The organism is Serratia sp. CY83965, from assembly GCF_052166375.1.
Taxonomy (GTDB): Bacteria; Pseudomonadota; Gammaproteobacteria; order Enterobacterales; family Enterobacteriaceae; genus Serratia; species Serratia marcescens.
Genome location: NZ_JBJNOV010000008.1, coordinates 230,687 through 272,844, shown reverse-complemented (window position 1 = coordinate 272,844; position 42,158 = coordinate 230,687). Strand labels below are relative to the sequence as shown.

Annotated in this window: 44 protein-coding genes and 3 tRNA genes (1 of these 47 cut by a window edge); 37 read left to right on the top strand and 10 right to left on the bottom strand. The window is 62.7% G+C overall.

What is annotated here, in order from left to right:
- Positions 1 to 151 precede the first annotated feature (151 nt).
- The 6 genes from ACJ8PL_RS16570 to ACJ8PL_RS16545 all read left to right on the top strand — a co-directional run bounded on the left by ACJ8PL_RS16570 (position 152) and on the right by ACJ8PL_RS16545 (position 5,904).
- Positions 152 to 1,336, top strand: coding sequence for an anaerobic sulfatase maturase (locus ACJ8PL_RS16570; RefSeq protein WP_079450057.1), 1,185 nt, complete (start codon positions 152 to 154; stop codon positions 1,334 to 1,336).
- Positions 1,337 to 1,465: 129 nt separating this feature from the next.
- Positions 1,466 to 2,959: an APC family permease gene (locus tag ACJ8PL_RS16565; protein WP_016929198.1), complete on the top strand. Its 1,494-nt coding sequence runs from the start codon at positions 1,466 to 1,468 to the stop codon at positions 2,957 to 2,959.
- Positions 2,934 to 3,524: a DUF3156 family protein gene (locus ACJ8PL_RS16560; protein WP_049191772.1), complete on the top strand. Its 591-nt coding sequence runs from the start codon at positions 2,934 to 2,936 to the stop codon at positions 3,522 to 3,524. Before ACJ8PL_RS16565 ends, ACJ8PL_RS16560 begins: the two co-directional genes overlap by 26 nt.
- Entirely contained in the window at positions 3,517 to 4,299 is a 783-nt protein-coding gene (locus ACJ8PL_RS16555) for an SDR family NAD(P)-dependent oxidoreductase (protein ID WP_025305180.1), read from the top strand. The genes ACJ8PL_RS16560 and ACJ8PL_RS16555 overlap by 8 nt, the downstream gene beginning before the upstream one ends.
- 11 nt (positions 4,300 to 4,310) lie before the next feature.
- Positions 4,311 to 5,108 (top strand): MoaF C-terminal domain-containing protein, encoded by a 798-nt coding sequence (locus ACJ8PL_RS16550; RefSeq protein ID WP_016929195.1) that lies wholly within the window; start codon positions 4,311 to 4,313, stop codon positions 5,106 to 5,108.
- A 4-nt stretch (positions 5,109 to 5,112) separates the two neighbouring features.
- Entirely contained in the window at positions 5,113 to 5,904 is a 792-nt protein-coding gene (locus ACJ8PL_RS16545) for an SDR family oxidoreductase (RefSeq protein WP_442531287.1), read from the top strand.
- A gap of 56 nt (positions 5,905 to 5,960) precedes the next feature.
- On the opposite strand, the gene hpaR is transcribed toward ACJ8PL_RS16545, so the two are convergent.
- Entirely contained in the window at positions 5,961 to 6,413 is a 453-nt protein-coding gene (gene hpaR / locus ACJ8PL_RS16540; RefSeq protein WP_004933183.1) for a homoprotocatechuate degradation operon regulator HpaR, read from the bottom strand.
- A gap of 327 nt (positions 6,414 to 6,740) precedes the next feature.
- On the opposite strand from hpaR, the gene ACJ8PL_RS16535 reads away from it, so the two are divergent.
- The 11 genes from ACJ8PL_RS16535 to hpaC all read left to right on the top strand — a co-directional run bounded on the left by ACJ8PL_RS16535 (position 6,741) and on the right by hpaC (position 17,400).
- The gene (locus ACJ8PL_RS16535; protein WP_116404116.1) at positions 6,741 to 7,373 is read left to right on the top strand and encodes a fumarylacetoacetate hydrolase family protein; all 633 of its coding nucleotides are present in this window, start codon (positions 6,741 to 6,743) and stop codon (positions 7,371 to 7,373) included.
- Positions 7,370 to 8,134: a fumarylacetoacetate hydrolase family protein gene (locus tag ACJ8PL_RS16530; RefSeq protein ID WP_079450060.1), complete on the top strand. Its 765-nt coding sequence runs from the start codon at positions 7,370 to 7,372 to the stop codon at positions 8,132 to 8,134. Before ACJ8PL_RS16535 ends, ACJ8PL_RS16530 begins: the two co-directional genes overlap by 4 nt.
- A complete protein-coding gene (hpaE, locus tag ACJ8PL_RS16525) occupies positions 8,131 to 9,585 on the top strand; it encodes a 5-carboxymethyl-2-hydroxymuconate semialdehyde dehydrogenase (protein WP_442531286.1) in 1,455 nt (484 codons plus the stop codon). Before ACJ8PL_RS16530 ends, hpaE begins: the two co-directional genes overlap by 4 nt.
- A 37-nt stretch (positions 9,586 to 9,622) precedes the next feature.
- Positions 9,623 to 10,696, top strand: a complete 1,074-nt coding sequence (gene hpaD, locus ACJ8PL_RS16520) for a 3,4-dihydroxyphenylacetate 2,3-dioxygenase (protein WP_025305186.1) — start codon at positions 9,623 to 9,625, stop codon at positions 10,694 to 10,696.
- A gap of 50 nt (positions 10,697 to 10,746) precedes the next feature.
- Positions 10,747 to 11,133: a 5-carboxymethyl-2-hydroxymuconate Delta-isomerase gene (locus tag ACJ8PL_RS16515; protein WP_016929189.1), complete on the top strand. Its 387-nt coding sequence runs from the start codon at positions 10,747 to 10,749 to the stop codon at positions 11,131 to 11,133.
- Between the two features lie 14 nt (positions 11,134 to 11,147).
- On the top strand, positions 11,148 to 11,951 hold the full coding sequence (gene hpaH / locus ACJ8PL_RS16510) for a 2-oxo-hept-4-ene-1,7-dioate hydratase (protein WP_004933170.1): 804 nt from the start codon (positions 11,148 to 11,150) through the stop codon (positions 11,949 to 11,951).
- A gap of 76 nt (positions 11,952 to 12,027) precedes the next feature.
- Positions 12,028 to 12,822 (top strand): 4-hydroxy-2-oxoheptanedioate aldolase, encoded by a 795-nt coding sequence (gene hpaI, locus ACJ8PL_RS16505; protein WP_025305187.1) that lies wholly within the window; start codon positions 12,028 to 12,030, stop codon positions 12,820 to 12,822.
- Between the two features lie 3 nt (positions 12,823 to 12,825).
- On the top strand, positions 12,826 to 14,196 hold the full coding sequence (gene hpaX / locus ACJ8PL_RS16500) for a 4-hydroxyphenylacetate permease (RefSeq protein WP_016929187.1): 1,371 nt from the start codon (positions 12,826 to 12,828) through the stop codon (positions 14,194 to 14,196).
- A 34-nt stretch (positions 14,197 to 14,230) separates the two neighbouring features.
- Complete coding sequence (gene hpaA / locus ACJ8PL_RS16495) at positions 14,231 to 15,127, top strand: 4-hydroxyphenylacetate catabolism regulatory protein HpaA (RefSeq protein WP_004933161.1); 897 nt, start codon at positions 14,231 to 14,233, stop codon at positions 15,125 to 15,127.
- A 178-nt stretch (positions 15,128 to 15,305) separates the two neighbouring features.
- Positions 15,306 to 16,868, top strand: a complete 1,563-nt coding sequence (hpaB, locus tag ACJ8PL_RS16490; protein WP_004933158.1) for a 4-hydroxyphenylacetate 3-monooxygenase, oxygenase component — start codon at positions 15,306 to 15,308, stop codon at positions 16,866 to 16,868.
- Positions 16,869 to 16,884: 16 nt separating this feature from the next.
- The gene (hpaC, locus tag ACJ8PL_RS16485; protein ID WP_016929186.1) at positions 16,885 to 17,400 is read left to right on the top strand and encodes a 4-hydroxyphenylacetate 3-monooxygenase, reductase component; all 516 of its coding nucleotides are present in this window, start codon (positions 16,885 to 16,887) and stop codon (positions 17,398 to 17,400) included.
- Between the two features lie 33 nt (positions 17,401 to 17,433).
- Here the strand turns inward: hpaC and ampH are convergent, their stop codons facing one another.
- Both ampH and ACJ8PL_RS16475 read right to left on the bottom strand, forming a co-directional pair.
- On the bottom strand, positions 17,434 to 18,576 hold the full coding sequence (ampH, locus tag ACJ8PL_RS16480) for a D-alanyl-D-alanine-carboxypeptidase/endopeptidase AmpH (protein WP_015376541.1): 1,143 nt from the start codon (positions 18,574 to 18,576) through the stop codon (positions 17,434 to 17,436).
- A 126-nt stretch (positions 18,577 to 18,702) separates the two neighbouring features.
- The gene (locus tag ACJ8PL_RS16475; RefSeq protein ID WP_004933150.1) at positions 18,703 to 19,461 is read right to left on the bottom strand and encodes a FadR/GntR family transcriptional regulator; all 759 of its coding nucleotides are present in this window, start codon (positions 19,459 to 19,461) and stop codon (positions 18,703 to 18,705) included.
- A 235-nt stretch (positions 19,462 to 19,696) separates the two neighbouring features.
- On the opposite strand from ACJ8PL_RS16475, the gene ACJ8PL_RS16470 reads away from it, so the two are divergent.
- From ACJ8PL_RS16470 to fucP, 7 genes are read left to right on the top strand one after another with little or no spacing between them, the layout of a single operon-like run.
- Positions 19,697 to 20,437 (top strand): SDR family oxidoreductase, encoded by a 741-nt coding sequence (locus tag ACJ8PL_RS16470; RefSeq protein WP_016929185.1) that lies wholly within the window; start codon positions 19,697 to 19,699, stop codon positions 20,435 to 20,437.
- A gap of 25 nt (positions 20,438 to 20,462) precedes the next feature.
- Complete coding sequence (locus ACJ8PL_RS16465; RefSeq protein WP_442531285.1) at positions 20,463 to 21,308, top strand: fumarylacetoacetate hydrolase family protein; 846 nt, start codon at positions 20,463 to 20,465, stop codon at positions 21,306 to 21,308.
- Positions 21,309 to 21,322: 14 nt separating this feature from the next.
- Positions 21,323 to 22,600 (top strand): L-fuconate dehydratase, encoded by a 1,278-nt coding sequence (locus ACJ8PL_RS16460; RefSeq protein WP_442531284.1) that lies wholly within the window; start codon positions 21,323 to 21,325, stop codon positions 22,598 to 22,600.
- A gap of 14 nt (positions 22,601 to 22,614) precedes the next feature.
- Positions 22,615 to 23,478, top strand: a complete 864-nt coding sequence (locus ACJ8PL_RS16455) for an amidohydrolase family protein (RefSeq protein WP_442531283.1) — start codon at positions 22,615 to 22,617, stop codon at positions 23,476 to 23,478.
- Positions 23,456 to 24,232: an SDR family oxidoreductase gene (locus ACJ8PL_RS16450; RefSeq protein ID WP_442531282.1), complete on the top strand. Its 777-nt coding sequence runs from the start codon at positions 23,456 to 23,458 to the stop codon at positions 24,230 to 24,232. Before ACJ8PL_RS16455 ends, ACJ8PL_RS16450 begins: the two co-directional genes overlap by 23 nt.
- Positions 24,229 to 24,588: an L-rhamnose mutarotase gene (locus ACJ8PL_RS16445; protein WP_015376547.1), complete on the top strand. Its 360-nt coding sequence runs from the start codon at positions 24,229 to 24,231 to the stop codon at positions 24,586 to 24,588. The genes ACJ8PL_RS16450 and ACJ8PL_RS16445 overlap by 4 nt, the downstream gene beginning before the upstream one ends.
- A gap of 40 nt (positions 24,589 to 24,628) precedes the next feature.
- Positions 24,629 to 25,858: an L-fucose:H+ symporter permease gene (gene fucP, locus ACJ8PL_RS16440; protein ID WP_097102803.1), complete on the top strand. Its 1,230-nt coding sequence runs from the start codon at positions 24,629 to 24,631 to the stop codon at positions 25,856 to 25,858.
- A 1-nt stretch (position 25,859) separates the two neighbouring features.
- Here fucP and ACJ8PL_RS16435 read toward each other — a convergent pair whose 3' ends face one another.
- Complete coding sequence (locus tag ACJ8PL_RS16435; RefSeq protein ID WP_416170508.1) at positions 25,860 to 27,062, bottom strand: MFS transporter; 1,203 nt, start codon at positions 27,060 to 27,062, stop codon at positions 25,860 to 25,862.
- A gap of 108 nt (positions 27,063 to 27,170) precedes the next feature.
- On the opposite strand from ACJ8PL_RS16435, the gene ACJ8PL_RS16430 reads away from it, so the two are divergent.
- The gene (locus ACJ8PL_RS16430; protein WP_164052307.1) at positions 27,171 to 28,082 is read left to right on the top strand and encodes a LysR substrate-binding domain-containing protein; all 912 of its coding nucleotides are present in this window, start codon (positions 27,171 to 27,173) and stop codon (positions 28,080 to 28,082) included.
- On the opposite strand, the gene ACJ8PL_RS16425 is transcribed toward ACJ8PL_RS16430, so the two are convergent.
- Entirely contained in the window at positions 28,079 to 29,173 is a 1,095-nt protein-coding gene (locus ACJ8PL_RS16425) for a GGDEF domain-containing protein (RefSeq protein WP_049300729.1), read from the bottom strand. The two genes, ACJ8PL_RS16430 and ACJ8PL_RS16425, sit on opposite strands and share 4 nt — an antisense overlap.
- Before the next feature lie 258 nt (positions 29,174 to 29,431).
- Here ACJ8PL_RS16425 and ACJ8PL_RS16420 point away from each other — a divergent pair, with 258 nt between their 5' ends.
- Positions 29,432 to 29,716, top strand: a complete 285-nt coding sequence (locus tag ACJ8PL_RS16420; RefSeq protein ID WP_004933115.1) for a DUF1435 domain-containing protein — start codon at positions 29,432 to 29,434, stop codon at positions 29,714 to 29,716.
- An 89-nt stretch (positions 29,717 to 29,805) separates the two neighbouring features.
- Here ACJ8PL_RS16420 and ACJ8PL_RS16415 read toward each other — a convergent pair.
- From ACJ8PL_RS16415 to ACJ8PL_RS16400, 4 genes are all read right to left on the bottom strand, one after another.
- Positions 29,806 to 29,892 (bottom strand) — tRNA-Leu (locus ACJ8PL_RS16415).
- Positions 29,893 to 29,934: 42 nt separating this feature from the next.
- Positions 29,935 to 30,021 (bottom strand) — tRNA-Leu (locus ACJ8PL_RS16410).
- A 36-nt stretch (positions 30,022 to 30,057) separates the two neighbouring features.
- Positions 30,058 to 30,144, bottom strand: a tRNA-Leu gene (locus ACJ8PL_RS16405).
- A gap of 72 nt (positions 30,145 to 30,216) precedes the next feature.
- The gene (locus tag ACJ8PL_RS16400) at positions 30,217 to 31,161 is read right to left on the bottom strand and encodes a LysR family transcriptional regulator (RefSeq protein WP_033638786.1); all 945 of its coding nucleotides are present in this window, start codon (positions 31,159 to 31,161) and stop codon (positions 30,217 to 30,219) included.
- Positions 31,162 to 31,279: 118 nt separating this feature from the next.
- On the opposite strand from ACJ8PL_RS16400, the gene ACJ8PL_RS16395 reads away from it, so the two are divergent.
- Positions 31,280 to 32,272 (top strand): aldo/keto reductase, encoded by a 993-nt coding sequence (locus ACJ8PL_RS16395; RefSeq protein ID WP_318670057.1) that lies wholly within the window; start codon positions 31,280 to 31,282, stop codon positions 32,270 to 32,272.
- Positions 32,273 to 32,322: 50 nt separating this feature from the next.
- Here ACJ8PL_RS16395 and rsmC read toward each other — a convergent pair whose 3' ends face one another.
- The gene (gene rsmC / locus ACJ8PL_RS16390; protein WP_028127873.1) at positions 32,323 to 33,363 is read right to left on the bottom strand and encodes a 16S rRNA (guanine(1207)-N(2))-methyltransferase RsmC; all 1,041 of its coding nucleotides are present in this window, start codon (positions 33,361 to 33,363) and stop codon (positions 32,323 to 32,325) included.
- Positions 33,364 to 33,509: 146 nt separating this feature from the next.
- Here rsmC and ACJ8PL_RS16385 point away from each other — a divergent pair, with 146 nt between their 5' ends.
- From ACJ8PL_RS16385 to deoC, 10 genes are all read left to right on the top strand, one after another.
- The gene (locus tag ACJ8PL_RS16385; RefSeq protein ID WP_016929171.1) at positions 33,510 to 33,947 is read left to right on the top strand and encodes a DNA polymerase III subunit psi; all 438 of its coding nucleotides are present in this window, start codon (positions 33,510 to 33,512) and stop codon (positions 33,945 to 33,947) included.
- Positions 33,892 to 34,335, top strand: coding sequence for a ribosomal protein S18-alanine N-acetyltransferase (gene rimI / locus ACJ8PL_RS16380; protein WP_044029730.1), 444 nt, complete (start codon positions 33,892 to 33,894; stop codon positions 34,333 to 34,335). Before ACJ8PL_RS16385 ends, rimI begins: the two co-directional genes overlap by 56 nt.
- A gap of 151 nt (positions 34,336 to 34,486) precedes the next feature.
- Positions 34,487 to 36,076 carry a peptide chain release factor 3 gene (gene prfC / locus ACJ8PL_RS16375; protein ID WP_004933094.1) on the top strand — a complete coding sequence of 530 codons (1,590 nt, stop codon included), beginning with the start codon at positions 34,487 to 34,489 and terminating at the stop codon, positions 36,074 to 36,076.
- 516 nt (positions 36,077 to 36,592) lie between these two features.
- Entirely contained in the window at positions 36,593 to 37,207 is a 615-nt protein-coding gene (osmY, locus tag ACJ8PL_RS16370; RefSeq protein ID WP_016929169.1) for a molecular chaperone OsmY, read from the top strand.
- A gap of 161 nt (positions 37,208 to 37,368) precedes the next feature.
- Positions 37,369 to 37,530: a DUF1328 domain-containing protein gene (locus ACJ8PL_RS16365; RefSeq protein WP_004933089.1), complete on the top strand. Its 162-nt coding sequence runs from the start codon at positions 37,369 to 37,371 to the stop codon at positions 37,528 to 37,530.
- 68 nt (positions 37,531 to 37,598) lie between these two features.
- Entirely contained in the window at positions 37,599 to 37,784 is a 186-nt protein-coding gene (locus ACJ8PL_RS16360; RefSeq protein WP_025305210.1) for a CsbD family protein, read from the top strand.
- A 10-nt stretch (positions 37,785 to 37,794) separates the two neighbouring features.
- Positions 37,795 to 38,913, top strand: a complete 1,119-nt coding sequence (locus ACJ8PL_RS16355; RefSeq protein ID WP_028127872.1) for a patatin-like phospholipase family protein — start codon at positions 37,795 to 37,797, stop codon at positions 38,911 to 38,913.
- Complete coding sequence (locus ACJ8PL_RS16350) at positions 38,910 to 39,692, top strand: metal-dependent hydrolase (RefSeq protein WP_016929166.1); 783 nt, start codon at positions 38,910 to 38,912, stop codon at positions 39,690 to 39,692. The genes ACJ8PL_RS16355 and ACJ8PL_RS16350 overlap by 4 nt, the downstream gene beginning before the upstream one ends.
- Positions 39,693 to 39,875: 183 nt before the next feature.
- A complete protein-coding gene (locus ACJ8PL_RS16345) occupies positions 39,876 to 41,153 on the top strand; it encodes a NupC/NupG family nucleoside CNT transporter (RefSeq protein WP_004933076.1) in 1,278 nt (425 codons plus the stop codon).
- Between the two features lie 370 nt (positions 41,154 to 41,523).
- On the top strand, positions 41,524 to 42,158 hold the 5' portion of the coding sequence (deoC, locus tag ACJ8PL_RS16340) for a deoxyribose-phosphate aldolase (protein WP_016929165.1). It continues 145 nt past the right edge of the window; 635 of the gene's 780 nt are visible here — the first part of the coding sequence; it begins with the start codon at positions 41,524 to 41,526; its stop codon lies beyond the right edge, outside the window.

Sequence of the window (42,158 nt, the reverse complement as noted above, 5' to 3'; positions counted from 1 at the left end):
GGCTGAGCGAAGCGTATCGCCGCTTTGCGCAGCAGAGCATGGTCATTGAAGCCAAAGGCGCAGCGATCGACTATCTCGGCGTTGACGCCAGCACCGGTGACTACATCGGCCTGGATCCGCAGACCCACAAACCGTTGCCGCAGGCGGCGCCATGAATCTGGCCCAGCTGCGCGCGCAGCAGATCCCGGTGGAGAGCGAACCGCGCGCGGCGGCGCCTTTTCATTTGCTGGTGAAGCCGATCGGCGCCGGCTGCAACCTGGGTTGCCGCTACTGTTACTACCCGCAGCGCCAGCAAGAGCGGACGCGCAAGATGGACGACGACCTGCTGGCGGAGTTTATCCGCGGCTACATCGCCGCCCAACCGCGTTACAGCCGCGAGATCAACTTCGTCTGGCAGGGCGGTGAGCCGCTGCTGGCGGGGATCGGTTTTTACAAGCGGGCGCTGGCGTTGCAGCGCCGCTATGCGCCACCGGGCGTGCGGATCAGCAACAGCCTGCAGACCAATGGCACACTGCTGAACGACGCCTGGTGCCGGCTGTTCCGGCAGCATCACTTTATCCTCGGCGTCAGCCTGGACGGCGATCGCGAGGTGCAGGACGCCCACCGGCCGGACAAGCGCGGCGGCGCCAGCTATGACGCCGCGCTGCGCGGCATTGCGTTGTTGCAGCGTCATCAGATCGACTTCAACCTGCTGATGGTGGTGCACGACGGCGTCGCGGATCGCGCCGAGGCGATCTACGATCATGCGGTGGCGATCGGGGCGCGTTATTTGCAGTTCCAGCCGCTGATGCTGGAAGGGGATGCACCCACCGCCGGTTACGGACTGAGCGCCGCCAACTGGGGGCGCTTCATGCTGGCGATATACCGCCGCTGGCGCAGCCGCGGGCACGTTGGCCAAGTCTTTGTAATGAACATCGAACAGGTCTACGCGCAGTATTTCACCCATGTCAGCCCCAGCTGCGTGCACGCCGAACGCTGCGGCGGCAATCTGGTGATGGAGCCGGACGGGCGGCTTTACGCCTGCGATCATCTGATCAATGCGCAGCATCTGCTCGGCCATGCCGATCGCCACACGCCCCTCGCCACCCTGGCGGCAAGGGCGGCGGAGATGCCGTTCGGTAAAAACAAAAGCCTGCGCCGCGAGTGCCAACGCTGCAGCGTGAAAAGCGTCTGCCAGGGCGGTTGCCCGGCGCATGTGGGCGAAGATCGCTACAACCGGCTGTGCGCCGGCTATTACGCCTTCTTTTCCGCGCTGCTGGCGCCGCTGCGCGCCTACCCGCGCAGCCCGCAGGGGGCGATGCAGTGGCGCGCCGCCGTGAGCGCGGCCGCAGGTTGAAAGCGTCTCGTCCTTAAGGACGATAGTCAGCATTTTCCTTTCCTCTCTATAGTGAGATGACCGCCGCTGGCGGTGAAAAACCTGCAAGCACCTGCATGCATCAGGCCAAAACTATAAGAGGAAATAACCATGAACCTGTCGTCGCGGTTGCACGCCCACCTGGCTCGAGGCAAGGTCGGCTTTCCCACCACCTTGGCCAGTTCGGTCGGGGTGATCATGGCCAGCCCGGTGATCCTGACGGTCACCAGCGGCTTCGGCATCGGCGGCGATACCTTCGCGCTGGCGATGCTGATCGCCTTCATCATGATGCAGGCGCAGCTCACCACTTTCTCCGAAGCGGCGGCGCTGCTGCCGACCTCCGGTTCGGTTTACGACTACATTTCCTGCGGCATGGGGCGCTTTTTTGCCATCACCGGCGCGCTGTCGGCCTACCTGATCGTGCACATCTTCGCCGGCACCGCCGAGACCATTCTCTCCGGCATCATGGCGCTGGTGAACTTCGAACACCTCAACACCCTGATGGAAAGCCACAACGCCTCCTGGATGGTCGGCGTCGGGCTGGTTGTCGTGTTCGGCATGCTCAACGCGTTCGGCATCGAGGCCTTCGGCAAGGCGGAGATCGTGCTGACCTTCGCCATGTGGAGCACGCTGGTGATTTTCGGCATCGTCGGGCTGCTGTCGCCGCATGCGGTGCCGCTCGAGGGCTGGTTCGGCAGCACGCTGAGCCTGAACGATCCCTTCGCGGTGTTCAGTCTGATCGGCATGGCGATGTTCATGTTCGTCGGCTGTGAGCTGGTGACGCCGATGGCGCCGGAGATCAAACGCTGCGATCGGGTGATCCCGCGGGCGATGGCGCTCGGGCTGTGCGGCGTGGCGGTGTGCATGGCGCTGTACGGCGCGGCGCTCAGCCACCAGGTGGAAAACGTGGTGATCGACGCCGCCAGCGGCACGCGCCTGCTGGAAACGCCGATGGCCATCCCGGCCTTCGCCGGCCAGGTGATGGGCCAGTTCGGCAAATACTGGCTGGGCGTCGGCCTGCTGCTGGCGGGCGCGGCGACCATCAACACGCTGATGGCGGCGGTGCCGCGCATTCTGTACGGCATGGCGCTGGACGGCGCGTTGCCGCGCATGTTCGCCTATCTGCACCCGCGCTTTAAGACGCCGGTGGTCGGCATTCTGGTGGCGGTCTTAATCCCCTGCGTACACGCCTTCGCCATTCAGGGCAACCTCGACAAGATCATTCCGCTGGTGCTGGCGGCGGTGTGCGCCTGGGGCGTGGCCTACCTGCTGGTGACCTGCTCGGTGGTGCTGCTGCGCCTGCGCCGCCCCGATCTGCCGCGCGCCTATAAATCGCCGTGGTTCCCGCTGCCGCAGATCGTCTCCAGCGTCGGCATCGTGCTGGCCATCGTTTACATCACGCCGCCGGGGATGAATCCGCGCGACGTCTACATTCCCTTCGGCTGGATGATCGGCCTGACCGCCGCCTATGCGCTGTTCTGGACGCTGTGCGTGCAGAAAGTGAATCCGTTCAAGCCGGTGCCGGTCGAACAGGTGCTGGAGAACGCGTTCGCCAAGGGTGAAAACGAGGAGGCGCAGTTTGATCGGCTTACTTCCCTCACTTAATCGCGCCTGGCGGCGAGCGCCGTCGGGCTATCGGCCGGGCGCCGCGCTGGATCGTCTGGCGCGCAACCTGGAACCCTACGCGTGCGAACGCCTGGCGCCGGGCCTGCTGCGGCTGACGCTGCCGCAGGGGCCGCAGATCGAGGTCAGCGAACAGGTGCAGGGGCTGTTTATGGCGCATATCGTCAGCCACCGTTTTCGGCTGCAGGGCGCATGCGCAGCGCAGCCTCCGCTGACGCTGGACGTGGTGGCCGGCGGTTGGCTGCGGCGACGCGGGGTGCGCTATCTGCTGCGTCAGCGCCATACGGCCGCGCAGCGGTTGCTGGCCGGCCTGCAGCGCTACCCGCAGATCGGCGAGACGCTGGCGCAGCTGGATTTTCGCCGCGTGCGGCTGACGGTGAACGACGGGCGCTGGCAGGTGGATATCGAGCATTTCGCCGCCTCGGAGGTGGTCAGCCGCGTGCCGGCCGGCCGCCGCTATCTGCGGCTGGATGCCGAACAGCGGCGGCTGCTGTTGAGCAGTCTGCTGATGATCGGCCAACTGATGGAGAAGCTGAATCATGAATAGAGTGGTTGTGATTACCGGCGGCGGCACCGGCGTCGGCGCCGCCTGCGCCCGTCTGCTGGCGGCGCAGGGCGATCGGGTGTTCATCATCGGCCGCCGTCCGGAACCGCTGACGGCGCTGGCGCAAGAGATCGGCGCGCAGGCGCTGGTGGGCGACGCCGCCAGCGGCGAGAGCTGGGCCCACACGCTGCTGCCGGCCATTCTGCGCGACGCCGGGCGCATCGACTGCCTGATCGGCAGCGCCGGCGGCATGGGCTTCAAGCGCATTACCGAGATGACCGACGCGCAGTGGCAAGGGGCGATGGACAGCAACCTCAACAGCGCTTTCGCCAGTGCGCGCGCCTGCCTGCCGGAGCTGATCAAGAGCGGCGGCAACCTGCTGTTCGTGGCCTCGATCGCCTCGCTGGCCGCCGGGCCGGAGGTTTGCGGCTACGTTACCGCCAAGCACGCGCTGATCGGGCTGATGCGTTCCATCGCCCGCGACTATGGCCCGCTGGGCGTGCGCGCCAACGCGGTGTGCCCGGGCTGGGTGACCACGCCGATGGCGGACGAAGAGATGCAACTGCTGATGGACGCCCATCAGATTTCGCTGGAGCAGGCCTACCAAATGGTCTGTCGCGACGTACCGCTGCGCCGGCCGGCCAGCGCCGAGGAGATCGCCCGCGTCTGCCGTTTCCTCTGTTCCAGCGAAGCTTCCATCATTACCGGCGCGGCGCTGGTGGCCGACGGCGGCTCCACTATCGTCGATGTGCCGACCCTGGCTTTCACTTCCCTGTAAGGAGCATTTCCATGAGTTCAGAAGCGGTATTCATTCAGGTTGGCGCGCTGGCGGAAGGTTTTGCGCCGCACAGCAACACGCTGGAACGGCAGCACGGCCTGGCGGGCGCCACGTTGACGCTGCGCTTTAGCGACGGCGCGACGCAGCGCTGTCGGTTTACCGATGAGCAGACGCTGGAGTGGGGTGAGCGGCGCGGTATCGCCTATCGCGCCACCAGCATTCGCCCCGGCGTGTTGTTCATCGATTTTCTCGATCCCGCCCGCGCCAACGCCAGCATTACGCTGGTGTGCGACCGCAATCAGGGCAACTTCAGCGCGGTGTACGGCCAACTGCCGGACGAAGCGCAGACGCGGCTCGACGCCTTCAGCCGGGTGGAACAGGGGCTGCCGCTGACCGCGGTCGAGGCCGAATTCCGCTTCGGCACGCTGGATGACGCCGACGTGGCGCCGCCGGGCTTTACCGATGAGCTGATCGGCATGCGCAATATGTACACCTACAGCCCGACCGAACGGTACGAGCACATCTACCTGAACGACAACTTCTACGCCTGGCAGTGTCTGGACGGGGTGGAGAAAGGGCTGGCGGATGTCGATCGCTGCCACTACGTGAAGGTGGCGGAGCAGCTTTATCTGTTCGTCTGGCGCGAGAAGATCATTCCGACGCTGGGGGTGGTGATGATCGATCTGCAGGGCATGCGCACCGACGGCAAGATCCTCGGTTATCAGGGCAGCGATTTCAGCGCGTTGAGCAACTTTGCGGTGGGCGCCCATGCGCAGGTGCTGAACACCACGCGCCACCCGCGAGGATAGGCCGATGAGCGCAACCTATGCGGCCGATGCCTTTGTAGGGCAGGTGGTGCTGGTGACCGGCGGCGCGCAGGGCATTGGGCTGGCGATCGTCAGCGCCTTTGCCCGGCTGGGCGCCGAGGTAACGATCGCGGACGTGCAGTTGCCGCAGGCGCAGGCGGCGGCGCAAACGCTGCGGGACGAAGGGGGGAGCGTGCAGGCGCTGGCCTGCGATCTGGCCGAGCCGGGGCAGATAGCCGAGTTGGTGGCGGCGGTGGGCGAGCGGCATCAACGGCTGGATGTGGTGATCCACAACGCTGCCTATTTTCCGCTGACGCCGTTCGCTGCCATCGACGCGGCCCTGTTGCAACGCACGCTGAGCGTCAATCTGATGGCGCCGTTCTTTCTGGCGCAGGCGGCGCTGCCGTGGATGCGCCGCGGCGGCGGCGGCAGCCTGCTGGTGACCTCGTCGGTGACCGGCCCGCGGGTGGCGTATCCGGGGCTGGCGCACTACGCCGCCTCCAAGGCCGGGGTGAACGGGTTTATTCGCGCGGCGGCGCTGGAGCTGGCGGCGGAGAATATTCGCGTCAACGGCGTGGAGCCGGGGATGATCCGCACGCCGGCGATGGCCAACCTGGGCGATGCGCAGGTGAATCAGGCGATCGCCGCTGCGGTGCCGCTCGGGCGGCTGGGGGAACCGGAAGACATCGCCGCGGCGATGGTGTTTCTCGCCTCGCCGGCGGCGGCCTACATCACCGGCCAGACGCTGGTGGTGGACGGCGGTGCGCTGTTGCCGGAAACGAATTCTCTGCTTACTTGACGCTGCAGCGTTGTTGGCTGCAACGCCAATTAATTTGAGAATTCCGGTTGGTTAAATCACTGCTTGGCGGGATGCGCGGTGACGTTGGCGGGCAGGCTGTCGCCCAGGGTGATCAGCTCGTCCAGCAACGTCATCAGTTGGTCCATTTTCTGCCGCGAGAAAGCGGCTTCAATCTCGGCGTAGCCCTGTTCCACCTGGTGGCGCGCCACTTCATACAGATCCTGGCCCTGTTGGGTCAGCGACACGTACAGCTTGCGTTGATCGTTAACCGGCTTGAGGCGGAAGATCAGCTTATCACGCTCCATGCGCGACAGAATGCCGGTCAGGCTGGGACGCAGGATGCAGGTTTCCGCCGCCAGTTCGTGGAATTCGATCGAACGGCTGTTGGCCAGCACGCGGATGATGCGCCACTGCTGTTCGGTCAGGTTGTGGCTTTTCAGGATCGGGCGGAAGAACCCCATGGCGGTTTCACGCGCCTGCAGCAGGGCGATGGTTAACGATTCATGCATAAGTTTGGCCTTAGCTATCAAGGTGTTCGCTGTTACGGCGCTCGTCATGGGGGCGCCTGCCCCGCAAAGCCCGATTTTGTTAATAACTTAATAGTAGCCAAAGTTACCCGTAGGGATAAAGCAAAAATGCGCGGCGCAGCGAAAAATGGCGAGAAAAATGATTAATGCGTTGAATAATCACGCCAATGTTCGTTGTTTGTGAATATTTTGTTATCACGATCACAAATCATTCCAAGCGCGTTGCGTAAAAGCTGCACAGCGTATAAAAGTAATCATTAATATGTTAATGAATGCCGGTTGTCATGTTTTGCCATTGGAGGAGTTCGCATGAAAGGCACCGTATTTTCCGTTGCGCTGAACCACCGCAGCCAACTGGACGCCTGGGATCAGGCGTTTCACCAGCCGCCGTATCAAACCCCGCCCAAAACCCCGGTGTGGTTTATCAAACCGCGTAACACCCACCTCGCCAACGGCGGGGCGATCCCGTTTCCGCCCGGTGAAACCGTGCAGAGCGGCGGCACGCTGGCGGTGATCATCGGCGATACCGCGCGCAAGGTGCCGGCGGCGCAGGTGGGTCGTTATCTGGCCGGGTATGCGTTGGCCAACGACGTCAGCCTGCCGGAAAGCAGCTTCTACCGCCCGGCGATCAAGGCCAAATGCCGCGACGGGTTCTGCCCGCTGGGAGAGATCGGCCAGCTGGAGAATGCCGATCGGCTGGAGATCGTCACCGAGATCAACGGCGTGGAGCAGGATCGCTGGTCCACCGCCGATCTGGTGCGCTCGGTGCCGGAACTGATCGCCGCTATCAGCGATTTCATCACCCTGCAGCCGGGCGATGCGGTGCTGATCGGCACCCCGCACCAGCGGGTGGAGATCAAACCGGGGGATGAGGTGACGGTGCGCGCCGCCGGCCTGCCCACTCTCACCAACCGCGTCACCCAGGCAGGAGCTGCATCATGAAACATGCCCGTATTCGCCATCATGGCCAGATCGTCAACGTTCAGGTGGACCACCAGCTGCGCGTCACGCTGCCGAACGGCGAGGTGCTGCAGGAGCGCGAAGTGGAATGGCTGCCGCCGGCGCAGGGCACGGTGTTCGCCCTGGGGCTGAACTATGCCGACCACGCCAGCGAGCTGGAATTCAAGGCGCCGGAAGAGCCGCTGGTGTTCCTCAAGGCGCCGAACACCCTGACCGGCCACCGTCAGGTGTCGGTACGCCCGGCCGGCGTGGAGTACATGCATTACGAAGCCGAGCTGGTGGCGGTGATCGGCAAGACCGCGCGCAACGTCAGCCGCGAGCGCGCCATGGAGTATGTGGCGGGTTACACCCTGTGCAACGACTACGCCATCCGCGACTACCTGGAGAACTACTACCGGCCGAATCTGCGGGTGAAGAGCCGCGATACCCTGACGCCGATCGGGCCGTACATTGTCGATCGCGACGACGTCGCCGATCCGCACCGGCTGGCGCTCAGCACCTACGTCAACGGCGAGCTGCGCCAGCGCGGCAGCACCGCCGACATGATTTTCGACATTCCGTTCCTGATCGCCTACCTGAGCGAATTCATGACGCTGCAGCCGGGCGACATGATCGCCACCGGCACACCGAAAGGGCTGGCCGACGTGCAGCCGGGCGATGAAGTGGTGGTGGAGATCGAGGGCATCGGCCGTCTGGTTAACCACATTATCAGTGAAAAAGATTACGAGGAGAGCCTGCGATGAAAACCATCAACCACTGGATCAATGGCAAGAACGTCGCCAGCAAAGAGTATTTCACCACCACCAACCCGGCGAACGGTGAGGTGCTGGCAGAAGTGGCCTCCGGCGGTCAGCTGGAGATCGACCAGGCGGTGGTGGCCGCGAAAGAGGCTTTCCCCAAATGGGCCAACACGCCGATGAAAGAGCGCGCGCGCCTGATGCGCCGTCTGGGTGAACTGATCGACCAGAACGTGCCGCAGATCGCCGAAATGGAAACCGCCGACACCGGCCTGCCGATCCATCAGACCAAAAACGTGCTGATCCCGCGCGCTTCGCACAACTTCGAGTTCTTCGCCGAGGTGTGCCAGCAGATGAACGGCAAGACCTACCCGGTGGACGACAAGATGCTCAACTACACGCTGGTGCAGCCGGTGGGGGTGTGCGCGCTGGTGTCGCCGTGGAACGTGCCGTTCATGACCGCCACCTGGAAAACCGCGCCTTGCCTGGCGCTGGGCAACACGGCGGTGCTGAAGATGTCCGAACTGTCGCCGCTGAGCGCCGATCGCCTGGGCGAGCTGGCGCTGGAGGCCGGCATTCCGGCCGGGGTGCTGAACGTGGTGCAGGGCTACGGCGCCACCGCCGGCGACGCATTGGTGCGCCATAAAGATGTGCGCGCGGTCTCCTTCACCGGCGGCACCGCCACCGGCCGGCGCATCATCGAAAGCGCCGGGCTGAAGAAATTCTCCATGGAGCTCGGCGGCAAGTCGCCGGTGCTGATCTTTGAAGACGCCGACATCGAGCGGGCGCTCGACGCCGCGCTGTTCACCATCTTCTCGATCAACGGCGAACGCTGCACCGCCGGTTCACGCATCTTCATTCAGGAGAGCATCTACCCGGAATTCGTCAAACGTTTCGCCGAGCGCGCCAACCGTCTGCGCGTGGGCGATCCGCAAGATCCCAACACCCAGGTGGGGGCGCTGATCAGCCCGCAGCACTGGGAAAAAGTCTCCGGCTATATCCGCCTCGGGGTGGAGGAAGGGGTGACCCTGCTGGCCGGCGGCCCGGATAAACCGGCCGGTTTGAGCCACGGCAACTTCCTGCGCCCGACGGTGCTGGCGGATGTCGACAACCGGATGCGCGTGGCGCAGGAGGAGATCTTCGGGCCGGTGGCCTGCCTGTTGCCGTTCAAGTCGGAAGAAGACGGCCTGCGCATGGCCAACGACGTGGAGTACGGCCTGGCGTCGTACATCTGGACGCAGGATGTGAGCAAGGTTCTGCGCCTGGCCCGCGGCATTGAAGCCGGCATGGTTTTCGTCAACACCCAAAACGTGCGCGATCTGCGCCAGCCGTTCGGCGGCGTGAAAGCCTCCGGCACCGGCCGCGAAGGCGGGGAATACAGCTTCGAAGTGTTCGCCGAAATGAAGAACGTGTGCATTTCCATGGGCGACCACCCGATCCCGAAATGGGGCGTTTGAGCCTCAGGCCACAATAATAACGAAAGAGATGAGAACAATGACGACAAAACTGACCACTGATGCTGTCCCTGCTCCCGACGTCGTGCGCTGTGCCTACATGGAAATTCAGGTCACGAACCTTCAAGCCGCACGCGAATTTTACGTCGATATCCTCGGCCTGGTCGTGACCGCCGAAGAGGATAAAACCCTCTACCTGCGTTCGATGGAGGAGTTCATTCACCATAACCTGGTGCTGCGCGAAGGCCCGGTCGCCGCCGTGGCGGCGTTTGCTTTCCGCGTGCGCACGCCGGAAGACGTCGATCGCGCCGAAGCGTATTTCAAGGCGCTTGGTTGCCGCACCGAGCGGCGGGTGAACGGGTTCGCCAAAGGCATCGGCGATGCGGTGCGGGTAGAAGATCCGCTCGGTTTCCCGTATGAGTTTTTCTACGACGTGCAGCACGTCGAGCGTCTGGCCTGGCGCTACGATCTGTATACGCCGGGCGCGCTGGTGCGCCTCGACCACTTTAACCAAATCACCCCTGACGTGCCGCGCGCCGTGGAATACATCCAGGGGCTGGGCTTCCGCGTGACGGAAGACATCCGCGATGAAGACGGCGTGGTTTACGCCGCCTGGATGCGCCGCAAGGCGACGGTGCACGATACCGCGATGACCGGCGGCGCCGGGCCGCGCATGCACCACATCGCCTTCGCCACCCATGAAAAGCACAACATTTTGGCCATCTGCGACAAGCTCGGCGCGCTGCGCAAATCCGATGTGATCGAACGCGGCCCCGGCCGTCACGGCGTCTCCAACGCGTTTTATCTCTACCTGCGCGATCCCGATGGCCACCGCGTGGAAATTTACACGCAGGATTACTATACCGGCGATCCGGACAACCCGACCGTGACCTGGGACGTGCATGACAACCAGCGCCGCGACTGGTGGGGCAATCCGGTGGTGCCGAGCTGGTACACCGAAGGCTCGTTGGTGCTGGATCTCGATGGGCAGCCGCAGCCGGTCATCGAGCGCAGTGCGCCCAGCGAAATGGCCGTCACCATCGGCGCAGACGGTTTTTCCTATACCCGCGAGGGCGATACGGAAAAAGGTTTCAAACTTGGCAATACGCTGTAAATGCCGCTGCGCGGGCCGCGCCCGCGCCTATGCGCCGTCTGGAGAACGCTATGCCCCATTTTTACGCTGAATGTACCGACAACATCCGCCGCGAGGCGGATTTGCCCACCCTGTTCGCCAAGGTCAACGAGGCGCTGGCGGCGACCGGCATCTTCCCGCTGGCCGGCGTGCGCAGCCGCGCCATCTGGCTCGACACCTGGCAGATGGCCGACGGCAAACAGGATTACGCCTTCGTGCACATGACGCTGAAGATCGGCCACGGCCGCAGTCTGGAAAGCCGGCAGCAGGTGGGCGAGATGCTGTTTGCGCTGATCAAGGAACACTTCGCCGCGCTGATGGCGCAGCGTTACCTGGCGCTCTCTTTCACCATGGAAGAGCTGGATCCGGTGCTGAATTACAAACAGAACAATGTCCACGCACTGTTCAACAAGGTGTGAATAAGGGGTCGTAAATGCTGGATAAAGAGCAGGTTAACCGCGCCGTGCAGCGCCTGCATCAGGCGGAAAAGAGTCGTGAACAGATCCGCGCCCTGTCGCTCGATCATCCCGAGATCACCATTGAAGACGCCTATGCCATTCAGCGGCAGTGGGTAGAACTGAAGATCGCCGAGGGGCGCACGCTCAAAGGCCACAAGATCGGCCTGACCTCACGGGCCATGCAGGTGAGCTCGCAGATCACCGAGCCGGATTACGGCGCGCTGCTGGACGACATGTTCTTCAACGACGGCAGCGACATTCCGATCGATCGCTTTATCGTGCCGCGGGTGGAGGTGGAACTGGCGTTCGTGCTGGCCAAGCCGCTGCGCGGGCCGAACTGCACGCTGTTCGACGTCTACAACGCCACCGACTACGTCATTCCGGCGCTGGAGATCATCGATGCGCGCAGCCACAACGTTGATCCCGAGACGCAGCGGCCGCGCAAGGTGTTCGACACCATCTCCGACAACGCCGCCAACGCCGGGGTGGTGATGGGGGGGCGGCCGATCAAGCCGGATGCGCTGGATCTGCGCTGGATCTCCGCGCTGCTGTACCGCAACGGCGTGATTGAAGAGTCCGGCGTGGCGGCCGCGGTGCTCAACCACCCGGCCAACGGCGTGGCCTGGCTGGCCAACAAGCTGGCGCCGTATGAGGTTGAGCTGGAAGCGGGGCAGGTGATCCTCGGCGGTTCCTTCACCCGGCCGGTGCCGGCGCGGCGCGGCGATACTTTCCACGTCGACTACGGCCCGATGGGCTGCATCAGCTGCCGCTTCGTCTAATAAGCCGGCTCGGCGAACCGGGCCGCAATAACCGGGCGGGGGCCACGCGGCGCACCCGCTTGTCAGGGAGAATGCGATGTTAACCAACCACTTCAAGCGAGCGCTGCAGGAAAAACGCCCGCAGATCGGGCTGTGGCTCGGCCTGTGCAGCGGCTACAGCGCCGAGCTGCTAGCCGGCGCCGGTTTCGACTGGCTGCTGATCGACGGCGAACATGCGCCCAACAACGTGCAAACGGTGCTGGGGCAGCTGCAGGCGGTCGCGCCTTACCCGAGCCAGCCGGTGGTGCGGCCGCCGTGGAACGACGCGGTGATCATCAAGCAGCTGCTGGACGTCGGCGCGCAAACCTTATTGATCCCGATGATTCAAAACGCCGAACAGGCGCGCGACGCGGTGCGCGCCACGCGCTATCCGCCGCACGGCGTGCGCGGCGTCGGCAGCGCTCTGGCGCGCGCCTCGCGCTGGAACCGGGTGCCCGATTACCTGCAGCAGGCCGATGAGCAGATGTGCGTGCTGGTGCAGATTGAAACCCGCGAAGCGGTGAAAAACCTCGATGCCATTTTGCAGGTGGAAGGGGTGGACGGCGTGTTTATCGGCCCGGCGGATCTCAGCGCCGACATGGGCTTTGCCGGCAATCCGCAGCACCCGGAGGTGCAGCGCACCATCGACGACGCGATTGCCCGCATCCGCGCCGCCGGCAAGGCTCCGGGCATTTTGATGGCCAACAAGGCGCTGGCGCAGCGCTATCTGGAAGCCGGTGCGCTGTTCGTTGCGGTAGGGGTGGACACCACTCTGCTGGCGCGGGCTGCGGAAGCCCTGGCGAACGAGTTCAAACAGGGCGGGGCGCAAGCGCCTTCATCGGGAGTCTACTGAACCATGAACCACGTCGATTCGCTGCCGCCGGCCAACCCGGCGCAGCAACATAAAGCGTTAACCGCCGCCGAGCAATCGGTGATTAAAAAGTTGTTTCGGCGCCTGATCATTTTCCTGTTCGTGTTGTTTGTTTTCTCTTTCCTCGATCGTATCAACATCGGCTTCGCCGGGCTGACGATGGGCAAAGATCTCGGCCTCAGCTCGACCATGTTCGGGCTGGCGGCGACGTTGTTCTATGTCACCTACGTGATCTTTGGCATTCCGAGCAACATGATGCTGAGCCGGGTCGGCGCGCGGCGCTGGATCGCCACCATCATGGTGCTGTGGGGCATCGCTTCCACCTGCACGATGTTCGCCACCGGGCCGACCAGCCTGTACGTGCTGCGCATGATCGTCGGCATCACCGAGGCCGGCTTCCTGCCGGGCATTCTGGTGTACCTCACCTACTGGTTCCCGGCGTTCTACCGCGCCCGCGCCAACGCCTTGTTCATGATCGCCATGCCGGTGACCATGGCGATCGGTTCGCTGGTCTCCGGCTATATTCTGGCGCTGGATGGGGTGATGAACCTGAAGGGCTGGCAGTGGCTGTTCCTGCTGGAAGGCATTCCGTCTGTGCTGCTGGGCGTGGTGGTGTGGTTCTATCTCGATGACACGCCGGCCAAAGCCAAGTGGCTGACCGACGAGGAAAAAACCAGCCTGAAGGCGATGATGGAGGCCGACAAGCTGCAGCTGGTGCAGCCCAACGGGCCGAGCAGCCACCGCGCGCTGCAGCAGCGCAGCCTGTGGCGCGAGATCTGCACGCCGATTGTGCTGATGTACACGCTGGCCTATTTCTGCCTGACCAACACCCTGAGCGCGATCAACATCTGGACGCCGCAGATCCTGCAGAGCTTTAACCAGGGCAGCAGCAACGTGACGATCGGCATCCTGGCGGCGATCCCGCAGATCTGCACCATCGCCGGCATGGTGTGGTGGAGCAAACGATCCGACAGGCTGCAGGAGCGCAAGCATCACACCGCGCTGCCGTACCTGTTCGCCGCCGCCGGCTGGCTATTGGCGTCCGCCACCGATCACAGCCTGATCCAGCTGCTGGGGATCGTGATGGCGTCGGTCGGTTCCTTTACCGCCATGGCGATCTTCTGGACCACGCCGGATCAGTCGATCAGCCTGGAAGCGCGAGCGGTGGGGATCGCCGTGATCAACGCCACCGGCAACATCGGATCGGCGCTCAGCCCGCTGCTGATCGGCTGGTTCAAGGATCTGACCGGCAGCTTCAACTCCGGGCTGTATTTCGTCTCGGCGCTGTTGATCGTCGGCGCCGTGCTGGTGTGGCGCATCCCGATGAAGGATTCGCGCCCGAGAGCGACGCCTTGATACGCAGATAGGCAGGATTGCAGGAGGTCATGGGGTGCGGAAAAGTACCGGCTTTATCGCCAACATCGATATTTGCAAAGAGTATGACGCGCGCTACGCCGCCGACGAGGTGCACTACGAAACCTTCGCCGGGCTGGCGGCATTCTTTGGCCGCGACATGCAGGTGCACTGGCACGACTGCTTCTTCCAGGTTCATTTCCTGGAGACCGGCAAGATAGAGCTGCAGCTCGACGATCAGCACTATTCGGTGCAGGCGCCGCTGTTCATCCTCACGCCGCCGTCGGTGCCGCATGCGTTCTTCACCGAACCGGACAGCGACGGCCACGTGCTGACGGTACGCCAGGAGCTGATTTGGCCGCTGCTGGAGCGCCTGTACCCCGGCAGCAACCTGGCGCTGGACATGCCGGGCATCTGCCTGTCGCTGGCCGATGCGCCGCAGGAACTGACGGCGCTCAGCCACTACTGGGCGCTGATCCGCCGCGAGTTCGCGCAGAACCTGGCCGGGCGCGAACAGACGTTGGCGCTGTTGGCGCAGGCGGTGTTCACGCTGCTGCTGCGCAACACCGCGCTGGAAGACAGCGCCAACAGCGGCGTGCGCGGCGAACTGCAGCTGTTCCAGCGCTTCAACAAGATGGTGGACGAGCGTTTTCGCGAGCACCTGCCGGTGCCGGAGTATGCGCAGGCGTTGGGGGTGACTGAATCGCGGCTCAACGATCTGTGTCGGCGCTTCGCCAACCGGCCGCCCAAACGGCTGATCTTCGATCGGCTGCTGCGCGAGGCCAAGCGCATGCTGCTGTTCAGCGCCTGCACGGTGCATGAAACCGCCTACAGCCTCGGCTTCAAGGATCCGGCCTATTTCGCCCGTTTTTTCAATCGGCTGGAAGGCTGTTCCCCCTCGACCTACCGCGCGGCGCAACACGCCCTTTCGTAACCGCGATCACAGTTTGCCGCGAAAGCGGCAAACTGACCTGAAAAGTACCGGCGATTGCCGCAAAAGTCTCTTCTCGAAACCGGCTTTGGCAGCTTCAATTAAGCAACCAAAAGAAAACATTATTTTAACAAATGGCCGACTCCACGGCCTGAAAAATGCCGATGACGAGGAAGACCCGATGAAACCAGAAGACTTTCGTGCCGACAGCAAACGCCCATTCACCGGCGCCGAATACCTGAAAAGTTTGCAGGACAGCCGCGAAATCTACATTTACGGCGAGCGCGTGAAAGACGTCACCACCCACCCGGCGTTCCGCAACGCGGCGGCGTCTGTCGGCCAGCTGTACGACGCGCTGCACGATCCGGCCAGCCAGGATCGCCTGTGCTGGAATACCGACACCGGCAACGGCGGCTATACCCACAAATTCTTCCGCTACGCCCGCAGCCCGGAAGAGATGCGTCAGCAGCGTGACGCCATCGCCGACTGGTCGCGTCAAAGCTACGGCTGGATGGGGCGCACGCCGGACTACAAGGCGGCCTTCGGCTGCGCGCTGGGCGCTTATCCGGAGTTCTACGGCCAGTTCGCCGACAACGCGCGCCACTGGTACAAACGCATTCAGGAAACCGGGCTCTATTTCAACCACGCTATCGTCAACCCGCCGATCGATCGTCATAAGCCGGTCAACGAGGTGAAGGACGTTTACATTCAGGTGGAGAAAGAAACCGACGCCGGCATCATCGTCAGCGGCGCCAAAGTGGTGGCTACCAACTCGGCGTTGACCCACTACAACTTCATCGGCTTCGGTTCGGCGCAGGTGATGGGCGATAACCCGGACTTCGCGCTGATGTTCGTGGCGCCGATGGACGCCGAAGGGGTGAAGCTGATTTCACGCGCCTCCTACGAGCTGGTGGCCGGCGCGACCGGTTCGCCGTTCGACTACCCGCTGACCAGCCGCTTCGACGAGAACGACGCGATCCTGATCATGGATCATGTGCTGATCCCGTGGGAAAACGTGCTGATCTACCGCGATTTCGACCGCTGTCGCCGCTGGAGCACCCAGGGCGGTTTCGCCCGACTGTTCCCGCTGCAGGCCTGCGTGCGCCTGGCGGTGAAGATGGATTTCATCACCGCGCTGCTGCAAAAGAGCCTCTCGTGCACCGGCGTGCTGGAGTTCCGCGGCGTGCAGGCCGATCTGGGTGAAGTGGTGGCCTGGCGCAACCTGTTCTGGTCGCTGAGCGACGCAATGTGCGCCGAAGCCACGCAATGGGAAAACGGCGCTTACCTGCCGGATTCCGCCGCGCTGCAAACCTACCGCGTGATGGCGCCGATGGCCTACACCAAGGTGAAACACATCATCGAGAAGAACGTCACCAGCGGCCTGATCTACCTGCCGTCCAGCGTGCGCGACATGAACAACCCGGAGATTGACAAGTACCTGGCGCGCTACGTGCGCGGATCGGACGGCATGGATCACGTTGAACGCATCAAGATCCTCAAGCTGATGTGGGATGCGATCGGCAGCGAATTCGGTGGTCGCCACGAGCTGTATGAGATCAACTACGCCGGCAGCCAGGATGAGATCCGCCTGCAGTGCCTGCGCCACGCGCAGGGATCCGGCAACATGGATCGCATGATGCAGATGGTCGACAAGTGCCTGGCCGATTACGATCAGCACGGCTGGAAGGTGCCGCACCTGCGGAACAATGACGATATTAATCAGTTGGATAATCTGCTGAAGTAATTCAGGAGGAGGTTGTATGTCTCAGGAAAATGAACAGCGGCTGCGCTTTCGCGACGCGATGGCCAGCCTGTCGGCGGCGGTGAATATCGTCACCACCGACGGCCCGGCGGGGCGCTGCGGCATCACCGCCACGGCGGTATGTTCGGTGACCGATACGCCGCCGACGCTGCTGGTGTGCATCAACCGCAACAGCGCGATGAACCCGGTGTTTCAGGAAAACCGCAGGCTGTGCGTCAACGTGCTCAACCATGAGCAGGAGCTGATGGCGCGCCACTTCGCCGGCATGACCGGCGTCAGCATGGAAGATCGTTTCCGGCTGGAAGAGTGGCAGCTCGGCGCGCTGGGGCAGCCGGTGCTGCGCAATACCCTGGCCAGCCTGGAAGGGGAGATCGAGCAGATCCAGAGCATCGGCACCCACCAGATGTATCTGGTGCAGATCAAGCAGATCGCGCTGAGCGAAGCCGGCAACGGCCTGATCTACTTCAAGCGCAACTTCCATCCGGTGATCCATCAGATGGCGGTGCCGGCCTGAGGCGTTGGGGCGCAGCAGGCTGCGCCCCGCATATCAGCTCTTGTTGGCTGCCAGATCGCTCACCAGGCGGTTGACCGGATCGCTCATGTTGGTGAACTTGCTCAGCTCCGAGCGGGTCACCACCACGAACACCCCGACGTTTTTTGCCGGGATCATCGCCATGTAGGTAATGAATCCGCCGCCGCCGCCGGTCTTCTGAATGATGCCCGGCAGCCCGTCCTTCGGCGCCATATACACCCAGCCCAATCCCAATGCATCCGCTTGCCCCGGCACGTCCATGCCCTTCAGCGACACCAGATCGTGGCGCTGGAAGTACATGGTTTGCTCGCTGGCGGCGGTGGCTTTGCGCGGGCCGCTGGCGCTGGAGGAGAGGAACTGCTGCATCCAGCGCTGCATGTCGCGCGGGGTGGAGTAGACGCCGCCGCTGCCGGCCGCGGCGGTGGTGTCGCGGCAGGCGCTTGGGCCGGCCGCCGCCACCATCAGGCGCGAACATTGTTCAGGGCTCGGCGTCAGCGTGGTGTCGACCATGCCGAGCGGCGCGGTGATTTTCTCTTTCAGCAGCGCGCTGTAAGGCTTGCCCGCGGCGCGCGACAGCGCGTCGGCCAGCAGATCGTACGCCAGGTTGGAATAAGCGGCGCGCACGCCCGGCGGCACCGTGACGTTGGCATGCGCCAGCCACTGCCAGCGCTGGGCCTTGGTCGGCCAGGTGAACACCGGCGTTTTCGGCGGCTTCTTGCCCGGCTGCTCGCGCGGCAGCGCGCTGGTGTGGGTCGCCAGGTTCAATAACGTGATCGGCTGGCCGGCGTTGTAAGACGGCACATAGGCGCCCTTGGGGGCGTACTTGCGCAGCGGATCGGTCAGCTTGACCTGACCTGCCGCCGCCATTTTCACCATCACTTCGCTGGTCATCAGCTTGGTGATCGAGGCGATGCGGATCAGCGAATCCGGGCGCGGGCGCAGGTTATTGCCGGGCTTGGTGTCGCCGAAGCTGCGGTTAACCACCTGATTGCCGTCGATCACCACCAGCGCCATGCCGGTGGCGCCGCTGTTGTAGAAAATATGTTCGGCATACTGGTCGACGATTTGCGAAGCCAGCTGCGGGGGCGCGGCCTGCACGGCCAGCGGCGCGGCGCACAGGCCCAGCGCCAGCAATAAAGCGGAGACAGAGTTCTTCAACGGTCGTTATCCATTTAACAATGCAGCGGGAAAGGGCGTAATCCATCGCCCAGTGTAATGTGCCCACCCCCCCGCTGCATGTAGAAAAAAGAGCGGTGGCGATAAAATTTTTTCACCGCCGGCGGCTTACTGCGCGCGGGCGAAAATGGCGATCACTTCATCCAGGTGCGCCTTCATCGCTTTGCGGGCGCCGCGCACATCGCGCGCTTCGATCGCCGCCAGGATCGCCCGGTGTTCCAGCTCGGAGCGGTGCGGCATGTCGTCCGGCGTATAGTGGCGCTGCAGCACGCGGAACATGCTGCCGTAGCGGTGGCCGAGCAGATGGCCGATGATGAACGCGTAAGCCGGGTTGCCGCTGGCCTGGGCGATGCGGATGTGGAACAGCCGATCGCCGGGGTGGGTGGCGGAGCCGGCGCGGTTATCGCGGCAGTTCTGCTCATAGGCGGCGCGGATGCCCGCCAGCTCCTCGTCGGTGGCGTGGCGCGCGGCCAGCGCAGCGGTCTCCGGTTCAATCAGCAGGCGGGTTTGCAGCAGTGAAAACGGCGGCAGCTCGGCGTTGAAATCCAGCTCGATATTCAGTTCGTCGTCGATCTCCGCCCACTGGTTGCGGCCGGCCTGGGCCATCACCGACTCCTGCGACGCCGCCGGCGGCGTTTGCGAACGCACGATCACCCCGTTGCCCACCTTGACGTCCACCAGGCCGATCACTTCCAACGCGATCAGCGCCTCGCGCACCGACGCGCGGCTGACCTGCAACTGCTGGGCGAGATCGCGCTCCGAGGGCAGGCGGCTGCCAGGCGGAAATTCGTTATTCTCGATAAGACGTTTGAGCTGGTCGGCTATCTGTCTGTAAATCCTTGGGTTTTCCAGTCGGGTAATCGGCATTTTTGACCTTTGACGATTCGGCGTTCAGTGATTTGGCGCACAATTATGCGACAAGGCGCTTGAGTAATCGTTATTCAAGTGTAAAAAAATAGTTAATTGAAATGTGGTTTCAAGGCTGTTTTATTAACTTCTTCCCCCAACGATAACGCGTAAAGCGTCTTTTGTCATGTTAGAGGCCTGACCTTTAATCGCCCTTAGTGGCCTGACCATTAGACCTTTAGGCCGAGGAGTCAAGATGGATTTAACCGGGAAACGCGTACTGATCACCGCCGCCGGGCAAGGGATCGGATTCACCACCGCCAGGCTGTTCGCCGCCGCCGGCGCCGAAGTGATCGCCAGCGACATCAACCTTGAGCGCCTGCAGGGCTGCGCCGGGATCCGCGCGCTGACGCTGAACGTCACCGATCCGGCCGCCATCGCGGCGGCGGCGGAAGCGATCGGCCCGATCGACGTGTTGTTCAACTGCGCCGGCGTGGTGCACAGCGGATCGATCCTCGATTGCAGCGAAGATCAGTGGGCGTTCGCGCTCGATCTCAACGTTACCGCGATGTTCCGCATGATCCGCGCCTTCCTGCCGGGCATGTTGGCGCGCGGCAAAGGCTCGATCATCAACATGTCTTCGGTGGCCTCGAGCGTGAAAGGGGTGCCGAACCGCTTCGCCTACAGCGCCAGCAAGGCGGCGGTGATCGGCCTGACGCGCTCGGTGGCGGCGGATTACGTCACCCAGGGCATCCGCTGCAACGCCATTTGCCCCGGCACGGTGGAATCGCCGTCGCTGCGCCAGCGCATCGCCGAGCAGGCGCGCGAACAGGGGCGCAGCGAGCAAGAGGTGTATCAGGCGTTCGTCGCCCGCCAGCCGATCGGGCGCATCGGTACCACCGAGGAAATCGCCCAATTGGCGCTGTATCTGGCCTCCGATGCCAGTTCGTACACCACCGGCACGGTGCAGATCATCGACGGCGGCTGGAGCAACTGATCCGCCATTTTTGAGAGAGGAACGCATGAAACTTTTACGTTATGGGCAACCTGGGCAAGAGCGCCCCGGCATGTTGGATGCACAGGGCCACCTGCGCGATCTGTCGCAGCATATTGCCGACGTGGGCGGTGCCGCGTTATCGCCGGCGTCGCTCGCCAAACTGCGCGCGCTGGACAGCGCCGCATTGCCGCTGGTCGAGGGGGAGCCGCGCCTCGGCGCCTGCGTCGGCGGCATCGGCAAGTTCATCTGCATCGGCCTGAACTACGCCGATCACGCGGCGGAAACCGGCGCGGCCATTCCTGAAGAACCGGTGGTGTTCAACAAATGGACCAGCGCGGTGGTCGGCCCCTACGACCGGGTGGAGATCCCGCGCGGCTCGCAGAAAACCGACTGGGAAGTGGAGCTGGGCGTGGTGATCGGCCTGGGCGGGCGCTACATCAGCGAAGCAGATGCGATGCGCCACGTCGCCGGTTATTGCGTGATCAACGACGTCTCAGAACGCGAATATCAAATTGAGCGCGGCGGCACCTGGGACAAGGGCAAAGGCTGCGACACCTTCGGGCCGATCGGGCCCTGGCTGGTGACCGCCGACGAGATCGCCGATCCGCACAGCCTGAATTTGTGGCTGGAGGTGGACGGCAAGCGCTATCAGGACGGCAACACCAGCACCATGATCTTCCGCATTCCGCAGATCGTCAGCTACCTCAGCCGCTTTATGAGCCTGCAGCCGGGCGACGTGATCTCCACCGGCACGCCGCCGGGCGTCGGCATGGGGCAGAAACCGCAGCCCATCTACCTGCGGGCGGGCCAGACGATGCGTCTGGGCATTGAAGGGCTGGGCGAACAGCGCCAGCAAACCGTACAGGCTTAACCGGGAGCGCCGCCATGACCACCATTACCGCACTGCGGGTTGAAGACATTCGTTTCCCCACCTCGCTGGGGCTGGACGGATCCGACGCCATGAATCCGGATCCCGACTATTCCGCCGCCTACGTGATCCTGGAGACCGATCGCGCGGATCTCAGCGGCCACGGACTGACGTTCACCATCGGCCGCGGCAACGAGATCTGCTGCGCGGCGATCCGCGCGCTGGAGCATCAGATCGTCGGTGAGCGGCTGGAGACGATCGCCGCCGATATGGGCGCCTTCTGGCGGCGCTTCACCAGCGACAGCCAGCTGCGCTGGATCGGGCCGGACAAAGGTGCCATTCACCTGGCGACCGGCGCGGTGGTCAACGCGGTGTGGGATCTGTGGGCCAAATCGGTCGGCAAACCGGTGTGGCGGCTGGTGGCAGAGATGACGCCGGAGGAGCTGGTGCGCTGCATCGACTTCCGTTACATCACCGACTGCATCACGCCGCAGGAAGCGCTGGCGCTGCTGAAACAGCGGGCCGAGGGCAAAGAACGGCGCCTGGAGCGGCTGCTGCAGGAAGGTTACCCCTGCTACACCACTTCGGCAGGTTGGCTGGGGTATCCGGACGACAAGCTGCGCCGCCTGTGCCAGGAAGCGGTCGACGCCGGTTTCTCCTACCTGAAACTGAAGGTCGGGCGCGATCTGGAAGACGACATTCGCCGGGTGCGCATCGCCCGTGAGGTGATCGGCCCGGATCGCCGGCTGATGATCGACGCCAACCAGGTGTGGGAGGTGGACGAAGCCATTCCGTGGGTGAAACATCTGGCGTTCGCCAAACCCTGGTTTATCGAAGAGCCGACCAGCCCGGACGACGTCGAAGGGCATCGCCGCATCCGCGAAGGGGTGGCGCCGGTCAAGGTGGCTACCGGCGAGATGTGCCAGAACCGCATCATGTTCAAACAGTTCATCATGCGCGGCGCGGTGGACGTGGTGCAGATCGACGCCTGCCGTCTCGGCGGCATCAACGAAGTGCTGGCGGTGATGCTGATGGCGGCCAAATACCAGCTGCCGGTCTGCCCGCACGCCGGCGGCGTCGGGCTGTGCGAATACGTGCAGCACCTGTCGATGATCGACTACCTGTGCATCGCCGGCACCCACGAAGGCCGGGTGATCGAGTACGTCGATCATTTGCATGAACACTTTGTCGATCCCTGCGTGATCAACGGCGCGGCCTACATGCCGCCGAGCCGGCCCGGTTACTCGATCGAGATGCATCCGTCGTCGATCGAGCAATACCGGTTCCGCGGGTGAAGCGGGAGGATCGCATGCCGCGCATCGACGCTCACCAGCACTACTGGCGCTACCACCCGCAGCATTACCCGTGGATCGACGAGCGGATGCGCGTGCTGCGGCAGGATTTCGATCCGCCCCGGCTGCGGCCGCTGTTGCAGGAACACGGTTTCGACAGCGCGCTGGCGGTGCAGGCGCGCCCCAGCGAGGAAGAGACGCTGGCCTTGCTGGCGCTGGCTGAACGGAGCGAAGGCGTATGCGGCGTGGTGGGCTGGTTGGATATCGCCGCGCCGCAGCTGGCGCAGCGTCTGGAGGCCCTGAGGCCGCGCGCTGCGCTGCGCGGGGTGCGCCATCAGGTGCAGGACGAAGCGGATCCGGCGGCCTGGTTGGCGCGGCCGGAGGTGGAACGTGGCATGCAAACGCTGCAGCGCGCCGGGTATGTGTACGAGATCCTGGTGACGCATCGGCATCTGGCGGCCGCGGCGTCGTTCGCCGCCCGCCATGACGAGCACTGGCTGGTGCTGGATCACCTCGGCAAGCCGGACATCGCGCGCGGCGCGCGGCACTGGGCGCAGCAAATCCGGCCGCTGGCGGCGCTGCCGCACGTGGCCTGCAAGCTTTCGGGCCTGATCACCGAGGCGCCGGGCGGCCGGTGGCGGGCGGAGGAACTGCTGCCGTTCTTCGACGCCGCGCTGGAGGCGTTCGGCCCGCAGCGGCTGATGTTCGGCTCCGACTGGCCGGTGTGCCTGCTGGCCGGCGACTACCGCCAGGTGGTGCAACTGTGCGAACGGGCGCTGTCGACGCTGGGGGCTGCCGAGCAGGCGGCGATTTGGGGCGACACCGCCTGGCGAATTTACGGTTTAACGGAGTCTGGTTATGGATTTGTATCTGCAAGATAAGGTGGTGCTGGTCACCGGCGGCGGTGCCGGCATCGGCGCGGCGATTTCTCATGTGCTGGCTGAAGAGGGGGCGATCCCGGTGCTGGTCACCAACGCCGCGCCGGAGGCGGCGCTGCTGGCCAATTTGCAGCGGCTGCAGCCGCGCACCGAGGTGATCCTCACCGAATTGTGCGATGAGGCGGCCTGCCGCCGCGCGGTCAGCCAGACGCTGGCGACCTTCGGCCGCATCGACGGAATGGTGAATAACGCCGGGGTCAATGACGGCGTCGGGCTGGAGGCGGGGCGTGAAGCGTTCGTCGGTTCGCTGGAAAAGAACCTGGTGCACTACTACCTGATGGCGCACCTGTGCCAGGCGGCGCTGCGGGAGAGCCGGGGCGCTATCGTCAACATCGCCTCCAAGACCGCGCTCAGCGGCCAGGGCGGCACTAGCGGCTACACCGCCGCCAAGGGCGCGGTGCTGGCGCTGACGCGCGAATGGGCGGTATCGCTGCGCCATGACGGGGTACGGGTGAACGCGGTGGTGCCGGCGGAGGTGATCACCCCGCAGTACCAGCGCTGGCTCAACACCTTCGCCGAGCCGCAGCGGCAGATGGAGAAAATCACCGCGCGCATTCCGCTCGGGCAGCGCATGACCACGCCGCAGGAGATCGCCGATACCGTGGCGTTTCTGCTGTCGTCGCGGTCATCGCATACCACCGGGCAGTGGCTGTCGGTGGACGGCGGCTACCTGCATCTCGATCGGGCGCTGACGTGAGCGGCGCGGCGGCAGGGCGGCGCCGTTTCTGCCAGGCGCTCGATCTGATTGACTCACCGGCGCTGATTGCGGAGTACCAGCAGCATCATCAGCGCATTTGGCCGGGCATCGCCGCGCATTTGCGCGAGCACGGCATTCTGGACATGGAAATTTACCGGTTGGGCACCCGGCTGTTCATGATCGTGGAGGTCAGCGCCGATTTCGACGCCGCGCGCTTTGACGCCGCCAGCCTGAACAACCCCGAAGTACAGCGATGGGAAGCGCTGATGTGGCACTACCAGGCCGCCACCCCCTGGACGCCGCAGGGCGAAAAATGGGTGGAAATGGCGCGGATTTTCTCTCTGCAACAGCAATAACGCCAACATCATCATCGCCAGACGATACGAGGGTATCACCATGCTTGCTGAAAAAAGTGCGGCCTCCGCGCAGCCGGGCGTCCCCGTGACCGCCAATCTACGCTGGGCCTTTATCCTGGTCACCAGCCTGTTCTTCATGTGGGGGCTGTCCTATGGCCTGCTGGACGTATTGAACAAACATTTTCAGGAGACGTTGCACGTCACCAAGGCGCAGTCGGGGCTGCTGCAGGCGGCCTACTTCGGCGCCTACTTCCTGGTGGCGCTGCCCGCCGGGTACTTTATGGATCGCAAGGGCTATAAGGCGGGCATTCTGGTCGGGCTGTGCCTGTACGCGCTGGGGGCGTTGCTGTTCGTGCCGGCGGCGTCGGCCAACAGCTTCGGCGTATTCCTGTTCGCGCTGTTCGTCATCGCCAGCGGCCTGGGGTGCCTGGAAACGGCGGCCAACCCGTACGCCACGGTACTGGGCGACGCGCAGGGCGCCGAACGGCGGCTCAACCTGGCGCAGTCGTTCAACGGCCTCGGGCAGTTTATCGGCCCGCTGATCGGCGGCACGCTGTTCTTCTCCGCCAGTCAGTCCGCCGGCGACGGCGATCAGAGCGCTGTGAAGATGACCTATGTGGCGATCGCCGCGCTGGTGCTGCTGATCGCGCTGTTGTTCAGCCGCACCCGGCTGCCGGCGATCCGCGAAGAGGAAAAGCCGGTGCACGGCGTGATAGCGCAGGGATTGTGGCAGCATCCGCATTTCGTCGGCGGGGTTATCACACAGTTCTTCTACGTGGCGGCGCAGGTGGGCGTCGGGGCGTTCTTCATCAACTACGCCACCGAGCACTGGCGCGAGGTGTCTAACCAGAGCGCCTCTTACCTGCTGTCGATCGCCATGATCTGCTTTATGGTCGGGCGCTTCTTCAGCACCTGGCTGATGGGGCGAGTCAAACCGGCGACGCTGCTGGCGGTCTATGCGCTGATCAACATCGCGCTGTGCGGCGTGGTGATGCTGAGCGTCGACGGCGTATCGGTGGTGGCGCTGATCGCGGTGTTCTTCTTTATGTCGATCATGTTCCCGACCATTTTTGCCCTGGGGGTGAAAAATCTGGGCAAGCACACCAAGCGTGCCAGCTCGTTCATGATCATGGCGATCGTCGGCGGCGCCATCATGCCGTACTTTATGGGGGCGCTGGCCGACCGTTACAGCACCGCGCTCTCTTATCTGCTGCCGCTGCTGTGCTTCGCGGTGGTGCTGGTTTACGGCCTGCGGCAGCGCCGCGCCTGATTCACCCCGGCGGCGAATCGGCTTTCGCCGCCGTTTTCGGCATCTGCCGCCGGGTCCCCATCAGGATGGCCAACGCCAGCAGCAGCACCAGGCCGGACAGCGCGCCGTTTATCGTCAGGCCGCCGGCATCCACCACCAGCCCACCCACCAGCGAACCGCAGGAAATCGCCAGGTTAAACAGCGCGATATACAGTGAAGAGGCGACCTCGACCGCATCGGGCGCCGCCTTGAGCATCCACGCCATCAACGCAACGGAAACGCCGCCGTAGGCGATGCCCCACAGCAGGAGGAAGGCGCCGCCGCTCAGCGGCGCGTGGCCCAGCAGCGGCAGCAGCAGGACGGCGAGCGCCAGCCCGAGGGCGATCAGCGCCAGGGTGCGGCGCAGTCGTTTGGCGGCGGCCTGGCCGGCGATAAAATTCCCGACGAGGCCGGCGATGCCGTAGGCGAACAGCAGCGGCCCCACCCAGCGGCTCTCGATGCCGGAGACCGTCTGCAGCAGCGGGCGGACAAAGGTGTAAGCCATAAAGTGGCCGGCGACCAGCAGAAACGTCAGCAGCAGCCCGGTCAGCAGCCGGCGATTCGCGCGTTGCGCGGTGAACGACCGCCAGCCGATCGCCTGCGTGACCGGCAGCGGCGGCAGCACGCACACCAGCAGGAGCAGGGTCAGCGCCGCCAGAACGGCGACCGCCAGAAACGCCATGCGCCAGCCCAGCGCTTCGCCGAGGAATACCCCGAGCGGCACGCCGAACACCGAGGCCGCCGCTACGCCGCCGAAGATGACGGACAGGGCCAATCCGACGGAGGCCGGCGGCACCAGGCGTTCCGCCAACCCGCCGGCGATGGCCCAGATACCGCCGATGCAAAAGCCCAGCAGGATGCGCGCGGCGAACAGCAGCGCCAGGGAGGTGGCGGCGGCGGCCAGCAGGTTGGCGGCGATCAGCAGCAGCAGAAAGCCCACCAACAGGCTGCGGCGATCCGTGCGCCGGGCGCCCAGCACCACCAGCGGGGCAAACAGCGCGGCGAACAGGGCCGGCAGGGAAATCAGCAGCCCGGCGCGGCCGATCGTCGCGTTCAGAGTATTGACGATCGGAGTCAGCAGCCCGACGGGCAGCATTTCTGCGGTGACGACGGTAAAGGTGGACAGGCCGATGGCGAAGGTCGCCAGCCAAGACTTTGCGCCGCCGCCGGCGTGTAAGGCACTCATAAGGATCCTCCCAACAGATGAATAACCTCAGTGTATCCGCGCCAAAATGGCTGATAAACTGGCCTGATTGCGCAACATTGGGGACAAATCGTGGCTAATTTACCGTCTATGCCGTTGGATAACCTGACCGACCTGCTGGTATTCATTCGCGTCGCCGACGCTTGCAGCTTCACGCTGGCGGCCGAGAGGCTGGGCATCTCCCGATCGGCGGCGGGAAAATGCGTGAACCGATTGGAGGCGCGATTGGCGACCCGGCTGCTGCAGCGCACCACGCGCAGCGTCAGCCTGACCGAAGACGGCGCGGTGTTTTACGAGTATGCGCAGCGCATCCTGTCACAGGCCGAAGAAGCGGAAACGGCGCTCAATACGCGGCGGCAAACCCCGCGCGGGCGGCTGCGGCTGGATCTGCCGGTCTCGCTGGGGCGGTTGCACATTTTGCCGATTTTGCGGGAGTTTTTGGCACAGTGGCCGGAGGTGGACGCCGACGTCAGCTTTTCCGACGATTACAGCGATCTGGTGCGCGACGGCATCGATGTAGCTATCCGGGTCGGCGGCAGCGACGACAGCCGACTGGTGCGGCGGGTGCTCGCGCCGCATCGCCTGATCACCTGCGCGGCGCCGGATTATCTGGCGCGGCACGGCGCGCCTGCGAAACCGGAGGCGTTGGGCGATCACGAGACGCTGGTCTTCAGTCATCAGGGGCTGTCGGCGCCCTGGCGCTATTTGGTCAACGGCCAACTGCACGAACAGCCGGTGCGCGGCCGGATGCGTTTCAACAACGTCGAGGCCTTGCGGGATGCGGCCGTCGCCGGGGCCGGTCTGTGTCAGGTGGGGGCGTTTCTGGTCGGCGAGCAGATTGCGGCCGGCACGCTGGTGCCGGTGCTGGAACGCTATTGTCGCCCTGGGCCGCCGATCTGCGCCGTCTATCCCAGCCGGCGCCATCTCTCCCCCAAGGTGAAACTGTTCCTGGCGGCGATCGAACGGCGCTGGCAGGGCAAGGCGATTTGGGAAAGCGCTTAGTGTGTCAATTCCTGCGGTTGCAGCAGAGCGGGCTCGACGTTTTGCGCCAGCTGAATATTGTTGCGGCCGCTGTGCTTCGCCAGATAGAGCGCGGCGTCGGCCGCGCCGATCGCTGATTCGACGTCCAGCTTTTCCAATGCCGAGATGCCCGCGCTGAGCGTCAGCGTGCCGCTGTGCTGCGGGCTGGCGCCGTGCGGGATATTCAGTTCCGCCACGCGTTGACGCACCCGTTCGGCCAACTGTGCCGCATAGCCTTCGTGCACGTTGGTCAACAGCACCAAAAACTCTTCCCCGCCGTAGCGCACCACGATGTCGCGCGAACGCACCGCATCGCGGATGGCGATCGCCACCTGCACCAGCGCCCGGTCGCCCATGGCGTGGCCGTAGCTGTCGTTGTAGACCTTGAAGTGGTCGATATCCAGCAGCAGCACGTAGTGGCGACCGGTTTGCGGTTCCAGCAGCATAGTGATCTTATTCTCCAGCCCTCGACGGTTATAAAGGCCGGTCAGGGGATCGAGCATGCTCAAATTATTGAATTTGTCCCGCTCGTTATACAGGTTGGCCACCAGCGCGTGGGTAAAGATTTCACTGCGTTTCAACATCAGGTGATGAATGGAGAAAGCGATAATAGGTAATAGCGTGGTGAATAATATCCGCAGGGTATTATGCATACCGTCTAAAGCCAGGATCATCATTGCGGAAGGTACGGCGTGTAAACAAAAGGCGGTAAAGTTATCCGTCAGAGAAATAGCGCTGATAAAAAAGATGCTAAACAAACTAATTAATAAAAAATCTTGGTTATTCGGTAGGCAATATTGACTTTTAACGTAAATATGTGCGGCCCAGAGCAGGCCGAGCACGCTGGCGAACAGGTTGAGTTTGCACAAATATTTACGTGGCGTTTGCAGAGAAAATAGCGCTGCTACCAGACAAAATAGCGGTATACATAATAAAGGTAGGGTAAATGCGGGCGTATCCCTAAAAGGGAACAATAATGTAAATACGGAAGAGGCGGCATTCATTATCAGAAAAAGAAATAATGCCAGGCGCTGCTTGCTGTTCAGTAATTCCTGATAAGAACGGGCGTTCATACGGAGGTCACTCTTTGCAAAGTCGTTCTGTCGAATAATTAAGGTTGAGAAGCATTCCCTTGGCGCGAATATCCACTTGAATTGCATGGTTGAGGGTTGTGATTATTATCATGCAAACAGGACTAGGAATTTTCTTATGTCAAATTATCATTTTTTCCTGCTGGTGTCATCTGAGTTTGGTCAGCGCAGTGAAAATGATGCGGCGGCCAAAAAAGTGTTATATGATATTGGTTATCATTATCACTTAAGGAGGTTGTCATGCTTACTGCCATGATTGCCGCGTGCGGGCTGTGGGGCGTCAGTTGGTGCCTCGGGGATCGCCTGGCCAGCGCCTGGGGCGTTTTGCTGCCTTGTGCTTTGATGCCGCTGCTGGCCTTGATCAACCTGGATATGCTGCAGTTGCGCACCCTGATCGTGATAGCGATGTTGGCCACGCTGGTGATGCTGTTCAACAGCCGGCTGCGCCACTATCTGCTGTTGCCTTCCTGCATGGCGCTGGCGGGCGGCCTAGCGGCAGTCAGCCTCAACTTCAGCTTTGGGTGAAACGCCAGAAACGGCAAAACCACGCTTAAGCGTGTTTATCATCAATGCGTTGGGATTTTTTCGAAGGAACCGCCGAAGAGATCATCAATTGGTGCGAAGAGAGGGACTTGAACCCTCACGTCCGTAAGGACACTAACACCTGAAGCTAGCGCGTCTACCAATTCCGCCACCTTCGCACAGTCGATGTTGTTGCTTTGATTTATATTACGTCGCCAGCTTGGTGCGAAGAGAGGGACTTGAACCCTCACGTCCGTAAGAACACTAACACCTGAAGCTAGCGCGTCTACCAATTCCGCCACCTTCGCATCGATGCTGAGTGCAATATAAATCATGTGGTTATTTGGTGCGAAGAGAGGGACTTGAACCCTCACGTCCGTAAGGACACTAACACCTGAAGCTAGCGCGTCTACCAATTCCGCCACCTTCGCGTACCAGAAACATTACCGGAGTAACGTTACCACGGAGGCGAATTCTAGAGATTTTGGCGGGCACGTCAACAGTTATTTCCCCGCTTTGCGGGCGTTTGCTGGAAAAACAGCCATATCGCCGCTTTTCTGCTGGTCAAACAGCCAAATCAGCCAATCAATCAACACCCTGACCCGTGGCGCCAGGAAACGGCCGGGTGGATACATGATGTAAATCGGCATCGGCGGGGGCGGCGTGTCCGCCAACACTTCCACCAGTTCGCCCTGTTCCAGCCAGGGGGCAAGCGAATAGCGCGCCGCCTGAATCAATCCCATGCCGGCCCGCGCGCCGGCGATGTAGGCGTCGGCGCCGCTGACGCTGAGCCGCGCGGGCAGCTCGCGCAGTTCCAGCTTGCCGCCGCGGCAGAATTCCAGCGGGTAATCGCGGTTGTTGGCCAGGGAAAAATACCCCACCGCGCGATGCGGCTCCAGGCGATCGATGTCGAGCGGCGTGCCGTGGGCCTGCAGATAAGCGGGGGAAGCGCAGGTGACTTGCGGCAGCTGGGCGATGCGCCGCGCTACCAGACTGTCGTCTTCGGTTTCCCAGGCGCGCAGCACGCAGTCCACGCCTTCGCGCAACAGATCGACGTGGGTGTCGTTGGCGCCCAGTGCCAGGGTGATGTCGGGATAACGCCGGTAAAAGTCGTCCAACGCCGGAATGACGATCTGGCGCGCCAGCGAATGGGGCATATCGATGCGCACCTTGCCGGACGGCTGCAGCTTATGGTGACTGAACAGCGTGTCCGCCTCCTCCAGCGCCCCCAGCAACTGCACGCAGCGTTGATAGTAGAGGCTGCCTTCACTGGTCACCTGCACCTGGCGGGTGGTGCGGATCAGCAGGCGCACGCCCAGCCGCTGTTCCAGCCGTTTCAACGCGTTGCTGACCGTGGCGCGCGGCAGCTGCAGGCGTTCGGCCGCCCGACTGAAACTGCCCAGTTCGACGATGCGGGTAAAAATGCGCATGGCTTGAACCTGATCCATGTCCACTCCAGATTGTTGGTGATTTTTGAACAGTGATGTGCAATCTGCATTATTTATCTTTGTCGCGTAAACAACCAGACTTTGCTGCGTTATCCATTCACCGCATGAGGGCAGCACAATGCAACAACGTAAACTCGGTTCCCACGGTCCCGTCGTCTCCGCCCTGGGGCTGGGGTGCATGGGCATGAGCGACTTCTACTCCACCGGCGCCGATCGGCAGGAAGCCATCGCCACGCTGCACCGGGCGCTGGAGCTGGGCGTCACGCTGCTCGACACCGCCGACATGTATGGGCCGCACACCAACGAAGAGCTGGTGGGGGAGGCGATCAAGGGCAAGCGGCAACGGGTGTTCCTGGCCACCAAGTTCGGCATTCTGCGCGATCCGGCGGATCCGTCGGCGCGCGGCGTCAGCAGCCGGCCCGAGTATATCCGGCGCTCGGTGGAAGGCAGCCTGCGGCGCTTGGGCGTGGAGGAGATTGATCTCTATTATCAGCACCGGGTCGATCCGCAAGTGCCGATCGAAGACGTCGTGGGCACGATGGCGGATCTGATCCGCGAAGGCAAGATCCGCCACATCGGCCTGAGCGAGGCGTCGGTCGCCACGCTGGAGCGGGCGCACAAGGTGCATCCGATCACCGCGCTGCAGACCGAGTATTCGCTGTGGACGCGCGACGCCGAGCAGGGCGTACTGGCGGCCTGCGAGCGCCTGGGCATCGGCTTTGTGCCTTACAGCCCGTTAGGGCGCGGTTTCCTCACCGGCGCTATCCGGCGGCCGGAGGATCTGGCCGAGGACGATTTCCGCCGCGGCAACCCGCGTTTCCAGGGGGAAAACTTCGCCCGCAACCTGGCGCTGGTGGAGAAGGTGGGCGAGCTGGCGGCGCAGAAGGGCGTCAAGCCTTCACAGCTGGCGCTGGCCTGGGTGTTGGCGCAGGGGGAACACATCGTGCCGATCCCCGGCACCAAACGCCGTCGCTATCTGGAAGAGAACGTCGCTGCGGCGGAGATCGCGCTGAGCGCGGCTGAACTGGCGGCGATAGAAGCGGTGTTTCCGCTGAGCGCGGCGGCCGGCGATCGCTACGGCGCGGAGTCGATGACCTACATCAACGGCTAAAAAAAAGCGCGGCCTCGGGCCGCGCTCTGTCGTTTTCCGCCAACGGCGAATTATTTCTTCTTCGGCGCGCGCGGCGGGCGGCCGACGGTGGCCTGGTACACCTTGAAGCGGCCGTTTTGCGCCAGCACTTCGTGGCTGCCGAAGGTGGCGTCCAGAATGTCCGGGTATGGCAGGAAGGCGTTGGCGACGATGCGCAGCTGACCGCCGATCGGCAGGTGCTTCACCGCGCCGCGGATCAGGGTTTCGGCGGCGGTCAGGCTGGTCTGCAGCCCGTCGTGGAACGGCGGGTTGGAGATGATCATGTCGAAACGGCCGGTGATGTCGGAGTAAACGTTGCTGACGATCACTTCGCCTTCGATGCCGTTGGCGGCCAGCGTCGCGCGGCTGGACTCCACCGCGGCGGCGTTGACGTCGCTGAGGGTCAGTTTCACCTTCGGCGACAGCTTGGCCATCACCGAGGCCATCACACCGGCGCCGCAGCCGATGTCCAGCACCTTGCCTTTCATGTGTTTTTCCAGCGTCGACAGCAGCAGCGAGCTGCCGACGTCCAGACCGTCGCGGCTGAACACGCCCGGCAGCGTTTTCACTTCCAGATCGTGCAGCTGATAGCTGTCCCACCAGTCGTTCAAGTCGAACTCGGTCTGCGCGTCCAGGCGGCCGTGATACAGGCCACAGCGGCGTGCGCTGTCGATTTTCACCAGCGTGACGTGGCCTTCCAGCGTCGGCTCGGCGCTGCGCACGCCGCTGCGGTTTTCACCGACCACGAACACGTCCGCGCCCACCGGCAGCAGCGCCAGGAGGTTGCACAGCTGGAATTGCGCTTCCTGTTTGCTCTTCGGCCAGTAGTACACCAGCGTGTCGCAGTCGGCGACGAAAGCGGGATCGACGGTCAAACCGAACTGCACGTTATCGCCCATCGTCCGGTTCAGTAACTGCCAGTGATGGTATTGCTGAGTGTGGACGCGCACGTCCGCGGCCTCGAATTGGGCCGGCAGGCTGTCCTGCAGGTCGCCGGCAAACAGCACGCGGCGTTCGATAAATTCATCACTGTGGCGCAGCATGACTTCACTGGCGGGGGTTAATGCAGACATCAGATATTGGCTCCTGGAAATGAGACCGGGGATTATAGAGCTTTGTGGCGATATGTTCGACGGGTTTGTTGGCGCGGGCTGCGCGGGTTTGTTAGCATAGCGCGGCGCATGGCAGGCATGGCGCACCACAACGGGTAGGAATCGGCATGGCATCAAAACGCGACTGGCTGTTACAACAACTGGGTATTACGCAGTGGACATTGCGCCGCCCGGGCGTGTTGCAGGGCGAAGTGGCGGTCAGTCTGCCGCCCGAGACGCGCCTGCTGGTGGTGGCGCAGACGCTGCCGGCGCCCGACGATCCGCTGTTTTGCGACGTGCTGCGCAGCCTGGGGCTGACGCCGGCGCAAACTTACAGCCTGACGCCGGAACAGGTGGCGATGCTGCCTGCAGAGACCGCATGCAACAGTTGGCGGCTGGGCGTGGCGGAGCCGCTCGCGGTCGCCGGCGCGCAGCTACACAGCCCGGCGCTGGCCGAGCTTTCTCAAGACGCGGGGGCCAAACGCGCCCTCTGGCAGCAGATTTGTCATCATGAACACGATTTCTACCCTGACGGCGGCCGACCTGGCCACGGCCTTCACCATTGAGCAAGCCAGCCACGCTTTCCCTTGGACGGAAACCACCTTTGCCAGCAATCAGGGCGATCGCTACCTTAACCTGAAGCTGAGCGCCGATGGGGAGATGGCGGGGTTCGCCATCACGCAGATCGTGCTGGACGAAGCCACGCTGTTCAACATCGCCATTCATCCGCAGCACCAGCGCCGAGGCTTTGGCCGCCTGCTGCTCAACGCGTTGATCGAACAGCTGGAGAGCCGCGGCGTGGTCACGCTGTGGCTGGAAGTCCGCGCCTCCAACCAAGCGGCGATCGCGCTGTATGAAGATCTCGGTTTCAACGAAGTCACCGTGCGCCGCAATTATTACCCGAGCGCCCACGGCCGCGAAGACGCGATCGTGATGGCGCTGCCGCTGGGGTAATCAGCCCGGTCGGAAAAAGCATTGATTGTCACCGGTTGGCAAATCGGCGAAAATGCCCGGCTGTTATCTTTTATTCACCGCTTTGCCCGGCGCCGCGATCGGCGCGTTCTGATGATGTCGCAGGGCGGACTAACCGTAGAACCTGAAAACCATGTCTCCTAGTGAATTTGCCCGCGAAGTCTCCAAAAGAAGAACTTTCGCCATCATCTCGCACCCCGATGCCGGTAAAACCACCATTACCGAAAAAGTGCTGCTGTTCGGACAGGCGATCCAGACCGCCGGTACGGTAAAAGGCCGCGGCTCCAGCCAGCACGCCAAATCCGACTGGATGGAAATGGAAAAGCAGCGTGGGATCTCGATCACCACCTCGGTGATGCAGTTCCCGTATCGCGACAGCCTGGTCAACCTGCTGGACACCCCGGGGCACGAAGACTTCTCCGAAGATACGTATCGCACACTGACCGCGGTCGACTGCTGTCTGATGGTGATCGACGCCGCCAAGGGCGTTGAGGATCGCACCCGCAAGCTGATGGAAGTCACCCGCCTGCGCGACACGCCGATCCTGACCTTCATGAACAAGCTGGACCGCGACATCCGCGATCCGATGGAGGTGATGGATGAAGTCGAACGCGAACTGAAGATCGCCTGTTCGCCCATCACCTGGCCGATCGGCTGCGGCAAGCTGTTCAAGGGCGTTTACCACCTGTACAAGGATGAAACCTACCTGTACCAGACCGGTAAAGGCCATACCATTCAGGAAGTGCGCATCGTCAAGGGCCTGAACAACCCAGAGCTGGATGCGGCGGTGGGCGAAGATCTGGCGGCGCAGCTGCGCGATGAGCTGGAATTGGTGCAGGGCGCTTCTCACGAGTTCGATCAGGAGGCTTTCCTGAGCGGCGAGCTGACGCCGGTGTTCTTCGGTACCGCACTCGGCAACTTCGGCGTGGATCATATGCTGGATGGCCTGGTGGCTTGGGCGCCGGCGCCGATGCCGCGCAAAACCGACACCCGCGAAGTGACGGCGGCGGAAGAGAAATTCACCGGCTTTGTGTTCAAGATCCAGGCCAACATGGATCCGAAGCACCGCGACCGCGTGGCCTTTATGCGCGTGGTTTCCGGCCGTTATGAGAAGGGCATGAAGCTGCGCCAGGTGCGCACCGGCAAAGACGTGGTGATCTCCGACGCGCTGACCTTTATGGCCGGCGACCGTTCGCACGTGGAAGAAGCCTACCCGGGCGACATCATCGGTCTGCACAACCATGGCACCATTCAGATCGGCGATACCTTCACCCAGGGTGAAGACATGAAGTTCACCGGCATCCCGAACTTCGCGCCGGAACTGTTCCGCCGCATTCGCCTGCGCGATCCGCTGAAGCAGAAACAGTTGCTGAAGGGGCTGGTGCAGCTGTCCGAAGAAGGCGCGGTGCAGGTATTCCGCCCGATCGCCAACAACGATCTGATCGTCGGCGCGGTCGGCGTGTTGCAGTTCGACGTGGTGGTGGCGCGCTTGAAGAGCGAGTACAACGTGGAAGCGTTGTACGAGTCGGTTAACGTGTCGACCGCTCGCTGGGTCGAGTGCGACGACGTGAAGAAGTTCGAAGAGTTCAAGCGCAAGAACGAGATCAACCTGGCGCTGGACGGTGGAGACAACCTGTCCTACATCGCGCCGACCATGGTGAACCTCAACCTGACGCAGGAACGTTATCCTGACGTGACCTTCCGCAAAACCCGCGAACACTGATCAATCGGCAGGGCGCCCGGTGCGCCCTGTACGCTCCTCCCACCCTAACCGCGCTAATTAATAAACCTTACTCATATTTTACCCTGCGAACCGATGTCGCCAGGCGGCGTTCGTTCGGCCTGCATTTTCCGTCTGATGGTCTATCTTTAACAGGATGTTCGCACATTGCTTGAGAGTAAATCACTGAAATACGTTGCTTGCTTGGTGAGTTATTCTGATGTGTTGCCGATAGGAGACAGTCAGTGTCTTTAAATATCAATGAGATAGGTATATTTCAGTTTTGTGTGGCTTAGTCTGTCGTCAATAGACGACAGTTTGTTGATTAAAAATCCAACTGAAAATTTTTTATCTTTGATAAATAAGGTGTTTTTTGGATTGGCACGGCCGTTGCAATACTCCTGTCGTGAACGCTTAATCGTATAGCGATGATGAAGTATTTACCGAGAGGCCGCGTGAAGGCGGCTGAAGGGTTCCGGCGCTCTGGCGCTGCGAGCCCCCAACAAAAGGAAGAGATCGATGAAAAAGACCAAATTTGCACACTCGCTGATGGCTGTTGTTTTGGGTTCTGCTTTGGTGAGCGGCACTGCACTGGCCGAAGACAGCCTGTTAAACAAGGCGTCTAACGCCGCGGACAGTGCCGGTGCCAAAATCGATAGCTCCATGAAAAAAGTTGACGGTTACATGGATGACAGCGCGATAACGGCTAAAGTTAAAAGTGCGTTGGTGGAAGATAAGACCATCAAAAGCGCTGACATTTCGGTGAAAACCGAAAAAGGCGCCGTGATCCTGAGCGGCTTTGTCGGCAGCCAGGCGCAGGCGGAACATGCGGTCGCGGTTGCCGGTAAGGTGGAAGGCGTCAAGACCGTCAGCGACAAGCTGCACGTGAAGGACGAAGCCAACCAGTCGATCAAATCGTATGCCGGCGACACTGCCACCACCAGCGAGCTGAAAGCCAAGCTGCTGGCCGATGACATCGTGCCGTCGCGCAATGTGAAAGTGGAAACCACCGATGGCGTGGTGCAGCTTTCCGGTGAGGTGAAAACGCAGGCGCAGTCTGAGCGTGCCGAAAGCATCGCCAAGGCCATCGACGGCGTGAAAAGCGTGAAAAACGACCTGGTGGTCAAGCCGTAATCCCGCCAGGCGCCCGTAACAAGTAACAACAAGCCGCATCTGTCGGGCCGTGAAGGCGGCCCGACGTGTACCACCAAAAAAAGAAACTGATTTGCCGTCGACGTCCCGTTGTCGGGGCGGCAGACAGCAGAGAATTTTTTCACAATGGTAAGGAGAAGCTTATGTTTCGTTGGGGCATTATCTTTTTAGTCATCGCGCTTATCGCTGCGGCACTGGGATTCGGTTCGCTGGCGGGCACCGCCGCCTGGGCCGCCAAGGTGGTGTTCGTGGTCGGCATCATCCTGTTCCTGGTCAGCCTGTTCACCGGCCGTCGGCGCCCTTAGCCGGCCGGCATTTTCCCGTAAACTGTAACAAAGCTTAATTCCTTTTCTCACCTCGGGGAGGGCCGGCCATGAACAGCGACATCATCGTCGGGCGCTGGAAACAGCTGAAAGGCCAGGTATGGCAGGCGTGGGCCGAATGGTCCGGCAGCGATTGCGCCTGGCTGGCCGGCAGCAACGATTTCCTCGCCGGTGTACTGCAAGAGGATTACGGAAGAGAGCGAGACGCGGTATCCTCGGAGAAAACGTCTCACTGAGGATGCCAAGTTGGGATACAGAATACCCATCACGCTCGGCAATATAGAACCGCTGGCGTCTAAACCCTTTCGGCCAGGCAAGATGGCGCTGGTCTGCGAAGGCGGCGGCCAGCGCGGCATTTTCACCGCCGGCGTGCTGGACGAGTTTCAGCGCGCGGGCTTTAACCCTTTCGATCTGCTGATCGGCACATCGGCCGGCGCTCAGAATCTGTCTGCCTATATCTGTGGGCAGATGGGCTACGCGCGCCGGGTGATCACCCGTTACACCACTTCGGCACAGTTCTTCAATCCGCTGCGCTTCGTGCGCGGCGGGCATCTGATCGATCTCGATTGGCTGGTTGATACGGCGGCGGCGCAGATGCCGCTGGCGATGGACGTGGCGGAACAGCACTTTATCGACGGGCGCGAATTCCTGCTGTGCGCCTGCCGCAGCGACGATTTCGAACCGGCCTATCTGCCGGCGCAGCGCGAACGCTGGCTGCCGGCCATCAAGGCGTCCAGCGCCATTCCCGGCTTCTACCGTCAGGGCGTGGAGTTGGACGGCGTCAGCTATCAGGACGGCGGCATCAGCGATGCGATTCCGGTGGAAGAGGCCTATCGCCGCGGCGCCGACACCATCGTGGTGATCCGCACCGTGCCTTCGCAAATGTACTACACCCCGCAGTGGATGAAGCGTATGGAGCATTGGCTGAGCGACAGCAGCCTGCAGCAGATGGTGCGCATCCTGCAGCATCATGAGCAAAGCTATCACCGCATCCAGCGCTTTATCGAGAAGCCGCCGGGCAAGCTGCGCATCTTCGAGATCTTCCCGCCTAAGCCGCTGGCCAGCAATGCGCTTGGCAGCCGACTGGGGGCGCTCAATCAGGATTATCACCTGGGACGCCGCTGCGGCCGCTACTTCCTGGCCACCGTCGGCCAGTGGATGGCGCAGCAGGAACCGGACGGCATCAAGGTGCGAAAATCGTTGTCGCGCCGCCTGATCCAGCCCGAGAATGTCAGAATGCCTTCGCCGATCGTGACCGACATCGCCATGTCGCCCGATCTCACGGCGCAGCCGGAGGCTGCGGTGGCGGCGCCGAAACTCATTCTGCCGGGCGATCTGCCGCCGGGTGAAGGGGGCGCGCTGTGAGCTACGCCTTTACCGACACCCACTGCCATTTCGATTTCCCACCCTTTACCGGACACGAGGCCGAAAGCCTGACGCGGGCGGCAAGCGCCGGCGTGCAGCGCATCATCGTCCCGACGGTCACTGCCGATCGCTTTGCGCGGGTGCTGCGGCTGGCGCAGGATCACGCGCCGCTATTCGCCGCGCTGGGGCTGCACCCGCTGTATATCGCGCAGCATCATGAGCCGCAGCTGGAACAGTTGGCGGCGCTGTTGGCCGAACGGCCGCGCAAGCTGGTGGCGGTGGGGGAGATTGGGCTCGATCTGTATATGGACAACCCGCAGTTCGAGCGCCAGCAAAGCGTGCTGTTGGCCCAGCTGAGGCTGGCGAAACAGCATGACCTGCCGGTGATCCTGCACTCGCGCCGCACCCACGATCAGCTGGCCGCGGCGCTGCGGCGCATGCAACTGCCGCGCCGCGGCGTGGTGCACGGCTTCGCCGGCAGCCTGTCGCAGGCGCAGGCGTTTATCCGCCTCGGCTATTACATCGGCGTGGGCGGCACCATCACCTATGAGCGGGCGCAGAAAACGCGCGGCGTGATGGCGCAACTGCCGCTTGAGGCGCTGCTGCTGGAGACGGATGCGCCGGACATGCCGCTGGCCGGCTATCAGGGGCAGCCGAATCGTCCCGAGCGCGCCGCCGAGGTGTTTCACACGCTGTGCGCGCTGCGGCCGGAACCGGCCGACGAGATCGCCGCTCACCTGCAACGCAATACCCAGTCACTGTTTGCCATGCCGGATTGATGGGTTTATAACGTGACCTGCGTCACGTTATAAGATTTTCATTTGCGTCTCGTTGTATACATTTGTGACATAAATCGGTGCGAGGGTGACCTCGCTCAGTATAATCCCCCCGAAACTCTCCAATAGCAGACCTCTCTTCATGAGCAGGGATGTATTTTATTTTTTGCAACAGGGAAACTTTGCATGCAACTCATCATGAGTCTGGTCGGTATGGCGGTGCTGATCGCCATTGCGGTGCTGCTCTCCAGCAACCGTCGGGCCATCAAATTGCGTACCGTCGTGTGGGCGTTCATCATTCAGGTCGGCATCGGCGCGCTGGTGCTGTACGTGCCGCTGGGCCGCAGCATCCTCGGCAGTATGTCTAACGGCGTGGCAAACGTTATCGCCTACGGCAATCAGGGCATTTCGTTCATTTTCGGCGGGCTGGTGTCCGACAAGATGTTCGAGGTGTTCGGCGGCGGCGGCTTCGTGTTCGCGCTGCGCGTCCTGCCGGTGATCGTGTTCTTCTCCTCGCTGATTGCGGTGCTGTACTACCTCGGCATCATGCAGTTGGTGATCCGCGTGCTGGGCGGCGGCCTGCACAAGCTGCTGGGCACCTCGCGCACCGAATCGCTGTCGGCGACCGCCAACATTTTCGTCGGCCAGACCGAAGCGCCGCTGGTGGTGCGCCCCTATATCGCCACCATGAGCCAGTCAGAACTGTTCGCCGTGATGTGCGGCGGCCTGGCTTCGGTAGCCGGTTCGGTGTTGGCGGGGTACGCGCAGATGGGCGTGCCGCTGGAATACCTGATCGCCGCATCCTTCATGGCCGCGCCGGGCGGGCTGCTGTTCGCCAAGCTGATGGTGCCGGAAACCGAGCAGACCCACGATAAAGACGATGCGATGAAGCTGATCGCCGAAGAGGATCGTCCGGCCAACGTGATCGATGCGGCGGCTTCCGGCGCGGCTTCCGGCATGCAGCTGGCGCTGAACGTCGGTGCGATGCTGCTGGCGTTTATCGCGCTGATCGCCTTGCTTAACGGCATTCTCGGCGGTATCGGCGGCTGGTTCGATTATCCGCAGCTGTCGCTTGAGCTGATCCTCGGCTGGGTGTTCTCACCGATCGCCTTCCTGATCGGCGTGCCGTGGAGCGAAGCGATGACCGCCGGTTCGTTCATCGGGCAGAAGATCATCGTCAACGAGTTCGTCGCCTACATGAACTTCGGCGCCTATCTGCGCCCGGATGACGTGGTGGCGGCGGAAGGCCTGCAGGTGCTGTCGACGCACACCAAGGCGATCATCTCCTTCGCGTTGTGCGGCTTCGCCAACCTCTCCTCGGTGGCGATCCTGCTGGGCGGTCTGGGCAGCATGGCGCCCAACCGTCGCCACGACATCGCGCGCTTCGGTCTGAAGGCCGTGGCGGCGGGCACGCTGTCCAACTTGATGAGTGCCACCATCGCCGGCTTCTTCCTGGCGCTGTAAGCCATCACGGAGCCCGCGACGGCGCGACCGATCGCGGGACTCCGCCTATACTCTAAGCAACGCGGGTGCTTGCCGCATCCGCGATCTTCAGCCGCTTCTTTAGCGAATTTGTGAACGATATCGCGTTATTTTGTGATGTTCTTCACATATAATTCCGGTCTGTTACAGTGCTATTTCATATAGTGTGACGATGAACGCGAATCGCCTTCGGCATTCGTGTTCAAATAGCTATTACTGGCCGGCCGCAAGGCGGGTGGCCATGTGCGGTGAGAAGGATCTCAGTTGCCGCCGCGGGAACGTCGTTCCCCAGCGCTATCTTCATGGAACCAAGTCCGCTCGCCAACACCCAGGTACTCAGTTGGAGAGTTTTATGACCGAATTAACCGCAGCAGCGCAACGTGCGCTGAACTTGATGGATTTAACCACGCTGAATGATGATGACACCGACGAGAAAGTGATCGCGCTCTGTCGTCAGGCCAACAGCCCGGCCGGCCACACGGCGGCCATCTGCATCTACCCGCGTTTTATTCCGGTGGCGCGTAAGGCGCTGCGCGAGCAAGGCACGCCGGACATCCGCATCGCCACCGTGACCAACTTCCCGCATGGCAATGACGATATCGACATCGCGCTGGCGGAAACCCGCGCGGCGATCGCCTATGGCGCGGATGAAGTGGACGTGGTGTTCCCATACCGCGCGCTGATCGCCGGCAACGAACAGGTCGGCTTCGAGCTGGTGAAACAGTGCAAGCAGGCTTGCCAGGCGGCCAACGTGTTGCTGAAAGTGATCATCGAAACCGGTGAGCTGAAACAGGCCGATTTGATCCGCAAGGCGTCCGAGATCGCCATCAAGGCCGGGGCGGACTTTATCAAGACCTCCACCGGCAAGGTGCCGGTCAACGCCACCCTGGAGAGCGCCGAGCTGATGATGTCGGTGATCCGCGATATGGGCGTGGCGAAGACGGTGGGCTTCAAGCCGGCCGGCGGCGTGCGCACCGCGGAAGACGC

What these genes read in the sequence shown, in the direction of transcription:
- hpaC (WP_016929186.1), top strand. Translation starts at nt 16,885, where the DNA reads ATGTCTCAGGAAAATGAACAGCGGCTGCGCTTTCGCGACGCGATGGCC.
- hpaR (WP_004933183.1), bottom strand. Translation starts at nt 6,413, where the DNA reads ATGCATGAATCGTTAACCATCGCCCTGCTGCAGGCGCGTGAAACCGCC.
- ACJ8PL_RS16545 (WP_442531287.1), top strand. Translation starts at nt 5,113, where the DNA reads ATGAGCGCAACCTATGCGGCCGATGCCTTTGTAGGGCAGGTGGTGCTG.
- hpaD (WP_025305186.1), top strand. Translation starts at nt 9,623, where the DNA reads ATGACGACAAAACTGACCACTGATGCTGTCCCTGCTCCCGACGTCGTG.
- ACJ8PL_RS16360 (WP_025305210.1), top strand. Translation starts at nt 37,599, where the DNA reads ATGAACAGCGACATCATCGTCGGGCGCTGGAAACAGCTGAAAGGCCAG.
- ACJ8PL_RS16455 (WP_442531283.1), top strand. Translation starts at nt 22,615, where the DNA reads ATGCCGCGCATCGACGCTCACCAGCACTACTGGCGCTACCACCCGCAG.
- rsmC (WP_028127873.1), bottom strand. Translation starts at nt 33,363, where the DNA reads ATGTCTGCATTAACCCCCGCCAGTGAAGTCATGCTGCGCCACAGTGAT.
- hpaH (WP_004933170.1), top strand. Translation starts at nt 11,148, where the DNA reads ATGCTGGATAAAGAGCAGGTTAACCGCGCCGTGCAGCGCCTGCATCAG.
- ACJ8PL_RS16430 (WP_164052307.1), top strand. Translation starts at nt 27,171, where the DNA reads ATGCCGTTGGATAACCTGACCGACCTGCTGGTATTCATTCGCGTCGCC.
- osmY (WP_016929169.1), top strand. Translation starts at nt 36,593, where the DNA reads ATGAAAAAGACCAAATTTGCACACTCGCTGATGGCTGTTGTTTTGGGT.
- ACJ8PL_RS16420 (WP_004933115.1), top strand. Translation starts at nt 29,432, where the DNA reads ATGCTTACTGCCATGATTGCCGCGTGCGGGCTGTGGGGCGTCAGTTGG.
- ACJ8PL_RS16365 (WP_004933089.1), top strand. Translation starts at nt 37,369, where the DNA reads ATGTTTCGTTGGGGCATTATCTTTTTAGTCATCGCGCTTATCGCTGCG.
- ACJ8PL_RS16395 (WP_318670057.1), top strand. Translation starts at nt 31,280, where the DNA reads ATGCAACAACGTAAACTCGGTTCCCACGGTCCCGTCGTCTCCGCCCTG.
- ACJ8PL_RS16555 (WP_025305180.1), top strand. Translation starts at nt 3,517, where the DNA reads ATGAATAGAGTGGTTGTGATTACCGGCGGCGGCACCGGCGTCGGCGCC.
- ACJ8PL_RS16530 (WP_079450060.1), top strand. Translation starts at nt 7,370, where the DNA reads ATGAAACATGCCCGTATTCGCCATCATGGCCAGATCGTCAACGTTCAG.
- hpaE (WP_442531286.1), top strand. Translation starts at nt 8,131, where the DNA reads ATGAAAACCATCAACCACTGGATCAATGGCAAGAACGTCGCCAGCAAA.
- ACJ8PL_RS16460 (WP_442531284.1), top strand. Translation starts at nt 21,323, where the DNA reads ATGACCACCATTACCGCACTGCGGGTTGAAGACATTCGTTTCCCCACC.
- hpaI (WP_025305187.1), top strand. Translation starts at nt 12,028, where the DNA reads ATGTTAACCAACCACTTCAAGCGAGCGCTGCAGGAAAAACGCCCGCAG.
- ACJ8PL_RS16515 (WP_016929189.1), top strand. Translation starts at nt 10,747, where the DNA reads ATGCCCCATTTTTACGCTGAATGTACCGACAACATCCGCCGCGAGGCG.
- ACJ8PL_RS16570 (WP_079450057.1), top strand. Translation starts at nt 152, where the DNA reads ATGAATCTGGCCCAGCTGCGCGCGCAGCAGATCCCGGTGGAGAGCGAA.
- ACJ8PL_RS16400 (WP_033638786.1), bottom strand. Translation starts at nt 31,161, where the DNA reads ATGGATCAGGTTCAAGCCATGCGCATTTTTACCCGCATCGTCGAACTG.
- ACJ8PL_RS16465 (WP_442531285.1), top strand. Translation starts at nt 20,463, where the DNA reads ATGAAACTTTTACGTTATGGGCAACCTGGGCAAGAGCGCCCCGGCATG.
- ACJ8PL_RS16385 (WP_016929171.1), top strand. Translation starts at nt 33,510, where the DNA reads ATGGCATCAAAACGCGACTGGCTGTTACAACAACTGGGTATTACGCAG.
- hpaB (WP_004933158.1), top strand. Translation starts at nt 15,306, where the DNA reads ATGAAACCAGAAGACTTTCGTGCCGACAGCAAACGCCCATTCACCGGC.
- ACJ8PL_RS16435 (WP_416170508.1), bottom strand. Translation starts at nt 27,062, where the DNA reads ATGAGTGCCTTACACGCCGGCGGCGGCGCAAAGTCTTGGCTGGCGACC.
- rimI (WP_044029730.1), top strand. Translation starts at nt 33,892, where the DNA reads ATGAACACGATTTCTACCCTGACGGCGGCCGACCTGGCCACGGCCTTC.
- ACJ8PL_RS16565 (WP_016929198.1), top strand. Translation starts at nt 1,466, where the DNA reads ATGAACCTGTCGTCGCGGTTGCACGCCCACCTGGCTCGAGGCAAGGTC.
- ACJ8PL_RS16535 (WP_116404116.1), top strand. Translation starts at nt 6,741, where the DNA reads ATGAAAGGCACCGTATTTTCCGTTGCGCTGAACCACCGCAGCCAACTG.
- ACJ8PL_RS16475 (WP_004933150.1), bottom strand. Translation starts at nt 19,461, where the DNA reads ATGCCGATTACCCGACTGGAAAACCCAAGGATTTACAGACAGATAGCC.
- fucP (WP_097102803.1), top strand. Translation starts at nt 24,629, where the DNA reads ATGCTTGCTGAAAAAAGTGCGGCCTCCGCGCAGCCGGGCGTCCCCGTG.
- ACJ8PL_RS16425 (WP_049300729.1), bottom strand. Translation starts at nt 29,173, where the DNA reads ATGAACGCCCGTTCTTATCAGGAATTACTGAACAGCAAGCAGCGCCTG.
- ACJ8PL_RS16345 (WP_004933076.1), top strand. Translation starts at nt 39,876, where the DNA reads ATGCAACTCATCATGAGTCTGGTCGGTATGGCGGTGCTGATCGCCATT.
- ACJ8PL_RS16450 (WP_442531282.1), top strand. Translation starts at nt 23,456, where the DNA reads ATGGATTTGTATCTGCAAGATAAGGTGGTGCTGGTCACCGGCGGCGGT.
- ACJ8PL_RS16470 (WP_016929185.1), top strand. Translation starts at nt 19,697, where the DNA reads ATGGATTTAACCGGGAAACGCGTACTGATCACCGCCGCCGGGCAAGGG.
- ACJ8PL_RS16550 (WP_016929195.1), top strand. Translation starts at nt 4,311, where the DNA reads ATGAGTTCAGAAGCGGTATTCATTCAGGTTGGCGCGCTGGCGGAAGGT.
- hpaX (WP_016929187.1), top strand. Translation starts at nt 12,826, where the DNA reads ATGAACCACGTCGATTCGCTGCCGCCGGCCAACCCGGCGCAGCAACAT.
- prfC (WP_004933094.1), top strand. Translation starts at nt 34,487, where the DNA reads ATGTCTCCTAGTGAATTTGCCCGCGAAGTCTCCAAAAGAAGAACTTTC.